Raw genomic sequence first — 53,903 nt, forward strand, 5'->3', positions numbered from 1 at the left:
ATGGCCCCGAGCGCCGCGACCCGGTCCGGGCTGCACTTGACGACGAGGCCGACGGCCCCGCGATCGGCGGCGGACGAGGCGAGCGCGGCGATGCGGGCCGTGCTCAGCGAGGCCGTCGACGGTGCGAGCAGCAGGGTGCCCGCGGCATCCGTCACCTCGTCTGCGATGTCGAGGAACTCGGTCCCGGTGACCGCCGCGTGCCCCGGGATCGGGCCGAGCGCGGTCATCGTCGCCGCGCCGAGCTGATCGACGAGTTCGGAGACCGTGACGCGGGGGAGCACCGATACTGGAGTAACTGCTGCATCCATGCCGCAAAGCTATCCGAAATCTCCAACCACAGGGCGTCGGGATCTTCCTAGGCTGGCCACCGCGACGGTGAAGGCGCCGCGCGGAGGAGGAAGTCGATGACCCCGTACCGACCGTCACCCGAGGGCACCCGACTCGGCGAACTCTGGCGGATCCTGCCGGAGGAGGCCGCGGCGAGTGCCGACGGCGTGCTCGAGATCGGCGGCGTCTCGGTCACCGAACTCGCCGAACGGTTCGGCACGCCGCTGCACGTCTACGACGAGGGGGGACTCCGCCGGCAGGCCCGGCGGTTCGTGGACGGGCTGCGCACGCGTTGGCCGAACTCCGAGGTGCTCTTCGCGTCGAAGTCGCTCCCCGCCGTCGGGATGTACCGCCTCGCACAGGATGAGGGGCTGTCGGTGGACATCGCCGGCGGCGGGGAACTCCGGCTCGCGCTCGCCGCAGGCGTCGACCCCGGCCGCATCCACTTCCACGGCAACGCCAAGACCGACGCCGAACTGCGCATGGCGCTCGACGCCGGGATCGACACGATCATCGTCGACAACGACGACGAGATCGACCGGCTCGAACGGCTCCTCGAGCGCCCGCAGAAGCTCCTGCTGCGCGTCATCCCCGGCGTCGACGCGAAGACCCACGCCTCGCAGGCCACCGGCGGCGCGAACTCCAAGTTCGGGCTGCCCATCGACCAGGCCGAGCGCGCGATCGCGCGCATGCGATCGCACCGCCTCATGCGGTTCGACGGCGTCCACCTGCACATCGGATCGCAGATCCTCGGCACCGGGCAGTTCGCCGAAGCCGTCGAGAAGATCTCCGCCGTGGGCACCTTCCCGACCTACGACGTCGGCGGCGGCCTCGGCGTGGCCTACACCTACGACGAGCAGGCGCCCGGGGTCGACGACTACCTCGACGCGATCGTCGACGCGGCGCGCGCCAACCTGCCCGCCGATGCGCGCCTGCTCATCGAACCCGGGCGCTCGATGGTCGCGCGAGCCGGCATCACGCTCTACCGGGCGACCACCGTCAAGCGCACCGGGCGGACCTTCGTCGCCGTCGACGGCGGACTCGCCGACCAGATGGACATCGCCCTCACCCAGCAGCGGTACGAGGCGATCCTCGCCGACCGGCTGCTCGAGCCGTGGACCGAGACCGTGCAGCTCGTCGGTCGCCAGTGCGAGTCCGGCGACCTGCTCGTCGACGGCGCCGCGATGCCGCCGGCCAGGATCGGCGACCTGGTCGCGATGGCCGCCACCGGCGCCTACGCGTACACGATGTCCAACAACTACAACGGCGCGCTCAAGCCCGCCATCGTGTTCGTCGCCGACGGCGAGGCCCGCCTCGTCACGCGCCGCGAGACCTACGACGACCTGCTCGCGACCCACGCGCCCGCCATGGCCGCCGCGCTCGTCTGAGCCCGCCGCCGATCCGCCCGACCGCACGCCCGCACGCCCCCACGACCACTCGACCGCACGATCACTCGACAAGGGAGTCCCACATGATCACCCGTACCACCGCCGCCCTTGCGCCCGCCGCGCTGCTCGCCGTCCTCGCCCTCACCGGCTGCGCGGGCTTCGGCACCGCAGCGGGCGCCGCCGACACCGGGCCCGAGGTCCCCGTCGGCGACGAGGTCTCGACGGAGGTCGACGCCGCACTGGCCGACCTGCTGCCCGCGGAGATCCGCGAGAAGGGACGCCTGGAGGTCGCGCTCGACATCCCGTTCCCGCCGATGGCGATGTACGACGACGCCAACCGCGAGGTCGGCTTCGACCCCGAGCTGGCCCGCCTGATCGGGCAGAAGCTCGGCATCGACGTCGTCCTGAACAAGCAGGCGTTCGACTCCGTGATCCCCTCGCTCCAGGCCGGGAAGAACGACCTGATCATGAGCGGCATGAACGACACCCCCGAGCGACAGGAGACGCTCGACTTCGTCGACTACACGCGCGGCGGGTTCGCGATCCTCGTCGAGGCGGGCAACCCCGAGGGCATCCTGACGCAGGCCGACCTGTGCGGGCGCACCGTGTCGATCCAGAAGGCGACCGTGCAGGGCGAGCTGCTGCGCGCGATGGACTGCGACGGCGAGCCGGTGACCGTCACCGAGCTGCCCTCCGACCTCGACGCGCAGACCGCGCTGCGCGCGGGCAAGTCGGACGCGTACGTCTCGGACGCCGTCGTCGCCGAGTACGTCGCGGCCACCACCGACGACGGCGACACGTTCGACGTCGTGCGCGACCCGGAGAACCCCGCCGGCTTCTCGCCGGTCTACAGCGGTATCGGCATCCTCAAGTCGGACGCCGAGCTCACCGAAGCCATCCGCGCCACGCTGCAGGCGCTCATCGACGAGGGCAGCTACCAGCGGGTGCTCGAGCGCAACAACATCGGCGCCTACGCGGTCGACGCCGCCGAACTGAACCAGGGGGCCGCGCGATGACGGCGCTCGCCACCGCGCCCGCGGCGACCGCGGGTGACGACGACATCGTCGCGATCCCGTTGCGCCGGCCCTGGCGGTGGGTGGGAGCGGTCGCCGTGCTCGCGTTCGCCGCGGCGTTCGCGATGTCGATCCTGACCAACCCGAACCTCGACTTCGCCGCGATCGGCGCGTTCCTGCTCGACCCGAGGATCCTCGAGGGCGTCGGGCTGACGCTGCTCATCACCGCCATCGCGATGGTCGTCTCGACGCTGCTCGCGATCGTGATCGCGGCCATGCGGCTGTCGACGAACCCCGTGCTCTCCTCGGTCGCGTGGGTGTACGTGTGGGCCTTCCGCGGCACCCCGCTGCTCGTCCAGATCGTGCTGTGGGGATACCTCGGTCTGCTGTACGAGCAGATCTCAATCGGCATCCCGTTCACCGGCATCGTGTTCTGGCAGGCCGACACGAACGCGCTCATCAGCGCGTTGACCGCGGGCCTGCTCGCGCTGACGCTGAACCAGGCCGCCTACTCGTCCGAGATCGTCCGGGCCGGCATGCTCTCGGTCGACGAGGGCCAGCGGGAGGCCGCGTACTCGCTCGGGATGTCTCCGCTCTACACCTTCCGGCGGATCCTGCTGCCGCAGGCCATGCGCGTGATCATCCCGCCCATGGGCAACGAGACGATCTCGATGCTGAAGAACACGTCGCTGCTGTCGGTCATCGCGGTGCTCGAGCTCTACACGCAGGCGAGCGTGATCTCGTCGCAGAACCTCAAGCAGGTCGAACTGCTCATCGTCGCGAGCCTGTGGTACCTGCTCATGACGAGCGTGCTGTCGATTCCCCAGTACTACCTCGAGCGACGGTTCGGGCGCGGGTCGAGCCGCAACCTGCCGCCGACCCCCCTCCAGCGGCTCCGCGCCGCATTCGCCGCCCGCAGGCCCGGGCCGGAACCGGCTCCCGTGACCAAGGAGGTCCGAGCACTATGACCATCACCGCACCCGCGACCCGCCCGACCGGCGCCGCCCCGCGACCGCTCGTCGAGATCAGGGGCGTGCGCAAGAGCTTCGGCGCCCACCAGGTGCTCCGCGACATCTCGCTCGAGGTGCCCGAGGGCACCGTGACCGTCCTGCTCGGGCCCTCCGGTTCGGGCAAGTCGACGCTGCTGCGCTGCGTCAACCACCTCGAGACGATCGACGGCGGACGCATCATCGTCGACGGCGACCTCATCGGCTACCGGCAGGCCGGCCGCGCCACCCACGAGATGACGCCCCGCCAGATCGCCCGCCAGCGGCGCGGCATCGGCATGGTCTTCCAGCGGTTCAACCTCTTCCCCCACATGACCGCGCTCGAGAACATCACCGAGGCCCCGATCGGGATCGCCGGGGCGCCGCGCGCGAAGGCGAAGGCCACGGCGCTCGAACTGCTCGATCGCGTCGGCCTCGCCGACTTCGCGGGGCACTACCCGTCCCAGCTGTCGGGGGGCCAGCAGCAGCGCGTCGCGATCGCGCGGGCCCTCGCCATGGGTCCGAAGCTGATGCTGTTCGACGAGCCGACCTCGGCGCTCGACCCCGAGCTCGTGGGCGACGTGCTCGACGTCATGCGCGAGCTCGCCGCCGACGGCATGACGATGATCGTCGTCACCCACGAGATCGGGTTCGCGCGGGGCGTCGCCGACCAGGTTGTGTTCATGGACGGCGGGGTCGTGGTCGAGGCCGGCCCGCCGGAGGAGGTGCTCGACCGGCCGCAGCGGCAGCGGACGCGGAACTTCCTGGAGAGCGTCCGGTAGCGCGGCCGGCCCCTCGATCAGGGCGCGCACGGATGCAGTCGAGGAATCCTCGACGCTACACTCGGGTCGGATCCACCACCGGCGTCCGAGCCCGGCGCCGGCATCTCGTCGACCGCAGGCGGTGGCAGCTGATGACGCACTTCCTCGATGAACTCCCGCTCGACTTCAGCTCGACGGGGATGCAGGACCTCGTGCGCATGCTCGGGGACAACTACCCCACGCCCCGGGCCGCGACCCCGCTGATCAGGCAGGCGGGCATCCCGCTCGCGGCCCTCGACCTCGAGCAGCCCATGGCGTACGCCTGGCCCGAGGTCCTGGCCGAGGCGCGACGGCGCGACCTGCTGCGGGCGCTGCTCGCCGTGATCGCCGGACAGGACGCCGCGGTCGCGACGAGGCTCGACGAACTGCTCGACGAACGGCCCGTGCTTCCGGCGCCGAGCCCGGACGGCGCGGGCGCCCTCGTGCCCGACGCAACGGAGCGCGACCGGCTCGAGCGCCAGGTCGGCGCCGAGCCCACGCTCCTGGACATCTCGTTCCTCGAGCGAGGCCTCGAACTCGCGGCCGCGGTGGCGAGGCTGCTCGTGACGCTGAGCGACGGCGAGTACCACGGCACCGCGTTCCGCATCGGCGAGGACCTGCTCCTGACCAACCACCACGTCCTGTTCGATGACGCCGGACCCGCGACCCGGGTCACCGCGTGGTTCGGGTACGAACGCTCGTTCGCGGGTGCGCAGCGCGAGGTGCAGGTCGTCGACGGTGACCCGGCGAGCATCGTCGGGTCGGCCGATCACGACTGGGCGGTCGTGCGCACCGCGACGCCGATGCCGCAGCGCGCACCCGTCATCCCGCTCGCCGGGGCACCCGTGCCGGCCGAACTCGATCGGGTCTACATCATCCAGCACCCGAACGGGGGCGTGAAGAAGATCGGCATGGTGCACAACCTCGTCGTCGAGGTCACCGACGACGTGCTCAGGTACCGGACCGACACCGAGCAGGGCTCGTCGGGGTCGCCCGTCTTCGACGAGCAGTGGCGGCTCGTCGGCCTGCACAACCGGTGGGATGCGCGCACGGTCGACGGTCGGACCGAGTACTACAACGAGGGGCGCCGCATCGATCGGGTCGCGACCGCCCTGTCAGGAGCGGGGGTGATCTGACGATGGGCGTCCTCGACGACCTGCCGTTCGACGAGACCGACCCGGATGCGCAGGCACTCGTCGAACTCCTCCGCGACCAGGTCGGCAAGGACCAGGCGAAGATGTACGCGGGCGCCAGCGGGGTCCCGCACGACGAGGTCGACTGGGACGGCCCGATGGCGCTCGTCTGGCCCAGGATCATCAGGGTCGCGGTCGCGCACCGACGACTGCGGACGCTCGTCCTGGCCGTGTACCAGGAGGCGCAGGGGCTCGACCTGCTCGCCCGCCTCATCGAGCAGCCCGCGACCGCCGCGCCGGCCGCGCCCGCCGACGACGGGCCCGCCGGCGACGGCTCGGGCGGGCCCGGTTCGGGCGTGCCCGACCCGTGGGACACGCCCCGGCTCTGGCGACGCGAAGCCATGATCGGGCGCGCCCGACTCCGGGACAGGGTCCGCGAGATGATCGCACGCGACGGCGACCGGGCGCTGCTCATCACGGGCGATCACGGCTCGGGGAAGTCGAACTCGCGGCGCTTCATGAGCTGGCTCGCCGAGAGCGAGGTCCTGCCGAAGGTCCACGTCCTCGACAACTCGAGGCGCGCGGGCTCGCCGATGGACGCGCAGGAGCTCGCCGTGTGGGTCGCATCCACGCTCGCCGGCGCCCAGGCCCCGTCGTTCGACCTCGTCGCGCAGCCCGAATCGATCGTGACCCAGTTCCGAGGGTGGCTCTCGAGCGTCACCTCGGAGTTCGACGCCCCCGTCTGGCTCGTGTTCGACGGATTCACGAGCGAGAACACCACGGCGCCCGGACTCCAGCTCATCCACGACCTCGCGGCATCCGTCGCGGACCGCCAGCTCGACCGCCTCCGGGTCGCCGTCTGCGGGTTCGAGGGCGTCGAGCCCGGGTACCCCGGAGCGATGGTCGAGCCGCTGGAGCATCCGACCGATGCCGAGGTGAAGGCGTTCTTCAAGCGGATGTCGGTCCTCCTGGAGCACTCCGCGAGCGATGACGACGCGATCGAGGTGCTCTTCGCCGAGTTCGAGGGTCGTGGCGGCCCCGTCGCGGCCCGCGCGCTCGCCGAACTCGGTCCGAGCGCGCTCGAGTTGGCCAACGAGGTCTACGGGGGAGCGTCGTGAGTCGCCGCGAGGCCGAGCGGGCGAGGATCACGGCCGACCAGATGCGCGCGCGGCTGGCCGCGATCCCCGCGAAGCCCGCGCCGACGGACGCCGATCCCGCGGACGACCCCGCCCGCGAGCGACTGCGGGAACGCGTGGTCCTCCTGGACTACTTCCCGGCCAGGGCCGTCCTCGGCGACGGACGGGCCCCGGACGCAGCGGATGATCGGGTCGCGGAGTTCCTCGGCGAGGACTGCGATGTCGTCCGGACGCGCTCGGGCGGCGGCAGGCGACTGCGGCCGACGGTGCGTCGCGCGACGATCCTCCGCCTCGGTGCGGACGGAACGCGTGCCGCCCTCGTCGCCCGCGACGCCGTCGCGGCCGGCCCGCACGACCTCGCCCACCGGATGGCGCGCCGCCTGCTCGAAGGCGGGCTCGACCTGGAGTCGCTGGCACCGGACGAACTGAGCGGCGTGCTGCGCGCCCGGGAGTGGCTGTCGCCGTTGCGCGGCTCGATCGAGCTTCCGACCGAGGCGGCCGTGCGCCGCGCCCTCGACCTCGCGAACGTGCTCGCGCCGCTGCGCCGCGTCGCCCAGCAGGACTTCGTCGGGCGTCGCGCGGAGCTCGACCTGATCGACGGGTTCGTGCGCAGCCCCGGGACGGCTGCCCGGCCGATGGCGTTCCACGGGCCCGGAGGGGTCGGCAAGTCCGCGTTGGTCGGGAGGTACGTCCTCGAACGCGACCGTCACGGCGACCGCCCCATGCTCGCCTACCTCACCTTCGATCGAGCCGAACTCGACCCGCGCCATCCGCTGACCCTGCTGCGGGAGGCGGTGCGGCAGATCGCCCTGCAGGTTCCGGCCGTCGCCGAGTCCGCGCTCGACCTGTCGCGCCGCTTCACCGACCAGCTGAACGCCGATCTCGCGAATCGCGCCGAAGCAGCGCCGCAGCGGGCGATGCGCGGGTCCGACGCGATGCGGTTCTCCAGCGACCTGTTCCTCTTCATCGACGCCTTCGGCGCGTTCGTCGACGAGGCCTCCGCAGGGTTCGACGCGGACGGCGGGCGGAGGGGGCCGCTGCTGTTCTGGCTGGACACGTTCGAGGTCGCCCAACGCCGACGGCGCTCCAGCCTCGGGGGGCTCGGGGAGGCGTTGCGGGTGCTCGCCCGTGCGGTGCCGACGGTGCGCATCGTCGTGACGGGTCGGGCGGAGGCGCGCGAACTCGATCCCGACCAGCATCCGCTCGGCGGGCTCGAAGGCGACGAGGCACGGACCTTCCTCGAGCGCGCGCTCCAGGGGATGCAGGTCTCGCCGACGCTCGTCGACGAGGTGGCCGGTCGGGTCTCGGGCAACCCGCTGAGCCTCCGGCTGGCCGCGGAGCTCATGCGGCGAGAGGGCGAGGCCGTGCTCGCCAGCCCACGGGGCCGGCGCAGGCTGCTGTTCGGGCTGACCGAGGAGCGGGTCCAGGGGATCCTCTATCGGCGGATCCTCGACCACGTCGACCCGGCGATCCGGCCGCTCGCGAACCCGGGGCTCGTCGTGCGTCGCATCACGCCGGGCGTCATCAGGCAGGTGCTCGCCGGACCCTGCGGGCTGGGCGAGGTCGACGCGGCGCGCGCGTCCGACCTGTTCGCGCGGCTCAGCCGGGAGGTGACGCTCGTCCGGGAGGTCGGCGCCGACGTGATCATCCATCGTGCCGATGTCCGGACGGAGATGCTGCCGCTCCTGGAGGCCGACGCGCCGGAACAGGTCGCCGCGATCCATCGGAGCGCCGTCGAGTACTACGCCGGGCGGGCGGGGCCGGATGACCGGACCGAGCGCCTCTACCACCGACTCATGCTCGGCGATGCGGCGACGAGCGACGACGAGGACTGGGATCCGCTCGCGGCGGCGGCGCTCGAGCCGGCGCTGCCGGAGTTCCCGCCGGCTTCGCGGGTCGAGCTCGCGAGCCGGTTGGACGAGGTCGAGGTGGATCCCGACGACCTCGCAGCGGCCGAGTCGGAGGCGTGGGTCCGCCAGTTCGTCGGGCAGGCCCGCAGCATGCTGGATGCCGGCGACGCGGCGCACGTCGTCGACCTGATCGAGCGGCGACCCGACGGTGTGCGGACGCTCACCGCCGAGGTCGGCCAGCTGCACGTCGAGGCGCTCGCCGCGATGGGCCTGCGGGCGGAGGCCACCGAGGTGGCCCGGGAGGCTATCGCCGCCGCGGATGCCGCAGGCGACCTGCGGGGCTACGTCGAGTTGTCGATCGTGGCAGCTCGGGTCGCCGAGGACGGCGGGGACTTCGTGCAGGCGCTCGACTCGTACCTCGACGCGCGGGAGAGCGCCGTCGACCTGGGCGTGCTCACGGTGGGCCTGACGGCGGGTGCGGGTGCGCTCCGAGTGGTTCGTCGCGGCGGGATGCGACCGGATGCCCGCATCGACGCGCTGCGCACGGCGATGGTGAGCGAGACGGGGCGCCTGACGGAGTCCGACAAGGCGAGGAACCCGTCGCTGCTGCGCGAACTCGCCGCGGACCTGTCCGCGGAGGCCCCGGGCCTGCTCGCGGACGCGGCCGAGTACGCGGGGGTCGAGGCGGACACCGGGCACGGCGAGGCGTTGAGCCCCGAGGCCCGGTCGACGATCCGGCGGGTCTCGGCGCCGCCGCCCGAACCGGACGCGGCGGCGGCGGTGCCCGAGCCGGACGCGGCGGCGCCGGTCGGCCCCGTGACGGCGGTGCCGATGCCGCCGCCGGCGGACCCGATGCCGCCGCCGGCGGACCCGATGCCGCCGCCGGCGGCGGAGCCGATGCCGCCGCCGCCGGTCTCGGCCGCCCCGCGTGGATCCGGGTCTCCGGCGGGGGAGCGCCGGCGTCCGTGGCGGCGCCGACGGTCCTCCGCGGCGAAGGGCAAGGCCGTCTCCGATGCCCTTCGGGAGAGCCCTGAGGACGAGCAACTGCAGGCGCACCTGAGGGAGTACTGGCGGTCCGAGGCCGATCAGGCGTCGTACCCGGCCGCCGAGCCGCCGCCGGGTCGCGGCGGTGGGGCCGACGGCGCGGAGGGCGGGCCTTCGTCGCGCGGGGAGGGAGAGCAGCCGTGAGTGGAACGATCGGGGACGTCGGGGATGTCGGGGATGTCGGGGATGTCGGAGGCGCCGGGGGCGCCCGGGAGGACGGGCGTGCGCGGCGCGGCCGACGCTGGCCCGCCCCGGGCGGAGGGTCGAACGGCGTCCCCTGGTGGGTCCTGTTCATCGCCGCGGCGGTCGTCGTGGGCGGCTTCATCGTGCTCGCGGTCGTGAGCTACCTGCGCGCGGACGACGAGGGGATGACCGACGCGGTCTGGACCCGGATCGTGCTCGTGCTGCAGGGCATCCAGGCGATCGCGTTCACCGCGGTGGGGTGGATGTTCGGACGCGAGGTGCACCGCGGTGAGGCACGACAGGCTGAGGAGCGAGCGCAGACCGCGGAGTCCCGAGCACACGAGGGGCGCCTGGACCTGCGCACCGCGCACTCGGAGTCCGCGGCGGCGCGAGACCTCGAGCGAGCCGCGTTGGAGCGGGCGACCCGCGCGGAGACGAACGGATGGCGCTTGGCCGAGGCCGTGCGTGCGCAGTCGGTCGCGACCGACGCCTCCACCGCCGGCGGGTTCGAGCGGTCGCGGTCGCGGGCAGCGGCCGATGCGGGCGGAGCGTCGGGCGGAGCGCCGGGCGGAGCGGCCGGCGGCGCGGCGCGGCTGCGGGAGCTCGCGGATGCGCTGTTCCCCGAAGCTCGCTAGATCTGCAACCAATGGGTTGCGCTATTCCCTCTTGTGTGCAACTCTGGGGTTGCAAGTGTTACGGCATCGAGCAACGCACCATCCGCCGAAAGGACCGATGATCATGACCATGACCGACAACCCCGCCTCCGTCGTCGACGAGGTCACCTACACCGTCCGTCGCACCATCCGGATCCACGCGCCGGTCGAGAAGGTGTGGCGCGCCGTGACCGAGCCCGAGCACCTCTCGCGCTGGTTCGGAGCGACCGTGCTCGACGGCTCCGGCGTCGGCGCCGAGGGCACGATGACGTTCGAGACGTACGGCGCCGTGCCGATCCGCGTCGAGGCGATGGATCCGCCCAAGTCCGTGAGCTACCGCTGGAGCAACGACGACGCGCTCGGTGCACTGCCCGACCGGGTCGAGGACGCGACCTCGACCGTGTTCACCTTCACGCTCGAGGCGATGGCCGACGGTACCGAGCTCACGGTCGTCGAGACCGGGTTCGAGCGCACCTCCGACCCCGCGACGAACCTGGCCGAGCACGCCAAGGGCTGGGTGGAGGAACTCGACAAGCTCGTCGCCCTGCTCGAGGGCGCCGCGTGACCACGGGAACGCTGGTCCCGGTGTTCGCCGCACTCGGAGACGAGACCCGGTGGAGCATCCTGGCCGCACTCGGCGAGGGCGACGCGTCCGCGTCCGCCCTCGCCGGGCGGCTCCCGGTCACCCGGCAGGCCATCGCCAAGCACCTCGTCGTCCTGCAGGAGGTCGGGCTCGTCGAGCCGGTCCGCGTCGGGCGCGAGGTCCGCTTCCGCGTGATCGGTGCGCAGGTGTCCGAGACGGCGCGCCGGCTGGACGCGATCGGCACGGCGTGGGAGCGCCGTCTGGCCGCCATCAGGGAGATCGCCGAAGGGCTGTGAGGCGGGCTGGGCCGACTCGCGCCCGCAACTCGGTCCCGCGCGGTCACTCCGGGGCGATCACTCCGGGGCGATCAGTCCTCGGGCATCGACCTGCGATCGCCCACCGTGCCGCGTGCTCCGGGGAAGGCGAGCGAACCCGCCGCGACCCACCATTCCATGACGTCGAACGCCAGCCGGCCGGCGATGACCGACGGGTCGCCCGCCGAGAGCCGAGCCGCCTCGGCGGGGCCGCACGCGAAGACCGACATGCCGCGGTACGCGGGGTCGCTCTGCTCCCCGAACGGGCCGTTGGCGACGAGTACCCCGTCGCGGCGGAGCTCGGCCCGGTACGCGAGGTGGCGCGCCTGCAGCGCGTCGAGCTCGTCCTCCGGCAGGTCGGGCGCGCCGTCGGGGCGCCGTAGCATCACCAGCGTGTAGACGTCGAACGCGTCCGGGACATCGGGGCTTCGAGGCATCCGTCAGACCTCCCGGGCCGCGCGAGGCGCACGTCCCGGCCTCAGGCTACGCCTGCGAGCCGACGTCGGCGAGAATAGAGGTCGACGCGAGCGGGACCGAGGATGAGCGAGATGCACGACAAGCAGACCGAGACGACGACGGATGCCGCGGGCGGCCCGCACACGCCCGGCCATCAGGCGATCGGCTGCCCCGAGTGCTTCGAGGAGCTCCAGCGGAACCGCGACTGGTGGAAGGCCCGGCCCGAGGGCTCGCGGCTCGTCGGTCTCGTCGTCGCGCGCGAGGACATGCCGTCGGTGGTGGATCAGCGCTCCGACCTCGCGCGCTTTGGCGTCGACATCCTCGACTTCAAGCACCCGATGCCTGACATGCCGGAGTCCTGGGAGCAGCGGCTCGGGCGACTGTTCGAGACCCTGAGGTCGGGCGACGTCCTCGTCGTGGCCAACGAGCGGGCGCTCGGACGGACGCCCGATGAGATCGCCCGCACCATCCGAGCGCTGCGCAGGCACGATCTGGTGGTGAAGGTCCTCACCCGCGGCGCGCCGCACCTGGAGAGCGCGCGCGGGTAGGCCCGGTCAGCGCTTCGGGCTCGGTGGGCGGCGTCGCTCCCAGGCGTCGGCGATGTGCGAGCGCATCGCGGCTTCCGCCTCGTCGGGGTCGCCGGTCTCGATGGCCGCGAAGACGCGCTCGTGCTCCTCGAGCGTCGTCTCGAGGCGGCTGTGCAAATGGAAGCGGTCGCTTTCGCGTGCCTGGTCGAAGAGGATCCCGACGATGTTGACCGCGAGGCGATTCGCACTCATCTCGCCGACGGCCTGGTGGAACACGACGTCGGCAGCGTTGAACGCCGGCTCGTCTTCGATGGTGTCGCGCATGAGCTGCATTGCGGTACGGAGGCGCTCGAGGTCCGCCTCGGAACGGTGCGCCGCGGCATCACGAGCGATCACGCCCTCGAGCGACGCGCGGACCGTGCTCAGGTCGTCGAGAATCCCGAGCGTCGCGTCGTTCGCGACGAGCGCCGACAGCACGGTCGCGTCGACCAGGTTCCAGGATGCCGCGGGCAGCACCTGCGTCCCGCGTCCCTGGGCGACCGTGACGAGGCCCTTCTCCTCGAGGCGCTTGACCGACTCGCGGATCACGGTGCGGCTGACGCCGAACTGCTCGCACAGCACGGCCTCGGGCGGAAGCGAGCTTCCGGGTGCGAGGTCGCCGCGCACGATCGCACTCACGAGATCGGTCACGACCGTCACCCCGAGTCGGGGCGTCCGGGCGCGCGCGGCGATCGTGGGATACGGGGCGGCGGCATCGGTCGGCATGTGCCACAGCATAGCCTCCGGCGGTAATCACACCTATGATCTTTCCATTTCATGACATAAGACGTATGATGAGATCTCGGTCGTGTGTGGCGGACGAAGGAGTGAGGCTGCAATGAAGATCACCGGGTATCGCACCCTGGCTGCGCAGCAGCACTGGCGCCGCGCCATCGGCGACGTCAACGGGCACATCGTCGAGGCCGTGACCGAGGTGCCGATCGTCATCCTCGAGACGGATGCCGGCATCGAGGGCGTCGGCGTCGGCTCGCACGCCGACCTCGCCCGGCTCTTCCCCGCGATCGAGGGCGAGGACCCGCGCAGCGTCGCGGCGCTCTTCGACCGGATGCTCGCCCAGGTGTTCAAGTCGGGGCACGCGGGCGCCACCTACGGCGGCATCGCGACGCTCGACGCCGCGATCTGGGACCTCAAGGCGAAGGCCGCCGGCGAGCCGCTCTGGCGGATGCTCGGAGGCCGCGACCGGTTCGTCCCGGGCTACGCATCAGGACTCGACATCGCGCTCGGCGACGACGAGCTCACCGCGTTCTACGCGGAGTTCGCCGACCGAGGCTTCGTCGCGGGAAAGCTCAAGGGCGGCCTCGACTTCGACGCCGACCGGCGTCGGCTCGGGATCCTCGCCGACGCCCTGTCGGCGAACACCTCGCGCCCGGGCCTCATGCTCGATGCGAACGAGTCCTGGCAGGTCAAGCAGGCCGTGCGCTACGTCAGCGCCCTCGAGGAGCACGTCGACCTGCTCTGGGTCGAGGAGCCCCTGCGCAGGTGGGACGCCGTCGGCCACGCTCGGCTGAGTTCGGCCATCCGTGCGGCGGTCGCGACCGGCGAGAACCTCACGGGCGTCGACCAGTTCCGGCCGCTGTTCGAGGCCGGTGCGCCCGACGTCGTGCAGGCGGGTGCGATCTGGGGCGTGTCGCACATGCACCGCCTCTCGTTCGCCGCGGCCGCACGCGACCTGCCCGTCAGCATCGTCGGCTACAACGCCAACCCCGCGGTCGCACACGTCATGCCCGCGGTGCCCAACCACCTGACCACCGAGATCCAGGCGCTGGAGTTCGCCGACGGGATGCTCGTCGACCACGAGTACGCCGACGGGGGCATCGTGCTGAGCGACGAGCCAGGCAGCGGCATCCGCATCGACGAGGCCGCGATCGCGGTCGCGCGACGCGGCAACGGCTGGGCCGACCCGGCCGGGCCGCACATGCGGCCCATCCGGGCGGGCCTGCGCGTCGTGCTCGACGGGGTCGAGCGATGAGCGCCGTCGACGCGGCCGGCACGGGCGCCGCGATCCACGGCGAGATCCGTCCCGGCCTGCACCGCGTCCAGGCGCCGCTCGGCGACCGGTTCGTCGCGCTCTACGTGCTCGTCGGCGACGATTCGGCGCTCCTCGTCGACACGGGCATCCGCGAGTCGATCACCGAGACGCTGCTGCCCTACCTCGACGCCGCGGGCATCCCGCGCGAGCGGCTGCGCTGGGCCGTGAACACGCACTGCGACTTCGACCACACGGGCGGCAACGGCGCCCTGAAGGCCGCGATCCCGACCGTCTCGATCGTCGCGCACGAACTCGACGCCGAGCTCACCGAGGACGTGCAGCGCCTCATCGACGTGCGCTACGGCGAGTTCCGCGACACCGACGGCTTCGACGACCCGCCCGAGACGACCGCGTACCTGCGGAGCGTCTCCGACCTGGTGCCCGTCGACGTGCGCGTCACGGGCGGCGAGGAGTTCGACCTCGGCGGGCGCACGGTGCGCGTGCTGCACGTGCCGGGGCACAGCCCGGGCCACGTCGCCGTGTACGACGAGGCGAACCGCGCCCTGCTCATCGGCGACGCGACCCTCGGAGCTACCGTGCCGTTCGCGGACGGATCGCCCGCGTTCCCGCCCACGTACCGCGACACCGACCCGTACGTCGCGAGCCTCACCGCGTTCCGCGACCTCGACGCCGACCTGCTGCTCACCGCGCACTACCCGGTGTACGAGGGTGCGGGCGTCGGCGCCTTCCTCGACGAGAGCGAGGCGTACACCGAGCGGGTCGACGCGGTGCTCCTCGCCGTGCTCGGCGCGGCCGACGGCCCCCGCACGACGCTCGAGCTCGTGCGCGACGCGGGCTCCGAGCTCGGCCCCTGGGGTGCCGACGCGCTCGACTACGCGGTCTTCCCGGTCACCGGCAACCTCGAGCGGCTCGCCGCGCGCGGCGTCGTCGCCGAGCAGACGGATGCCGCGGGCCGCCGCCGCTGGAGCCTCGCATGAGCGCCCGGGTGCGTCTCGGCGCCGTCGGCGCCGGCTGGTGGGCGACGAGCAACCACTTCCCGATCTTCGCCGCGCGCGAGGACGTCGAGCTCGTCGGCGTCTGCGGCATCGGCCCCGAGCTCGGCGCCGTGCGCGACCAGTTCGGCTTCGGCATGGCCACGACCGACTACGACGAGCTGCTCGACCAGGGGCTCGACGCGGTCGTCGTCGCGACGCCGCACGACCTGCACCACCCGCAGGCGGTCGCCGCGATCGAGCGCGGCCTGCACGTGCTCGTCGAGAAGCCCGTCACGCTCGACGCGGCGCAGGGCTGGGACCTCGCGGCCAGGGTGCGCGAGCACGGCGTGCACTTCCTCGCGCCCTACGGCTGGAACTACAAGCCGTTCGTCGTTGAGGCCAAGCGCCTCGTCGACGCCGGGCACCTCGGCGAGATCCAGCACGTGCTCTGCCACATGGCCTCGCCGACGCGCGGCCTCTTCGCGGGCGACACGAACCACATCCGTTCGCTCTGGGACTCCGAGACCAGCGGCCCCGACCCCCGCACGTGGCAGTCGCCCGCGCGCGGCGGCGGCTACGCGCACGGGCAGATCACCCACTCGAGCGCCCTGCTGTTCTGGCTGAGCGGCCTGCGCGCGGCATCCGTCATGGGGAAGGTCTCGAACGGCGGTGCGGCGGTCGACCTCTTCGACGCGGCCGTGATCACCTTCGACGGCGGTGCGCTCGGGTCGCTCTCGGGCGCGGCGACGCTGCCCGACGGCGACCCGTACCAGGTCGACATCCGCATCTTCGGCTCCGAGGGCGTGCTCATGCTCGACACCGAGCGCGAGCGTGCGTGGGTGCACCGCTACGACGGCGCCCGCTACGAGATCGAGGTCGAGCCGGGTGCCGGCGCCTACGAGTGCATCGTGCCGCCCAACCGGTTCATCGACCTCATCACCGGGGCGAGCACCGAGAACAACTCCGACGTCGAGGTGGCGGCCCGCTCGGTGGAACTGATCGACGCCATGCTGCGCAGCGCCGCTGCGGGAGGGACCGAAGTGAACGTGCACGACCTGGAGCAGGCAGCATGACCGGGCACGATGCGGGCGCGCGGGGCGTGCTCGACGGCTACCGCGTGCTCGACTGCTCGATCGCCATGGCCGGGCCGTTCGCGGCGCAGCGCCTCGGCGACCTCGGCGCCGACGTCATCAAGGTCGAGCCGACCACGGGCGAGTGGCAGCGCCACGCGGCCGCGGGCGGCGCGGCGGGCAACGAGATCAACGTGTCCTTCCTCTCGCTCAACCGCAACAAGCGCTCGGTCGCGCTCGACCTCAAGTCCGACGAGGGCAAGGCGGCGCTCCGCGAGCTCGTCGCCGGGGCAGACGTGTTCCTGCAGAACTACCGCCCGGGCGTCGCCGCACGTCTCGGCGTCGACTACGCGTCGCTCCGCGAGATCAACCCGTCGATCGTCTACGTGTCGATCTCGGGCTACGGCGAGGACGGCCCCTACCGCGACCGTCCCGGGCAGGACCTGCTGCTGCAGGCCATGTCGGGCGCCATGTACTCGGCCGGGCGCGACGGCGACGAGCCCTCGCCCGCCGGCCAGTACCTCGCCGACGCGATCACCGCGTCGACCGCCTTCGAGGGCGTGCTCGCCGCGCTGCTGCACCGCGAGCGCACGGGCGAGGGCCAGCTCGTGACGGTCAACATGCTCGACGCGCTCACGACGCTCCAGATGCAGGAGCTCTCGGTGTTCACGGTCGGCCGCAAGGCCCAGCAGCGGTCGGCCGAGCCGCACGCGCACGTGTACATCCGCGCGCCGTACGGCGTGTTCGAGACGAGCGACGGCTACGTCGCCCTCGCGTTCGCCGACCTGCACGAGCTCGGCCGCCTCATCGAGGAGCCCGCGTTCGAGGGCTGGTCGAGCGAGGTCGAGGGATGGACCCGCCGCGACGAGATCCACGCGAAGACCGCCGCCAGGCTGCGCGGGAACACGGCCGCGCACTGGATCGAGGTGCTCGGCGGCGCCGGCATGTGGATCGGCCCCGTGAACGACTACGCCGGCCTCGTGGACGACCCGCAGGTCGTGCACAACGGCACGTTCGTCGAGTACGAGCATCCGACCGAGGGCCTCGTGAAGACCCCGGGCTTCCCGTACCGCTTCTCGGCGACCCCGCCGCGCATCGACCGAGGTGCGCCGCGCGTCGGCGAGCACACGCGCGAGGTGCTGCGCGAGGCCGGGTTCGACGAGGCTGCGATCGACGCGCTGCTCGCCTCGGGCGCGGCGCGGGCGACGGAGGCGGCGCCTGCCGCGCTCGAGCCCGCACCGGTCGCCGCGAGCGCCTGATGGCCCGGTACGTCGGCCTCACGTGGGATCACCCGCGTGGGCGGCTCGCGCTCGAGCGCGCGGCCGAGCAGGCGACGGATGCCGCGGGCGAACGCCTCATCGAGTGGCACGTGCACTCGCTCGAGGGCTTCGAGTCGAGCCCGATCGAGGAGCTCGCCGAGCGCTACGACGTGATCGTGCTCGACCATCCGCACCTCGGCGACGCCCTCGCGGGCGACGCGATCCGGCCGCTCGACGAGGTGTTCGAGGCATCCTTCCTCGACGAGGTGCGCGCCGGCGCGGTCGGCCCGAGCACGGCGTCGTACACGCTCGACGGCCGCTTCTGGGCGCTCCCGCTCGACGCGGCGACGCAGGTCGCCGTGCGCGTGCCCGAGCTCGTGCCCGACGCGCCGACCACGTGGGGCGAGGTCCGCGAGCTCGCCGCGACCGCGCCCGTCGCGCTGAGCCTCGCCGGGCCGCACGCGTTCCTCTCGTTCGCGTCGACCTGCGTCGCGCTCGGCGCGGAGGCCGGCATCGTCCCCGCGACCGAGCCCGGCGCCGGGCTCGTCGACCGCGCCGTCGGCGCCGAGGCGTTCGCGCTCATGGCCGAGCTCGCGGCCCGCATGCCCGAGGGCGCCGCCGACCTCAACCCGATCGGCCTGCTCGAGCGCATGCGTCGCGACCGCGACATCGCGTACATCCCGCTCGTCTACGGGTACGTGAACTACGCCTCCGGCCCGGGTGCGCTGCGCTTCGACGATGCGCCCGCGGCGACAGCGGGCGGCCGCCGCGGCTCGACCATCGGCGGCACGGGCATCGCGATCACCACACGCTGCCGCCCCGATGCCGACCTCGTCGCCCACCTCGCGGGCCTGCTCGACCCCGAGGTGCAGCGCACGTTCATCCCCGGGCACGCCGGCCAGCCCGGCCTGCGCAGCGCCTGGATCGACGACGCGGTCAACGCGGCATCCGGCGCCTTCTACCGCGCCACGCTCGAGACGATCGACGACGCCTGGGTGCGTCCGCGCGTGCCGCGATACATCCGCTTCCAGTCCGAGGCATCCGCGATCCTCCGTGACGCGCTGCTCGCGCCGGGCGCCGCGCGCGCCGACGCGGCGCTCGACGACCTCGACCGGGCGTTCGACGCCCTCGCCCGCGAAAGGAGCGTGCTCTGATGCAGCCCGCCAGCCCGAACATCCGCCTCGAGGTCGACGGCCACGTCGCGATCATCACGATCGACCGGCCCGAGAAGCTCAACTCGGTCACGCCCGAGATGTCGTACGCGCTCGTCGACGCGATCGAGTGGGCGGATGCCGCAGCCGAGGTCCGCGCGATCGTGCTCACGGGCGCGGGGGAGCGCGCGTTCTGCGCGGGCTCCGACATCCGCACGCTCGACACGTACGAGACGCCGTGGGAGTTCCGCAACCGCACCGACTACTGCGACGCGATCCGCGCCGCCCGCAAACCCGTGATCGCCGCGATCAACGGGTACGCGTTCGGCGGCGGCCTCGAGACCTCGCTCATCTGCGACATCCGCCTCGCCTCGACGACCGCGAGCTTCGCGGCGCCCGAGATCAAGCTCGGCTGGATCGGCGGCGGCGGCATGTCGACGTTCCTCGCGCACTCGATCGGCCCGTCGAACGCGGCCGTCATGCTCATGACGGGCGACCCGATCGACGCCGAGACGGCCCTGCGCTGGGGCCTCGTGAGCGAGCTCGTCGAGCCCGGGCGCCTGCTCGAGCGCGCGGTCGAGCTCGCCCGCGTCATCGCCTCGCGCCCGCCCATCGCGGCCGAGACGGCCAAGGCGAACCTGCGCGCCGCGTTCAACATGACGCAGGACGAGGCCATGCGCTACGAGCGCGACCTGCAGACCGTGACCTTCGCCACCGAGGACGCGCACGAGGGCCGGGCGGCCTTCGCCGAGAAGCGCGCGGGCGTCTTCCACCGGCGCTGACACGCACCAGACCGAACCGGACCGACGAGACAGGATCCACCGGAACCATGACGAGCACCACCACGACCTGGCCCGACGCCCGCGGCATCCTGCCCGACGACGCCGGCCGCGCGACCCTCGTCGGCCGCGCCTGGACGCCGGCCGGCCCGAGCGTGGTCGTACTGCGGCCCGAGGGCGTCGTCGACGTCTCGCGGGCGTTCCCCACGATGCGCGCGCTCACCGAGCACGCCGACCCGATCGCGGCCCTCGCCGCCGCCGACGGTCCCGTGCTCGGCTCGCTCGACGACCTCGTCGCCAACACCCCGCCCGAGACGCGCGACCCGGCGCGCCCGTGGCTGCTCTCGCCGATCGACCTCCACGTCGTGAAGGCGGCCGGAGTGACGTTCCCGGTGTCGATGCTGGAGCGCGTCATCGAGGAGCGCGCGCGCGGCGACCAGGACGCGGCCGCTTCGATCCGCGCCGAGATCCTCGCCACCATCGGCGGATCGCTCGACGCGCTGAAGCCCGGCTCCGACGAGGCCGCCGCGCTCAAGGCACTGCTCATCGAACGCGGCTGGTGGAGCCAGTACCTCGAGGTCGGCATCGGCCCCGACGCCGAGGTCTTCACCAAGGCGCCCGTGCTCGCGACCGTCGGCGCGCTCGTCGACGTCGGAGTGCACCCCGCTTCGCAGTGGAACAACCCCGAGCCCGAGGTCGTGCTCGTCGTGAGCTCGGCCGGTCGCATCGTGGGCGCGAGCCTCGGCAACGACGTGAACCTGCGCGACGTCGAGGGCCGGAGCGCCCTGCTGCTCGGCAAGGCGAAGGACAACAACGCATCGGCCTCGCTCGGCCCGTTCATCCGCCTGTTCGACGACGGCTACGGCATCGCCGACCTGCGCGCATCGGTCGTGCGCCTCTCGATCGACGGCGAGGAGGGCTACCGCCTCGACGGCACGAGCGAGCTCGCGCGCATCAGCCGCGACCCGGTCGACCTCGTCGGCCAGGTCGTCGGTGCGCACCACCAGTACCCCGATGGCTTCGTGCTCTACCTCGGCACGATGTTCGCCCCGGTCGAGGACCGCGACGTGCCCGGCCGCGGGTTCACGCACCGCGACGGCGACCTCGTCCGAATCGCCGAACCGCGCCTCGGTACGCTCGTGAACCGGGTGCGCTCGACCTCCGACGCCGAACCGTGGACCTTCGGCATCGACGCCCTCTGCCGATCCCTGTCCGCGCGCGGCCTGCTCTGAACCGGCGCCCGCCGCCCCGCACGATCCCGACCCGGAGAAGACCATGCTCAGCAGCACGAACCCCCGCACCGGCGAGAGCCGCCCGACCGGCATCGCCGCCTGCACGCCCGATGAGGCCGATCGCGTGATCCGGGCGGCGGATGCGGCGTTCGAGGACGCCTCAGCCGAGGACCGGCTCTGGCGTGCCGGCCTGCTCGACGCGCTCGCCGACGCGCTCGACGCGAACCGCGACGAACTCGCCGCGATCGCCGACCGCGAGACCGGGCTCGGCCTGCCGCGGCTCACGGGCGAGGTGGGCCGCTCGAGCTTCCAGTTCCGGCTGTTCGCGGACGCCGTCCGCGAAGGCTCCCACCTCGAGGCGACCATCGACCGGGCCGCGACGACGCCGCTCGGCCCGCAGCCCGAGATCCGACGGATGCTCGTGCCCATCGGCACCGTCGCGGTGTTCGGTTCGAGCAACTTCCCGTTCGCGTTCTCGGTCGCCGGCGGCGACACCGCGTCGGCGCTCGCCGCGGGCAACGCGGTCGTGCTGAAGGCGCACTCATCGCACCTCGAGACCTCGCGCGCGTCGCACGCGGTGCTGCGCGACGCGGCCGCCGCGTACGGCGCCCCCGACGGGCTCATCGGCATCGTGTACGGCACCGAGGCCGGACGGGTGCTCGTGTCGCACCCGCTCGTGCAGGCGGTCGGGTTCACGGGATCGCTCGGTGGCGGCCGTGCGCTCATGGACCTCATCGACGAGCGCCCCCGGCCGATCCCCTTCTACGGCGAGCTGTCGAGCCTGAACCCGCTGATCATCACGCCGGCTGCGGCCGTGGCCAGGGGCGAGGCGATCGCCGACGGGCTGTACGGCTCGTTCACGCTCGGCAGCGGCCAGTTCTGCACGAAGCCGGGCGTGGCGTTCGTGCCCGTCGGCGAGGCGGGCGACGCGCTCGTCGCGCGGATCGCGGCGAAGGCGGCGGATGCCGCGTCGGCCGTGCTCCTCAACGAACGCATCGCCGCCTCGTTCGACGAGATCCGCGACCGGGTGACCGCCGGCGGCACGGTCGACGTGCTCGCGCAGGGCGTCGTCGAGCCGGGTGCGGGCTTCACCGCAGCGCCGACGGTGCTCGCCACGACCGCGGCGGAGCTGACCGCCGAGGCGACCGAGGAGGTCTTCGGGCCGCTCATCGTCATCGTGCGCTACCGCGAGGACGCCGAGATCGTGCGCGCGCTCGACGCCGTGCCCGACTCGTTGACGGCGACCGTGCACAGCGAGGCATCCGACGCGGGCGCGGTCGCAGCGCTCGTGCGCGAGCTCGCTCCGCGCGTCGGGCGGCTCGTCTTCGACGGGTACCCGACGGGCGTTCGCGTCTCGTGGGGCCAGCACCACGGCGGTCCGTGGCCGTCGACGAACTCGCAGCACACGTCGGTCGGCGTGAGCGCCATCCGACGGTTCCTCCGGCCGCTCGCCTGGCAGGATGCGCCGGAGGCGCTGCTGCCCGCGGAACTGCGCGACGGGTACGAGGGGATCCCGCGACGGGTCGACGGGGTGCTCCAGCTGGGCTGACGCGGCGGCCGCGCGGCCGCGTCGCCCCGGCTCGGCCGCGACTCAGCGCCGGACCGGGTCCTGGCCGTCGTGCTCGCGCTCGAGGTCGCGCCGGGTGGGGAAGCCCTCCCAGTCGCCCGGGTGCGCGCACGCGGCAGCGCCCGTGCGGACGGCGAGGTCGAGTCGCGCCCCGACCGGCTCGCCCGCGAGCCTGGCCGCGAGGTAGCCGGCGACGAACGCGTCGCCGGCGCCCACGGTGTCGACCACGTCGACCGGGACCGCCGGTCGACGCTCGAGGCGTCCTTCGAGGACGGCGAGTGCGCCGTCGGCGCCGAGCTTGACGACGACCTCGGCCGGGCCGAGGTCCGCGAGCGCGCGAGCGAGGGCTTCGGGGTCGGACTCGGGCAGGCCCGTGACGAGTGCGGCCTCGTCGACGCCGGCGAAGACGAGGTCGGCCCGGGCCGCGATCGAGCGGTAGCAGGCGGATGCCGCCGCGGCGTCCGGCCACAGGGAGCTCCGGTGGTTCACGTCGAAGGAGACCGGAACCCCCGCGACGCGCGCGAGGTCCACGACGGCGTCGATCGCCCGGTGCGCCGAGTCGGAGAGCGCGGGGGTGATGCCGGTCACGTGCACGAGGTCGTGCGCGGCGACGTCGACGAGGCGGAGGTCGTCGGGCGAGAGCCGGCTCCCGGCGCTCCCGGAGCGGTGGTAGGTGACGACCGTGCGCCCCTGCGCGGGGGACTCCTTGATGAGCAGTCCCGTCGCGGCGGTGTCGACCGGAGCCAGGACGCGCACGCCCTCGGCGAGGAGTTCGCGCACGACGCGGGTGCCCAGGCCGTCGTCGCCGACCCGGCCGAGCCAGGTCACGGGGGTTCCGAGCCTCGCGAGGCCGACCGCGACGTTGCCCTCGGCGCCGCCCGTGCCGACCGCGAGGTCGGGTTCGTGGGCGAGCGAACCGATGCCGCGCGTGCGCAGCACGCCGAGCCCCTCGCCGAGCGTGAGCACGCCCGCGGGCCGCGCCTCGGCCCCCGTCATGGCGTCACCGCGTTCGCACCGGAGGGACCGACCGCATCGACCGCGGCGCGGCTCAGCCTCGCGATCGCGGCGAAGTCGCGGGCCGCGATGAGCTCGCGCGTGACCATCCAGCTGCCGCTCACCGCGAACACGTGCTTCGAGGCGAGGTAGTCGGCCGCGTTGGTCTCGGTGACGCCGCCGCTCGGCAGGAACCGCACCCCGGGGAACGGGCCGGCGAGGGCCGTGATCATGCCCAGGCCGCCGAGCTGCCCCGCGGGGAACAGCTTCAGGCGGTCGAGGCCGAGCCGGACGGCGCGCTGCACCTCGGTCGCGGTCGCGACCCCGGGGACCACGTCGACGCCGTGGGTGCGGGCCCGATCGACCACGTCCTCGGCGAGGCCCGGGCTCACGACGAACCGGGCGCCGGCGTCGACGACGCGGTCGACGTCGTCCGGGGTGAGGACGGTGCCCGCGCCGACCGCGAACCCGTCGAGGTCGCGCAGCGCCGCGATCGCGTCGATGCCCGCGGGCGTGCGCAGCGTGATCTCGGCGCAGCCGATGCCTCCGGCGAGGAGCGCCTCCGCGACCGGCTCGGCCAGTCCCGCGTCGTCGATCACGACCACGGGCACGAATCGCCGACCGTCGAGGCTCATCGGCCGAGCCATCCGCCGTCGACCGGAAGCACGACGCCCGAGACGTACGCGGCGGCGGGCGAGGCGAGGAACACCGTGGCACCCGCGAGGTCTTCGGCCCGTCCCCACCGCCCTGCGGGGATGCGCTCGAGGATCGACCGCGAGCGGTCGGCGTCCTCGCGGAGCGCCCGCGTGTTGTCGGTCGCGATGTAGCCCGGCGCGATCGCGTTGACGGTCACGCCCTTCTCGGTCCACTCGTTCGCGAGCGCCTTGACCAGGCCCGCGACCCCCGACTTGGCGGCGGCGTAGCCGGGCACGTTGATCCCGCCCTGGAAGCTGAGCAGGCTCGCGGTGAAGATGACGCGGCCGTCGCCGCGTTCGAGCATGCCGCGGGCGATCTCCTGCGTGAGCACGAACTGGCTCGAGAGGTTGACCGCGATCACGCGGTCCCAGAGCTCGAGCGGATGCTCGGCCGCGGGCGAGCGCTCGATCGTGCCGGCGTTGTTCACGAGGATGTCGATGCGCCGCTCGCGCAGCGCTCCGCCGAGCGCGAGCACGGCGTCGCGGTCGGCGAAGTCGACGGCGTGCGCCTCGAAGCTGCGGCCGTGCGCCTCGACGGCGCGGGCGATCCGGCTCCCGGTCGGTTCGAGGCTCGAACTCACGCCGATGATGTCGGCGCCTGCGGCGGCGAGCGCCTCGGCCATGGCGAAGCCGATGCCCCGCTTGGCTCCCGTGACGAGGGCCGTGGTCCCCGTGAGGTCGAAGCTCGTGGTCATGCGTCGGTCTCCTGTCCGGCCCGGACGTCGACGAGCACCTTCATGGCCCGTCCGCCCTCGAGATCGTCGAAGGCCGCGCGCGTCTCGGCGAGCGGCACGATCTTCGAGATCAGGCTAGCGCTCGGGATCGTGCCGTCGGCGATGAGCTCGACCGCCGTCTCGAAGTCGGCGCGCTGGTAGACGCGTGCGCCGAGGATCCGAAGTTCGCGCCAGAACACGCGCTGCAGGTCGATCTCGCGCGGCTTCGGGTGGATGGCGACGACCACGACCGTGCCGCGCACCTTGGCCAGCGAGGTCGCGCCGAGCACCGCCGCAGCGGCGCCCGAGACCTCGAAGACGGCGTCGGCGCCCGCACCGCCGGTCCACGCCTCGACCCATGCGACCTGGTCGGTCTCGCGCGGGTCGATCGTCGTGAAGCCGAGCCCTGCGATGAGCCCCCGGCGGTTCGCGTCGAGCTCGATGACGGCGACCTCGGCGCCGAAGGACCGGGCGACGGTCGCGATGAGCACGCCGATGGGTCCGCCGCCGATGACCACGGCGCGCTCGCCGGGCGCGAGCTCTGCGCGTCGCACGTCGTGCACGGCCACGGCGACGGGCTCGACGAGTGCGGCCGCGTCGAGCGCGATGCCGTCCGGGAGCGCGACGAGGACGTCAGCGGGGACGTTCCAGTACGCCTGGAGCGCGCCGGGGGAGTCGATGCCGATGAAGTCGAGGTTCTGGCAGATGTGCTCGTTGCCGGCCCTGCACGCCGGGCAGGTGCCGTCCCAGGCGAGCGGCATGACGGTCACCGCGTCGCCGGCGGACCACGCGTCGACGCCGTCGCCGACGGCGGCGATCGTGCCGCTCATCTCGTGGCCGAAGACGAGGGGGGTCTCGACGCGCGCGTCCATGCTGCCGTGGAGGATGTGCAGGTCGGTTCCGCAGAGGCCGACGTAGGCGACGCGGATCTGCACCTGCCCGGGTGCGGGCGGTGTCGGATGGGCCTCGATGAGGGTGATGGTCGATTCACCCGTGTAGGCGGCGGTCAGCATGGGTCCTCCAGCGATGTCGTGGGAACGACGCCGGATTGGGGAGACCTATTGCGCCGCAATGTCCTCGATTCTCGCACGAGAATGGCGCGCGAGGCGAAAGTCATCTAACCTTTACTCCGTACTGCTCGCCCATGGAGGTCCCCGATGAAGCGTCACCCCCTGCGACCCGGGGTCGACCCGACCGAACTCGGCTTCGGTGCCGCCCAGCTCGGCAACCTCGCCCGCGAGACGACCGACGCCGAGGCTCGCGCGGCCGTCGACGCGGCATGGGACGCCGGCATCCGCTACTTCGACACGGCCCCCCACTACGGGCTCGGGCTCAGCGAACGCCGCCTCGGCGAGGCGCTGCGCGAGCGTCCCCGCGACGAGTACGTGCTCTCGACGAAGGTCGGGCGACTCCTCGTGCCCAGCGGATACCCCGAGGGCGCCATGGACGACCAGGGCTTCGCGGTGCCGGCGACGCTGCGTCGCGAGTGGGACCTCAGCCGCGACGGCATCCGCCGCTCGATCGACGCGAGCCTCGAGCGCCTCGGGCTCGACCGGATCGACATCGCCTACCTGCACGACCCCGACGACCACGGCGAGCAGGCGCACGCCGAGGCCGTCCCGGCGCTCATCGAACTGCGCGAGGAGGGCGTCGTCGGTGCGGTCGGGGCCGGGATGAACCAGTCCGCGATGCCCGCCGAGTTCGTCCGCCGCCACGACGTCGACGTCATCATGCTCGCCGGCCGGTACACGCTCCTCGAACAGGGCGCGCTCGACGACCTGCTCCCCGCCGCGCTCGAGCGCGGCGTCGGCATCGTCGCGGCCGCGGTCTACAACTCCGGCCTGCTCTCCAGGCCGCGGCCGGCAGCGGATGCCACCTACGACTACGCACCCGCGCCTGCGGCGATCCTCGAGCGCGTCGACGCGCTCGCCGATGTGTGCGACGAGTTCGGCATCGCCCTGCCCGAGGCCGCGCTCGCCCACCCCCTGCGGCACCCCGCCGTCGTGTCGGTCGTCGTCGGGATGCGAACGCCCGAGCAGGTGCACGGAACCGCCGCGCGGTTCGAGGCGCAGATCCCCGACGCCTTCTGGGAGGCGCTCACGCGACGGGGGCTCCTGCGCGATGCGTGAGGACTCAGCCCTCGTCGGGGGCCTCGGCGGGCAGCTCGTCGACGCGACTCGCGGTGAACTCCTCGACGCCGAGCACGTGGACGCTCATGCGGATGCGGGCCCGGTCGGGATCGCCAGCTTCGAGCGCCTCGAGGATCGCACGGTGCTCGCGCTGCGTGTCGTGCACGGCTCCGCCCTGATGGATGGCGCGCCACAGCCGCGCACGCGCCGTTCGGCTCACGAGCGCCTCGATGATCGCCGCGAAGGCCGGGTTGCCGCTCGCCGTCGCGATCAGCCGATGGAACTCGGTGTCGACGTCGATGGTCGCCTCGAGGTCGATCTGGCCGTCGACCTCCAGGATCGCCTCGCCGCGGTCGAGGATGCCGCGCGCCCGCGCGAGCTCGTCCTCGGTGATCCGCAGCGCCGCGTGCGCCGCGGCCTCGGGTTCGAGCACGCGCCGCACGCCGAGCAGGTGCACGCTGTTCTCGGGACTCTGCAGTTCGGCGAGCATCCCGAGGGGCTCGAGCAACTGGCCGGGTTCGAGCGAGGTCACGTACGTGCCGTCGCCCTGCCTGGTCTCCAGCACGCCGAGGACCACGAGCGCCCGGACGCCCTCGCGGAGCGGGCCCCGCGAGACGCCGAGCCGCGCGCCGAGTTCGCGTTCGACCGGCAGGCGCGAGCCCGCCATGAGTTCACCGCTCGTGATCATCTCGCGGATGCCGTCGATCACGACGTTCGAGCGGGAGCGGATCGGAGCGCCGTCGGGCGCGGGCGTGCTGGCCATGGGCACAGCATAGACGAGCAGGCCGTAATCATCAGATCTTTCGACTTGGATACCGAGGAGGCCGCATGAGCGGGATCATCGACGCGCACCAGCACGTCTGGAGCCTCGAGCGCGCGGAGTACCGCTGGCTGACGCCCGAGGCCGGCGTGCTCTACCGCGACTTCGAGATGGCGGAGGTCCTGCCGTCGTTCGCGCGGGCGGGCGTGACCGGCACCGTGCTCGTCCAGTCCGCCGACAACGACGACGACACCGAGCACATGTTCGCCGTCGCCGAGACCGAGCCGCGCGTGCTCGGGGTGGTCGGCTACGTCCCGCTGCACGAACCCGAGCGGGCGGCATCCCGCCTCGAGGAACTCCGCGGCAGGGTGCGCTTCTGCGGCATCCGCAACCTCATCCACGACCGACCCGACCCGGGCTGGCTCCGGCGCGACGACGTCGACGAGGGGCTCGGCATCCTCGAGGCCGCCGGCGTGCCGTTCGACGTCGTCGGCGTGCTGCCCGAGCACCTCGAAGCCGTGCTCGAGGTCTCGGACCGGCATCCCGACCTCGACCTCGTGCTCGACCACCTCAACAAGCCGCCGATCGGCGCCGGCGACCACGAGCCGTGGGCCTCGCTCATCGCGAAGGTCGCCGAGAACCCGCGCGTGCACGCCAAGGTCTCGGGCCTGTACTCCGCCGTCGGCGACCCCGCCGACTGGAGCGTCGAGACCGTCCGGCCCATGTTCGACCACGCGCTCGCCGTCTTCGGGCCCGACCGCCTCATGTACGGCGGCGACTGGCCGGTCTCGCTCATCGCCGGCGGCTACGACCGGGTGTTCGACGGCATCGACGAACTCCTGTCCGGCCTCGACCCCCGCGAGCGCGGCGCGATCCTCGCGGGGACCGCTCGCCGCTTCTACTCGCTCCCCGACGCACCCCCCGAGACGGAAGGCACCACCCCATGACCGACACGTTCACCCTCGCCCGACTCGGCGCCCCGGGCCGCGAGGTCCCCGTCGTGCGCGTCGGCGACCGCGTCCTCGACGCGCGCGCCCTCACCGCCGACTACGACGCCGCGTTCTTCGCCGGCGACGGGGTCGCCCGGGTGCGCGACGCGCTCGACGCACTGCCCGCGTTCGACGGCGACGTCTCGCGCGTCGGGGCACCGATCGCACGCCCCGGCAAGATCGTCTGCATCGGCCTGAACTACCGCGACCACGCCGAGGAGACCGGTGCCGCGCTTCCCGAGGAGCCCGTCATCTTCATGAAGGACCCGTCGACGATGGTCGGGCCGAACGACGACGTGCTGATCCCGCGGAACTCGACGAAGACCGACTGGGAGGTCGAGCTCGGGGTCGTCATCGGCTCGACGGCGCGCTACCTCGACTCGCCAGACGACGCGCTCGCGTGCGTGGCCGGGTACGCCGTCTCGCACGACGTCTCCGAGCGCGAGTTCCAGCTCGAACGGGGCGGCCAGTGGGACAAGGGCAAGAGCTGCGAGACCTTCAACCCGTTCGGTCCCGATCTCGTTCCGGCCGACCAGGTCGCCGACCCGCAGCAGCTGGGCCTGCGGCTGTGGGTCAACGGCACGCTGCACCAGGACGGCAACACCTCGAACATGCTCTTCAGCGTGGCGCACGTGATCTGGTACCTCAGCCAGTTCATGGTGCTGAACCCCGGTGACGTCATCAACACCGGCACCCCGGCGGGCGTCGCGCTCGGCCTGCCCGGCACGCCCTACCTGCGCGCGGGCGACACGGTCGAACTCGAGATCGACGGACTCGGGCGTGCGGGCCAGCGGATGGTGCAGGCATGAGCGCGGGCGAGTTCGACGGGCTCGTCGCCGTCGTCACGGGCGGAGCCTCGGGCATCGGCCTCGCCGCGGCCGAGGCCCTGGCCGCACGCGGCGCACGCGTCGCGGTGCTCGACCGATCCGTCGACGGCCTGACCGAGTCGCTGGCCGGGTTCGCCGCCGACGTCGCGGACCGCGCGTCCGTCTCCGCCGCGGTCGACGCGATCGCGGAACGCTTCGGCGGGATCGACATCCTCGTCAACAACGCGGGCATCAGCGCCGTCGGCACGGTCGAGGAGAACGACGACGAGGAATGGGCCCGCGTGCTCGACGTCAACGTGATCGGCATGGCCCGCGTCACCGCCGCGGCGCTGCCGTGGCTGCGACGCTCGGAGGCGGCATCCGTCGTCAACCTCTGCTCGATCGCGGCCCTGAACGGCCTCCCGCAGCGCGCGCTCTACTCGGCGTCCAAGGGTGCCGTGCTCGCGCTCACCTACGCGATGGCGACCGACCACGTCGGCGAGGGCGTCCGCGTGAACTGCGTGAGCCCGGCGACCGTCGCGACCCCGTTCGTCGAACGCATGCTGCAGGGCTTCGCCGACCCCGTCGCCGAGCGGGCCGCGCTCGACGCGCGCCAGGCGACCGGCCGCATGGTCACTCCGGAAGAGGTCGCCGGGGCGATCGTGTACCTCGCGAGCCCGTCGTCCGGGTCGACCACGGGCACCGCGCTCGAGATCGACGGCGGCATCACCCACCTCCGCCCGCGACCGGCCGGGGCGCGCGCATGAGCGGGCGACCGCGCGTGCGGCGCCTCGCCTCGGTCATCGGCCTGCCGGCCGAGCACCGCGAGGAATACGAGCGGCTGCACGCCGACGTCTGGCCGAAGGTGCTCGAGCGGCTGACCGCGAGCAACATCCGCAACTACTCGATCTACCGTCACGGCGAGGTGCTCTTCGCCTACATGGAGTACGTCGGCGACGACCTCGAGGCCGACATGGCCGCGATCGCCGCCGACCCCGAGACGCAGCGCTGGTGGTCGGTGTGCGAGCCGCTGCAGCGGCCGTTCGCCGAACGCGCGGAGGGCGAGTGGTGGATGGAGGTCCCGGAGGTCTTTCACCTGGACTGAGCGTCACGCGACGCGCGCAGGTCGACGCGCGACGCGCGACGCCGGTGCCGGGCCGCGGTGGTCAGTCGCGGCGGACGACCCGCCGGTGCACGTCGGCCATCGCGTCGGCCGGGATCTCCTCGGTGATCCACGGGCCGGTGCCCTCGCTCGGGTCGAGGATCCCGGTCTCGAGCCACGCGTAGGCGCCGTCGAGCACGCGCGATGCGAGGCGTTCGTCCTCGGCGTCGGTGTTGTGCCAGAGGTCGTGGAGCAGCGCCTCGGTGCGGTGGCGGGACTGCTCGGCGAACACGTCCGCGAGCTGGGTGGCGGCCCGGCCGTCCTCGGGTGCGTCGGCCGCGATCATCGCGGCGCGCGCGCACGCCGCCGAAACCGCGAACAGCTCGGCGCCGACGTCGACGACGCGTGCGAGGAACCCCTGCCGGTGCTCGAGGTCGCCCTGCCAGCGGGCCATCCCGGTGAACGTCGAACGTGCGAGCTTGCGGCTCGTCCGCTCGACGTAGCGGAGGTGGCGCGCGAGCGCGCCGAACTCGTCGTACGAGGTGGGCAGGTACCCCTTGCCCGCGACGAGCTTGGGCAGCCAGCGCGCGTAGAACCCGCTCGCCGACGCTGCGGCCTTGAGCTTCGCGGTCACGTCGAGGTGCGGGTCGATGAGGTCGCCCGCCGCGGTGAGGTGCGCGTCGACGGCCTCGCGCGCGATGAGGAGCTGCATGATCTCGGTCGACCCCTCGAAGATGCGGTTGATCCGGAGGTCGCGCAGCAGCTGCTCGGCGGCGACGGCACGCTCGCCGCGGGCAGCGAGCGACGCGGCGGTCTCGAACCCGCGGCCGCCCCGGATCTGCACGAGCTCGTCGGCGATCTTCCACGCCATCTCGGACGCCCACAGCTTCGCGAGCGCGGCCTCGATGCGGATGTCCTTGCGACCCTCGTCGGCGAGTGTGCCCGACAGGTCGACGACCGCGTCGAGCGCGAACGTCGTCGCGGCGATGAACGCGACCTTGTGCGCGATCGCCGCGTGCTCGCCCACCGGGCGCCCCCACTGCACGCGCGCCGCGGACCACTCGCGCGCGATCTTCAGGCTCCACTTGGCGGCGCCCGCGCAGATCGCGGGAATGGCGAGCCTGCCCGCGTTCAGCGTGGTGAGCGCGATCTTCAGGCCCTCGCCCTCGCGCCCGATGAGGTTCTCGGCCGGGACGCGGACGCCGCGCAGCGAGGTCAGCCCGTTCTCGAGCCCACGAAGCCCCATGAACGCGTTGCGGCGGTGCACGGTGATGCCGGGGGAGTCGGCCTCGACGACGAACGCGCTGATGCCGCCGCGGTGCCCGTCGGAGGCGGGCACGCGGGCCATGACGACGAGCAGTTCGGCGACGACGCCGTTGGTCGTCCAGAGCTTGGTGCCGTCGAGCACGTACTCGGTGCCGTCCTCCGTCGGCACGGCGGTGGCTCGCAGCCGGGCCGGGTCTGAGCCGACCTCGGGTTCGGTGAGCAGGAACGCGCTGATCGCGCCCGCCGCGCACCGCGGCAGGAAGCGGCGCCGCTGCTCCTCGGTGCCGGCGAGCACGAGCGGTTCCGGCACGCCCACCGACTGGTGCGCCGAGAGCAGTGCCCCGATGCTCGCGTTGACGGTGCCGATCATCGCGAGCGCATGGTTGTACCAGTACTGCCCGAGCCCGAGCCCGCCGTACTCGACGGGGATCTTCATGCCGAACGCGCCCACCTCGGCGAGGCCCTGGAACACCTCGTCCGGAATCCGCGCGTCGCGTTCGATCGCCGTGCCGTCGACCGTGCGCAGGAACGCCTCGAGGTCGGCGATGAATCGCTCGCCGCGTTCGCGGCGCTCTGGGTCGGGGCGGGGGTGCGGGTGGATGAGCGACAGGTCGAACTGGCCGAGGTAGAGGCCCTTCGCGAAGCTGGGCCTGCGCCAGTCCTGCTCGCGGGCGGCTTCGGCGACCGCGCGGGACTGCTGTTCGTCGGGCTCGCGGCCCGGCGTTGCGGTGGACTCGCTGGACTCGCTGGACTCGGTGGTGCTCACGCGAACCTCCTCGTTGTCGCCACCCTACGCCGGGGCCGAGAACCCGCGCCAGCGGTCCGCAGATGCGGTCAGGTGCGGTCGCGCACCTCGTCTGGCCACGCGACCACGAAGCGCTCGAACACGACCGGCTGGTCTACGCCCCAGTCGATGCCGAGAGCGGATGCCACGCGCTGCCAGTATCTGCGGTGGTTCTCGCGCCACGACGCGAGCGACCGGTCGCCCTCGCCCTCGTCGTAGGCGAACGCCGCGTCCACGCTGTCGAACGGTCCGATCCGGAGCTCGGTGCTGCGCAGGACAACCCGCGGTCGGCCAGTCGAGTCGCACGCGATCCAGTGACTGCCGATCCGGGGCAGTGGCTGCCCCTCCGCGGCGAACTCGGCCACGAGGCCCGCCGTCGCACGCTTCGTGCCGTCGAGCACGAGCCCGAGGAGTTCGTCGGTGAGTGCGGCGTGGTCGCCGAACACCTCGACCGACGGTGGTTCGGCATCCGTCGCCTCAGCGGGGTGCGCCGTGCGGTACGCCTCCCACATCGCCGCGGCCGCTGCCCGGTCGATCGGTGCGTTCGGTGTGCGTTCGTCATGGTGCTGCTCGGAGTCGGACACGGCGCCAGTCTGCCAGCGCGCGCCGCGCCCGGCATCCGCTCTCATGCGCCTGCCCGAAACCCGCCCCGGCAGGCGAGCCCACCCGAACCTTCGCGAGTGGGTGCCGAATGCACCGCCCGCGGGGTGCGGGCGGTGCAGATGGCACCCACTCGGGCGGGCGAAGGCGGGTGAAGGCGGGCGAAGGCGGGTGAAGGCGGCGGGCGGGCGGCTCGCCCGCACGACTCAGCCGAGCCGGCGGCGGTACTTCGCGAGCGCGACGACGTAGGCGACCAGCAGGATGCCGACCAGCCACGCGAGCGCCACCCAGATGTCGGTGCCGACGGGCTCGCCCGCGAACAGGGCGCGGATGGTGTCGACGATCGAGGTGACCGGCTGGTTCTCGGCGAACCAGGCGACCGGCGCGGGCATCGAGTCCGTCGGCACGAACGCCGAGCTGATGAACGGCAGGAAGATGAGCGGGTAGCTGAACGCGCTCGCGCCGTCGACCGTCTTCGCCGAGAGGCCGGCGACGACCGCGAGCCACGTGAGCGCGAGCGTGAACAGCACCAGGATGCCCGCCACCGCCAGCCATGAACCCGCCGACGCTCCCGTGCGGAACCCCATGATCAGGGCGACGCCGACCACGATCGCGAGCGCGACGAGGTTCGCGACGAGCGAGGTCAGCACGTGCGCCCAGAGCACGCTCGACCTCGCGATCGGCATGGACTGGAAACGCTCGAAGATGCCGCCCTGCAGGTCGAGGAACAGCCGGTACGCGGTGTACGCGACGCCCGAGGCGACCGTGATGAGCAGGATGCCCGGGAGCATGTAGTCGATGTACGACCCGGCTCCGCCGGTGTCGATCGCGCCGCCGAAGACGTAGACGAACAGCAGCATGAGCGCGATCGGCGTGACCGCCGTCGTGACGATCGTGTCTGGGCTGCGGAGGACGTGCGTCAACGACCTGCCGGTGAGGACGCCGGTGTCGGCGAGGGCGTGAGTGGTCATGATGCCTGCTCCTCTTCGGTCGGTTCGCCGACGAGCGCGAGGAAGACCTCCTCGAGCGACGGCTGCTTCTCGACGTACTCGACCTTCGCGGCCGGCAGCTCTCGCCTGAGCTCGTCGAGCGTGCCGTTCCGGATGATCCGCCCGCCGTGCAGGATCGCGATGCGATCGGCCAACTGCTCGGCCTCGTCGAGGTACTGCGTCGTCAGCAGCACCGTGGTGCCCGAGTCGGCCAGGGCCCGCACGGACTTCCAGACGTCGATGCGGGCCTGCGGGTCGAGCCCGGTGGTGGGCTCGTCGAGGAAGATCACGGCCGGGTCGCCGATGAGGCTCATGGCGATGTCGAGTCGCCGCCGCATGCCGCCCGAGTAGGTCGCGGCCCTCCGGCCGCCGGCCTCGGTGAGCGAGAACCGGGCGAGCAGGTCGTCGGCGATCCGCCTGGGGTGCTCCAGGTGGCGAAGCCGTGCGACCAGGACGAGGTTCTCCCTCCCGGTGAGCACGTCGTCGACCGCGGCGAACTGGCCGGTCAGGCTGATCGACTCGCGCACCTCGGCGGGCGCCGCGACCACGTCGTGGCCGTTCACCGTCGCGATGCCGGCATCCGCTGCCAGCAGTGTGCTCATGATCCTGACCAGCGTGGTCTTGCCCGCCCCGTTCGACCCGAGGAGGGCGAAGACGGTGCCGCGCTCGACCTCGAAGTCGGCGCCCCGCAGGACCTCGACCTCTCCGAAGGCCTTCTCGATGCCCTGCACCCGGATCGCGGGCGCGCGGGATGTCGCGGTGTTCATGGTGGTGGTTCCCTTCCGTTCGCGCCGGGCGGGCACGTGGCCCGGGGGCGTCAGCTCTCGTCGGCTTCGGCGCGTTCGATCGCGTCGGTCAGCCGCTGCTTCTCCTTGGTGATCCACTGCCCGTCGACGTAGTTCGCGAGGAACTCCTCGGCGAACGCGACGGGGTCCTCGCCGACGATCGCGCGGACGGGCGTGCCGTCGGCCGCCGCCTGCTCGAAGAGCGTGGCGAGATCGTCGAGCATCGTGAGCATCACGTCGCTCTTCGTGATGCCGCCCGCGTAGAGCACGTAGCGGTCGAGGGCCTGGGCTGCGGTGCGGTGGGCGCCGGGCAGCGCCTCGAGCCGTGCCTTGTACTGCTTGTACTGCTTCTTGTCGTCGAGCGATCCGGTGATCGTCTCGATCCACTTGGCGGCCATGTCAGTCTTCCTTCCGGTGGAGTTGTTCGATGCGGTCCGCGAGGAAGCCCCACGTCCGCCAGAACTCGTCGAGGTCGCTGCGACCCCGGTCGTTGAGCGTGTAGACCTTGCGCGGCGGCCCCTTCTCGGAGGGGACCTTGACGACATCGACGAGCCCGCGCTGCTCGATCCGCACGAGCAGGGCGTAGACGGTACCCTCGGCGATGTCGGCGAACCCCTGCTCGCGCAGACGCGCGGTGATCTCGTAGCCGTACGCCGGCGCGCTCGCCAGCAGCGCCAGCACGATGCCCTCGAGCGTGCCCTTGAGCATCTCGGTCATCTGCTTGCCCACGAGGCCCCCTTCGCTATTCGGTGTTGCTGAGTACTGGTACATAGTGACACGAAGTACCGGTACCTAGCAAGACCGAATAGTGCGGGCGCGACGGCGCGTCAGATCGGCAGCGGCCGGTCGTCGACGATCGTCTTCATCACGAGCGTCGACTCGACCCGGCGCACGCCGGGCAACGCCGAGAGCCGCTCATCCCACAGCCGCTGGTACGCGGCGAGGTCGGGCACGGCGACGCGCAGCAGGTAGTCGGGGTCGCCGAAGAGCCGCAGCGCCTGGATGACCTCCGGGATCTCGGCGACCGCCGCGTCGAACGTCGGGACGGTCGCGCGGTTCGCCTGCTCCATGGTGACGAACACGAGCGCCCCGAAGCCGAGCCCGACGCGCTCCGGATCGATGACCGCCCGGTACCCCGTGATGGCGCCGGATGCCTCGAGCGCGCGCAGGCGCCGGTGCGTCGGCGACATGCTGAGCCGCACGCGATCGGCGAGGTCGGTGAGGCTCAACCGCCCGTCCTGCTGCAGCTCGGCAAGGATTCTCCGGTCCGTGGCATCCATGAGGTGGATTCTTCCACTCGCACGGCGTTGCGTGGCGGAATCGGGAAGCGGCCTCCATCGGCCCCGGCATATCGTTCCGAGGTCGGTTCCGAAGGGAGGACGTCGTGGACGCCCAACTGCTGCTCGCGTGCTCGGTCATGATGGTCCTGATGGTGCTGCTGCCAGGACCGGACTGGGCGTACATCCTCGCGGCGGGCATGCGCGAGCGCAGCATCCTGCCGTCGCTCGCGGGCATCCTCGTCGGGTACCTCGCAACGGTGTCGGCCGTCGCGATCGGCGTCGGCGCGGCCGTCGCCGCGCTGCCCGGCTTCATCGTCGCCCTCACGTTCGCGGCGGCCGTCTACCTCGCCTACCTCGGGGTCCGGGTCCTGCGTGACCCGCCGGTGGTGGTCGCGCAGGGCGCGGGAACCGAAGCGGATGCCGGTGGCGCTCGAGCCGTGGCATCCGCTCGCCCCTGGCTGCGCCTCGCGCAGGGCGCCGGGGTCTCGGGGCTCAACCCGAAGGGCCTGCTCGTGCTCGTGGTGCTGCTGCCGCAGTTCACGGATGCCGCGGGGTCGTGGCCGATCCCCGTGCAACTGGCCGTGCTCGGCCTCATCTTCGTCGCGGCGTGCGCGCTCGTGTACTCGGTCGTCGGCTACGGCGCGCGGACGGTGCTCCGGATGCGACCGTCGGCGATGCGCGTGGTGTCGCGCGTGTCGGGTGCGTCGATGATCGTGCTCGCGGTCGTGCTCGTCGTCGAGCAGGTGGCGCACGTCGTGCAGGCGTAGCCTGTGCGCGTGGACGGGGAACCCGCGGGGCACGCGAAGTACGACGTCAAGAAGGCCCACCGCGGGCTGTACGCGCCCGGCGCAGGCGACTTCGTGCTCGTCGACGTGCCGCCCATGCAGTACCTCGCGGTCGACGGGCACGGCGATCCGAACACCGCTCCGCAGTACGGAATCGCCGTCGAGGCGTTGTTCGGCACCGCGTACGCGGTGAAGTTCGCGAGCAAGCGGATGTCGGGGCGCGACTTCGTCGTCGCGCCGCTCGAAGGGCTGTGGTGGGCGGATGATCCGGCGTCGTTCAGCGCACGCCGGAAGGACGAGTGGAGTTGGCGGCTGCTCATCCACCAGCCGGACTGGATCGACCAGGCCGCGGTCGCAGCCGCCGTCGAGGCGACCCGCGCCAAGCGCGAGAACCCGGCGCTCGACCGGCTGCGGCTGGAACGGCTGCACGAGGGGCAGTCCGCGCAGATCCTGCACGTCGGCCCGTACGACGCGGAGGCGCCGACGCTCGCGCGGCTGCACGACGAGTGGATGCCCGGGCGCGGACTGACCTTCGCCGGCCCGCACCACGAGATCTACCTGAGCGACGCGCGCCGCACGGCTCCGGAGCGGCTCCGGACGGTGTTGCGCCAACCGGTCCGTCGCGCGGCCGGCGCCGACGCGGCGCTGTAGTCTCGCCGCACCGGGTTCGACGCGAGGGGGCACCCATGGCAGGTTTCGAGATGGACGAGGTCATCGCGGCGTCGCCGCGACGGGTCTTCGAGGTGCTCTCCGACCCGAGCAGGGCGACGGAGTTCCTCGAGAACGTCACCGAGAGCACGAAGCTCACCGACGGGCCGATCACGACGGGCACGCGATTCCACGAGACGCGGGTCGTGAACGGCAAGGAGGCGAGTGCCGAACTCGTCGTCGGCGCCTACGAGCCCGACACGAGGGTCGAGATCGGCACCGAGGCCGAGGGCATCTCGGTGCTGTACCGCTACGAGCTCGCGCCCGAGGGCGACGGCACGCGGGTCACGTGGACGTGCGAGCTGCAGGCGGAGGGATTCCGCAAGATGATGCTGCCGATGGTCGCCGGCGTCATGAAGAAGGAGGACGGCGACCACCTGCAGCAGCTGAAGGCGTACCTCGAGGAGCAGTGACGCCCGCCGGGCGCTACCAGATCACGGCGATCGAGGCGTTCGCGAGCGTCAGGATGCCGATCGACCAGAACACCGCGGGCGGCACCGAACCGGTCTTGCGCTGGCGGCCGGCGCCGATCCCGAGGAGCGCGCCGATCACGATGAGGATGACGAGCTTCGTGCCGATCTTGGCGTAGTTCAGGTCGCCTTCGATGCCCCAGGGGGCGGCGAGGGCGAGCCCCGCGACGGCGGCGATGGCGAGCCCCCAGTGCATGACGCGCGTGATGCCGCGCTTGCCGTTGAACACTTCGACGACCCAGGCGCCGAAGAGCACGGCGAAGCCGACGAGGTGCACGATCAGGACGATGTCGCGGAGGGTTTCCATGCCGTTCACGCTATCGCGTGGCCGCCGATCACGGCAGGGTCGGGGTCAACCGATCTGCTCGGCCAACGCGAGGATGATCCCGTCCGGTCCGCGCAGGTAGCAGAGCCGGTACGCGTCCTGGTAGTTCCCGACCTCGCGCAACGGCTCGACGCCGTGCGGGCGCAGGCGCGCGAGCGTGTCGTCGAGGTCGTCGACCGCGAACATGATGCGGTGCAGGCCGAGGGTGTTCGGCGGCGGTGCCGCCGGCGACGGTGCGGATGCCTCGGGGTGGAGGTACTTCGACAGTTCGAGCCTGCCGTGCCCGTCGGGCGTGCGCATCATGGCGATCTCGCTGCGGATCCCGTCGAGTCCGACAGCCTGGTCGGCGAAGAGGCCTTCGTTGTGGGCGCGACCTTCGAGTTCCATGCCGAGTTCGGCGAACAGCGCGATCGCGGCATCCAGGTCGTCGACGACGATGGCGACGTTGTCCATGCGTTGGATGGTCATGCGTCGAGCGTACGGCGGCCGGGTGCAGCCCGGCCGGTTGCGTCTTGACGCGCGGCCGCGACCGGACGAGGGTGATCACGTCAACCGCGATCGCGCGGGGTGCCGCGCACAGGGGAGCGAACGCATGCAGACCACGACCGACCTGACCACCGAGCAGATCGCCCGAGCGTTCTCGGGCCACCGGTTCGACCTCGCGCTGCAGCATCTCGCCGACGACGTCATCTGGACGTCCGTCGGCGGCGGCCCCCTGGTCGGCCGAGAGGCGGTGGCGACGGCCATCGAGCGCACGGCCGCCGAACTGGCCGACGTCACGACCGAGTTCCAGCGGTTCCGCTCGGTCGTGGGGGAGGAGAGCGTGGTCGTCGACAGTCTCGCCCGCTACACGGATGTCGACGGAGGCGTGTCGATCGTGGCATCCTGCGATGTCTTCGACTTCGCTTCCGACGGCCGGATCACCGAGATCGTGTCGTACATGATCGAGCTGCCGAACTGACGGGAGGGTGAGCATGAGCGACGGTCGGCTGACGTTCCGCGCGACCATCGGCGTCGACGTGAAGGGCGAGACCTGGAGCTGCGTCGAGATCCCCGACTCGGCCGAGTTCTTCGGAACCGGCAAGGCGGTCCGGGTCGACGCGAGCGTCGACGGGGTGCGCCTCGAGAACGTGGGCGCGATGGTGACCGGGCAGGGCGGGCACATGGTGTCCCTGAACGCCGCTGTGCGGAAGGCCCTCGGCAAGGGCATCGGCGACCCGGTCGACGTGGTGATCACGCGACGGTAGTCGGGAGCGCCGGCCCCGGCACCAGCAGGGTGAAGGCACCGCCGCGTCAGTGCGGCCCGCGCCGCCCGAGCGCCCCCGCGAACACCGCGTGCAGCAGCGGGACGACCGAGACCCCGAGCAGGATGCCGCCCCAGACCGGCTCGTCGACCCGCAGCAGGATCCCGCCCAGGAACAGGCCCACGAAGATCACCGCCGACACGATCCGGCCGGCGGTGCGCTCGAGGCGCGACATCCGCTGTTCGATCCGCGGCGACTGCGCGACGAGGCGGCCCTCCTCGATGCGGTCGACGATCCGGTCCAGGCGGCCGGGCAGCCGCCAGGCCGTGCCGGCCGCCGCCAGCGCCTCGCGGCCGAGCGACTGCACCACGTTGCCGCGCTCGTCGCGAAGCAGCTTCGCGGCGTAGGGCTCGACGGCGTCCCAGATGTTGAACTCGGGGTCGAGCGAGCTGCACATGCCCGAGGTCAGCGACATGGCGCGGATGATGAGCAGGAAGTTCTCGGGCAGCTGGAAGGGCTGCGTGCGCATGGTCTCGCCGAACTCGATCGCGAACCTCCGCAGCTCGCGCTCGTCGACCTGCGCGAGTTCGGCGAAGCCCATCCCGCCGAACCGCGCGAACAGTTCGGTCATCGCGCGCTCGAGCTCCGCGGTCTCGGCGGTCGGAAGCAGGAACCCGACGCTGCGGAACGCCTCGACCACGCGGGCGCCGTCGCGTGAGGCGACCGCGATCATGAGCTGCTGCAGGGCGTGCCGCAACCCGTCGGGCACCTGGCCCATCATCCCGAAGTCGATGAACGTGAGCTGCCAGTCCGGGGCGTCGGGCGGGGCAGCGGATGCCGCGGCATCCGTCTCGCCGGTGCGCATACCGACCCCGGTGCGCATGCCGACCGGGGTGACGAAGATGTTCCCCGGGTGCGGGTCGGCGTGGAAGTACCCGTCGCGGAAGAGCTGGTCGAACATGACGGCCGCGAACCGGTGCGCGACCTGCTTCGGGTCGATGCCCGCCGCGACGAGCGAACCCCGGTCGCTGATCTTGATCGCCGTCACGTCGGCGAGCGTGAGCACGCGGCGGGTGGTGCGCTCCCAGACCACCTCGGGCGCGGCGACGCGCGCGTCGCCGGCGAAGCTCGCCGCGAATCGCTCGGCGTTGCCGGCCTCGTGCAGGTAGTCGATCTCCTCGAGGCTGGTCGTGGCGAACTCCTCGACGAGCGAGGGCAGGTCGACGCGGCGAGCGACGAACCCCACGCGGCTGAGCCAGCCGGCCACGCGGCGCAGCGCCGCGATGTCGACGTCGACGATCACCTCGATGCCGGGTCGCTGCACCTTCACGACGGCGTCGTCGTAGCCCATGTCGGCGGCGTCGATAGGGGAGAGGCGGGCGCGGTGCGCCTGGCCGAGGGATGCCGCGGCCAGCGGGGTCGGGTCGAACGACGCGTAGGCGCGCTCGAGCGGCACGCCGAGCTCGGCTTCGGCGAGGCGGCGGATGTCGTCGAAGGGCACGGGCGGCACTTCGTCCTGGAGCCCGGCGAGTTCGCGCGTGATCTCGGGCGGCAGCACGTCGAGTCGGGAGGAGAGGTACTGGCCGACCTTGATCATGAGCCCGCCGAGGTCGACCGCGAGCACGTGGAAGCGCTGGGCGATGCGGGTCAGGCGCGCTTCGCGCCCGCGCGCGACGATCCCGGACAGCCCGAATCGGGGCAGCACGATCTCGTACCACCAGGTCTGCACGATGTATCGCGCGGCGAATCGGAGGATCCGCCGGTAGCGGGCGCGCGTGTTCCCCACATCGGGCATCCTGCCGGTCGGATGCCGACGTGTCGAGGGCACTCGGTCAGCCCTGGGCGAGGATCGAGTACAGCCGGCGGCGTGCGTCTTCCAGCACCTCGACGGCTTCCTGCACCTGCTCGGGGGTGCCGCTTCGGCCGACCTGCGCGGCCGCCTGTGCGAGTTCGATGCCCGCCTTGGGCAGTGGGCCCGACATGCCGAAGTCTCGACCGCGCCCGCCGGCGCCGGGGCCGCCGACGCCGCTGCCGGGCGGGGTGGGCCAGGGCGGGGTGCGACCGGCGGATGCCTCGGCCTCGGCCGTGCCCGCCTCGGTGAGCGTGTACGTCTTGCGCCCGCCCTCCTCTCGGGCGGTGATGAGGCCCTCGTCGGCGAGCAGCTGCAGGGTCGGGTAGACCGAGCCCGCGCTCGGCTTCCATGCGCCGCCGCTGCGCTCGGCGATCTCGGTGATGACCTGGTAGCCGTGCATGGGCTTCTCGGCCAGGAGCGCGAGGACCGCTGCGCGGACGTCGCCCTTGCCCATGCGCGGTGCGACCTTCTGCTCGAACATGCCGCGCAGTTGCTCCATGGCCTCCCAGAGGCCCTGGCCGCCACGGCCGCCCGGCCCCCAGTTGCCCGGGCCGCTGCCGAAGCCGCCGCCGGTGTACGAACCTGAATCGCTCATGATGACCTCCTCGAGCCGGGCCCTGATCGGGTCTCGACGATATGTCAACGATATATCGTTCTCGGGCCCTCGCGGCGGTGAATGGCGGCGAATCCAGCCGTCAGGCGCGGTCGGGCGTGCGCGAGTACCACTCGACGAGGTTTCCGCCGTCGAAGGAACGCACGCCGTCGAGCGAGAAGGCGGTCGGCGCGAAGACGGGACCGAATGCCGGGATCCCGGCGCCCGCCACGACGGGGTAGCGCTTGATCACGAGTTCGTCGATCTCGTCGAGGAGCTGCCCGGCGAGCCGCCCGCCGCCCGCGAGGTAGATGTCGAGGCCGGAGTCCTCGGCCTTGAGTGAGCGCACGGTCGCGGACGCCTCGCCGGCCGCGATCGTCACGGCAGGGTCGGGGGCGTCGAGAGTGCGTGAGAAGACGACCTGGCGAAGATGCGAGTAGGGGGAGGTCACGCCGGCGCGCAACGCGATGTCGTAGGTGCGGCGCCCCATGACGACCGTGTCGAATCGGCTCGGCGCGACATCCGCTCTGCCGAGCTCGTCCCGGTACGCGGCGGGCAGCGCGTCGCCGTAGTCGTCGACCATCCAGGTCAGGTACTCCTCCGACCCGGAGAAGAACTCGACCTCGTCGTCGGGGCCGGCGATGTACCCGTCGATCGAGAGTGCGATGTAGTAGATCAGTTTTCGCATGGCTCCTCCGTCGTCGCGTTCGCGGACCTCGGATCAACCACTCTACTCATAGTGGTTAGAATGGCAAGCACTCATCGCTGTGCAGCGGAGGTCGGGCGCTGGCCGCCGGGCCTCGGTCGCTGGGCCTCGGTCGTTGGGCTCGAGGGCGGAATCGAGGGGGTAGGCGGATGGTTCGGAATCCCGGGCGGCGTCGGCAGCTGCTGGACGCCGCGGTCGAGGTGATCGCCGACCACGGCAGTCGCGGGTTGACGTTCGGTGCCGTCGACCGGGAGGCCTCGGTGCCGGCCGGCACGGCCTCCAACTACTTCGCGTCGCGCGATCAGCTCGTCGACGAACTCGCTGCGCATGTCTTCGAACGGCTCGCACCTGATCCGGTCGAGGCGGCGAGACGGATGGCGCGGGCGCACACCCGAGACGCGGAGCGCGACCTCATGCGCTGGCTCGTCGAGCGGGCGGTGGCCGATCGTTCGGCGCACCTGGCGTTGTTCGAGCTGCGGCTCGAGGCGACCCGCAACCCCAGGCTCGCTCCGGCCGTGACCGGGCACTTCGCGGGGAATCTCGCGGCCGCGACCGCCGACCACGTGGACGGCGGATTCCCGGGCGACGAGTCGACGGCGCTCGTGCTCTACCTGGCGGTGAGCGGGCTGCTCCTCGAACATCTGACCATGCCCGACCTGCTCGGCGAGGAGCGGGTGCAGCACATCGTCGACCAGGTCGTGGCGACGATCGTGCCGCAGAGATGAGCCGGATCGCGCGACGCGCGCCCCTCGGATGGGCGCGATCAGCCCGACCGCGGCCCGGCGGGCTCGAGGACCGGCTTCGCCGCCGCCGCCGGCACCGCCCCCTTCCGCCGCCCCGGAGCGTTCGCGACGAACACTCCCGCCACGAGCACCGCCCCGCCCACCGTCTCCCACACGTTCGGCACCTGCCCGAGCAGCACCGCCGCCGACGCCATCGCGACGACCGGCGCGAGCAGCACCCACGGCACGACCGACGCCGAGCGGTTCCGCGCGAGCAGCCCGTTGAAGATCGCGTAGCCGACGAGCGTGCAGAGCCCCGCGGTGTAGAGCGTCGACAGCAGCGGCCGCCACCCGAACGCGGCGATGCCGGCGGCGATCGCGTCAGGCCCCTCGATGAGCGCCGACAGGCCGAGCGCGGGCAGCGGCACGACGAGCGACGACCACACGGTGAGCGAGAGCGCGCCGAATCGCCGTGCCGGTGCGACCGGGCCGGCCTTCCGCGAGATCACGTTGCCGACGGCCCACGACAGCGCGGCGAGCAGGCACAGCACGACCGCGAGTGCGGGAGCGTCGCCGCCCCGGCCGAGGGCCACGACGCAGAGCCCGACCGTGCCGAGCAGCACGCCCGCGACCTGGAGGCGCGTGGGCCGCTCGCGCAGCGCGAGCGCGGCGACGAGGATCGTGAGCACGACCTGCGCCTGCAGCAGCAGGGCGGCGATGCCGGGTTGCAGTCCGAGCGCGATCGACGTGTAGAGCAGCGCGAACTGGCCGAGGCTCATGAAGAGGCCGACGCCGACGACGGTCTTCCAGCTCGCGAGCGGGCGCGGCACCAGGACCACGGCGAGGGCGACGATCGCGAAGCGGATGGCGACGAAGAACAGCGGTGGGATGCCATCCATGCCCCAGTCGATCACGACGAAGTTGAAGCCCCACATCGTCGCCACCAGCGCGGCCAGCAGCATGTCGCGTCTCGTCATGGGTCAAGGTTCGCCCGCGGCATCCGGAAACACCAGCGACCATTTCTGCTCATGAATCGGTAGCATCGCTGCATGATCGATCTCGAAGCCGTGGTCGCGCTGCGCGCGGTGGCCACGAACGGCAGCGTTGCGGCGGCGGCAGATGCGCTCGGGTTCACGCCCTCGGCGGTGTCGCAGCAGATCAAGCGCCTCGAGCGCGGCACGCGGGTCGCGCTGCTCGAGCGGGCGGGTCGCGGGGTGGTGCTGACGGATGCCGCTCGCCAGCTCGTCACGTCGTCGGCGACGGTGCTCGCCGACCTGGAGCGCATCGAGGCCGACCTGCATCTCGCGAGCAGCGCGACGGGGGCGGATGGCGCGGCGGCGCGCCGCATCACCGGCGAGGTGCGCGTCGGCGCGTTCTCGACCGCGGTGCGGGGGCTCCTCGTCGACGTGCTGCCGCGCCTGCGCGAGGAGCACCCGGAGCTGCGGGTGCCGCTGCGCGAGAGCGAGCCGTGGGAGACGATCGCGCTCGTCGCGTCGGGTCAGCGCGACCTCGGCATCGTGCACCGGTGGGGCGAGGTCGCGCTGGCGATGCCCGATCACCTCGTCGAGACGGCCCTGTTCACGGATGTCGCGGACGTGATCCTGCGCCGCGAGCACCCGCTCGCGCTCGCCGGAGCCACGGAGCTCACGCCGCAGGACCTCGCCGAGGAGGAGTGGGTCGCCACGTTCGACTCGACGATCTGCCGGCAGTGGCTGCGGCGCCTGTTCGACGGCGTCTCGAACGCGCCGCGCATCGTGCACGAATCGATGGAGTTCGAGAACCACCTCGAGCTCGTCCGCGCCGGGCTCGGGGTGGCGTTGGTGCCGCGTCTCGGGCGGTCCCCGCTGCCAGACGATCTCGTCGCGATCCCGACCGTGCAGCCGGCGTCGGTGCGCGGCGTCGTGGCAGTGCACCGCCGAAGCCAGGCGGACTCGCCCGCGCTGCAGGCGGTGCTCGATGCGGTGCGGGTGGGCGCGGCGGGGCTTCACGCCGGCTGAGGTGCGCCTGTGCACCGGTCGCGCGTATGGGGCTCGTCGGCAAATACGAAGGGCATCATGCCGCCGTTGCGTCGCGGAGTTCGGAATCGCGCACGCCCGCCGAGTCGTGGCACTCGGGCCGGGTCGATGTGGGGTGGTGGGATGAACCACACGTCGGTGGGGCCGGGCCGGATCTGCCAGCCGTCGCGGTGGATCATGTGGTGGCAGAAGGTGCAGAGCATGACACCGTTGGAGAGGTCGGTCGGGCCGGCGTCTCGTTCCCACCAGCGGATGTGGTGGGCTTCGACGTAGCCGATGTTCTGACCGCACGACGCACAGCCGCCGTCGCGCTCGCCGAGGGCGAGGCGCTGCGCCTTGGTGAAGAGTCGCGCTGCCCGTCCGAGGTCGAGCGGGAGGCTGTCGCCGCCCAGCACGGCGGGGATGAGTTCGGCGTCGGCCGCCATCCGCCGGGCGGTCGATGCGGAGATCGGCTGCTCGAGGCCGTCGATGCGGGCGTGCCCGAGTTCGTTGACGAGGGCGTCGAGGTCGACGCGCACGACGACGGTGGTCTTCGCGAGCGGGGCGGCCGTCTGGGTGCAGCCGAGTGTGTGGCGGGCGAGTGCGGCGAGCGCGTCGGCCTGGATCTGCGGGATGGACCGCCGGTCGTCGACGACCGGCGCGAGGTCACCCGCGCCGGGCTGCCGCCGGCGCAGTGCGTCGCCGGCCAGCGCCTCGATCGCAGCCTTCACCGGCGCAGCGCTCTCGGGATCGAGGCGGGCGTGCAGGTGCACCATCCCGTGGTGGTCTTCGCGCATCGTCACGGAGCGCTCCATGCGCAGCTCGTCTTCGCGGGGTTCGACGCCGTCGGGATCGAGCCGCGCCTCGGCCTCGCGCACCCCTCGCATGAGCGTCTCGAGCGGTACGCGCGCGGCCAGGTCGACGAGCGCCGACTCGACCGCGAGGACCCGGCCCGCCTCAGCCCGAGCCGACGCCCGGTCGAGCATCGACGTGATCGCCGACGCCGCCTCGATCCCGATGGTCGCGGCGGCGAGGGCGGTGGCGACGAGCGGATGCCGCGCCGGCATCCGCTCACCGCTGAACGCCTGCCGCTCGGCCGTCGCCGTACCGACGGCGATCAGCCGGTGCGCGTCGGCCCGCGAGCCGCCCGTGGCGGCCGCGATCAGGCGGACCGGATTGTGGAACCCGTGCGCCTTCGCGAGCCCGTCGACGCCGAACTCGGGCCCGGACCGTTTCGCCACCTCGGCAGCGACCCTGGCGAGCACGACGTCGACCTCACGCCGGGCTTGGGCGAGCGCATCGGCGACCTGCACCAGCCCGGCATCGCCCATCCGTTCCACCTCGACCTGAGCCGACCCGCTCGCCGCGCCCCACGCCGGCATCGCACTCGCCCACGCCTCCCGCAGCGCGGCCACGCCGCGCTCGAGCGCAGCGAGCGCGTGCTGCGCCGGCTGCGCCTGCTGCGCGGGTGGCGGGGGCCGTTCCATGCTTCGATCCTGCACCCACCCACCGACATTCGCTCGCACTGGAAATCATCGATGACCAGCGATTCTCCCTGTGGATGAATCGGGGCGAACGCACCCTGTGGAGGAAGAGTCAGCAGAACGCGCCGAGCCCCTCGGGAAGCGTGGAGGAACGCGGTCGACGACGCGTCGATCGGGTCGTCGCGCACGGATGCTGCCTGCCGCCCCGCACCGACCGCCCCGGCCCTCGCCGGCGCTTCCAGCTCTCTCGCCCCGGCGAAGCGTCACGCCACCCGAAGGCGGCGAGCCGCGGCATCCGCTGCCTCAGCTCAGCGCGACCAGCAGGCTGAGCACCGCCAGCACGGCGACGACCGGCGTCATCGTGTACCGCTCGGGCTTGCTGCGCGAGATGGCGTTCATCACGATGCCGAGCACGAAGTAGCCGAACACGATCCACATGCCCACCGCCGAGACGGCGTCGGGCACCACGTCGATCACGTCGACGCGGTCGAGGGCGAGCACCGCGATGACCGTGTAGACGACGATCGACACCAGGCTGCCGATGCGAAGCCCGGTCGGCAGCACTCGGTGCGCGCCGCCCCACGCGAACCGGCCGAGCGGCGACCCGAGCGCCAGCGCGAGCTGGAACACCGCGAGCAGGGCGAGGATGACGGTCAGGGCGATCGCGGCGGCCATGGGCCGAGCGTATCGACTGGCGGCGACCGGCTGACACTCTGCGCCTGGCGGCGGCGCCGGCGGGGATGCGGCGGCGGGATCGTGCACCTTCACGTCGAGCGGCATGAGCGTGCGCGCGCCGTGCTCGAGCGGCCGGTCGTGAGCGGATGCCGCGTCGGCGGGCTCCGCGGATGAGGGATCGTGGAACGCGGACGCGATCGCCCAATGCCTGCTCCCGGCGCGGCGGAGGTCGCGCTAGACTTGCTGGGCGGTGGGCCACTGCCGGAGGTCCGGTAGCGGTTGTCGCGCCCCCGCTCGTGTGGTCGGATACCGTGATCGCGTGCCCGAAGACCCCGCTGCTCCTTCGAGCGACATCTGCGCGCATGCGCGGCATCGATCCGGTCGTACCACTTGGGCGGTTCGAGCCGCCGCAGCCGGCATCGGCATCGCCGTCATGGTGTGGTCGCTCGCCGTGATGTTCAACGACCTCGATTCCGAGTCGTTGGGTCCGCCGGTCGTATTCGTCGGCGGATTCCTCCTCGTTGTCGGGGCAGCGATCGCGGCGTGGTTCGATTGGCAGTACGACGCCCGGATCCGATTCGCAGAGGATCGTTCGTCGGGGTGCTTCATCATGCCGGTCATCCTCACGAAGCAGTTGCCGGCGCAGGTGGATGAGGCGATGACCGGCCTCGGCCAACGCAGGGCGTACGTGCCGCGGCAAGGCCAAGCGTTGCTCGCCGCCGACGCCGACGGGATCGAGTTACGCGCCCGGTGGGGCTCGCGCCCCGTCTTCTCCCTTCCGAGCGGGTCGATCCGCTCGGTCGAGATCGGGACGATCGCCTTTCCGCTCGGCGAAGCGACCGCCATCGACCTCATAGTGGGCACCGCGGGCAGGCAGCGGATCTCGCTGATGCCCATGCGCTCGACCCGCCGGTACTGGGGCACCGAGCGCCGCGAGATCATCGATTAGTACGCTGCCGGGCTTCGAGAGGCGCTGCGGGTCTCCGCGCTGCGAGCCGATTCGCGGATGCTCGACAGTTCGACCAGGGCAGTGGGAGACGGCGGCGAGCAGCGCGGCGCTGACCCCGGCGACCCGCCGCACTCGCCATAGAGTGGTCCCGTGCGCGTCAGGTTGCGGGGCTCCGGTGGCGCCGCGCGCTGGCTCATCGGGTACCCGTGGCTCACATTGCTGATCGCGTCGGTGTTCGTCGGCGAATTCGCGCCCAATCCTGCCTACGTTCAGGCCGCCGCGGATGACGCCGCCAAGCCGTTCGTGTTCGCGCTCACCGCGGTCGGGTGCGTGTTGTGGTTGCGGCTCCCGCTGCTCGGCGTGTGGTTCGGTCCGCATGACGTGCGGATCCGCAGCTGGTTCAGGACGACGACCGTCTCGGTGCACCGAGATCTGCGGTGCTCTCGTCAGGCGTGGAGCAGCTGGATCAACGACTGGAACGCCGACGGCAGCGGAAGCATGTTCAACGTGCTCGCGCTCACGTGGACGGATGACGCCAGCCGCCGTCGCGCGGGCGTCTACTACGGAACGCTCGCCCATTGGAAGGCCGTACGGAATCAGGCAGCGATCATCGAGGCGTTCGCGCAGGCCGCCTGGATCGACCCTTCACCCGAACTTGCGCGTGGATACGCCCGGGGCGCCGAACGTCAGGCCGTGATCGATGCGATCCCGGCCGCCGGCCGCCGTGTCCGTTCGCCTGGCCAGATAGCCTGAACCCCGTGCTTGCCCTAGTCCTGGCCGTCACGTTCGGCCTCAGCGTCGGAACGCTCCAGGCCTACGCCTACCTCCCGCGCCCGCAACGTCTGCCGTCGGTCGCGATCGCCGTCGTGCTCGGGGTCGGCGTCGGGTATGCCGGATGGGGGCCGGGCGGGGCAACGATTCCCGCCATGGCGATCGTGTTCGCTGCCGTCGTTGCTCAGGCGCTGGTCGGCGGCCTGCGCCTCACGGGTCACCCTCTCGCGACGGGCCTCGGCTACTGGGCCCGCGTTTGGCTTGGCGTCACGCGCGCGAGCTCGCTCCGCCGCACGCCGGCTGCAGCCGAGAGATGACTGCCATCAGGCGCACGTCGTCCGCGCCACGCATTCCGCTGACGAACGCTTTCGCGCGCCGGCCTGCGCACGTCAGAAGGGGCTGGTGCCGCGCCCGATCGACCCGGCCTGGCGAAGGGCTTCAAGGGCTCGCCGTTGTTCGTGGGGCTCTCGTTCGACCTGCAGCGCGGCGACCGGGTCGCGGTGCTCGGCTCGAACGGGTCGGGCAAGTCGACGCTACTCGACGTGCTGATCGGTGAGACCGAAGCGGATGCCGGGACCGTCCGTTGGGCGAGGGGCGTCAGGTTCGTCTCGTACAACCGGGTCTACGCCGAACTGGATCTCGACGACACCGTCGGGCACGCGGTGAACGCGTACCCGGATTCGCTGGCGTTCACGGCGACGAAGAAGAGCGTGAACCGGTTCCTGTCGATGCTGCAATTCTCGGAGGCCGACCTGCAGCAGAAGATCGGCACCCTCTCCGGCGGCCAGCGCGCCCGCGTCGCGATCGCCCAGTGCCTGCTCTCCGGCGCGGCGGTGATCGTGCTCGACGAGCCCACCAACCACCTCGACATCACCTCGACCCAGGTGATGGAGCGGGCGCTCACCCACTTCCCTGGCGCGGTGATCGTGGTCTCGCACGACCGCTTCTTCGTCGACAAGCTCGCCGACCGGCTGCTCGTGTTCGACGGCGGGCCGCGGGTGCGGGAAGTGGCGGCGACCGGGGCGCTCTGACGCCGCGATCAGGCCCGATTCCGGATGCCGCGGGAGTTCTGGATCACGTCTGGATTACGTACGCACGGCGAACCGCACGGGCCGCCAGCACCGAGAGCGAGTTCCAACACAGAGCCTGCTTTCCGTACCCCGACGGGGTAAGACGAGTCCTGGAGGCACTGCCCGGCGCTCGAACTGGCGGTGGACGCCCTACGGCGACCTGGGTTCGGTGAGGTGTTCGGCGCCCTGGCGCCTGGCGGTGCGCAGTCATCCAACCCGTGGCGTAGACGTGTGAAGCGCCGAGAACGATGCATGACGGCGGCCCGCGTACATGAACTAGAGCCTGATTCAATGCTATAACACGGGGATTTGAGTCCGACCGCGGCTTAGTCACGGAATAGGTCCCGCCGTGTGACGTGGGCTACTCCACGGAAACGAGTGCGTGGGCCCACACCGGGAGATGGACGAGGCTGGCGTCGAGCCGTCGTTGAAGTCCCGGGGTTAGACGAACGCGATTCAAGTCGCGAAGATAAGAAGCGTGTTCATCGGCCAAGCGCGCTCGGAGTTCGCGGACGCTAGCGCCCTCAACTCGACGGATCTCGTCAGCGCGGGCAAAAACTGAATGCTTCATCAAGTCGTGATACGTGTACTCGCCTGGGTCCTTCGAGATGTAGTTGTCGTAGGCCGCATCGACAAGATTCGGGTCCTGACGCCAGAGTTCAGATGCCAGATCGACCGGCAGATACCGATGAATCCGCTCGACATAGTATCGAGCGGGGGCGCCGCCAGAAGTTCGCAGCTCTATGTGGTTGCGATGCTCAGAGAATCCGATACCGTGGGACACCCCTTGGAGGCCCACGGCGCGCAACAACACGGAAAAGTAGCCACCGTAGAGAGCGAAAGCCCGCTTTCCGCGCCGAGAAATGGTGGCGACGGACGACGCATATTCCGCAAGGCGCGTTGCGTTAGCAGGATCGACCTCTTCGAGGTTGTCGATCCAGATCACCACCTCTTCCTCATCGGAGGATCCGATCGATGTAGCGAGATGTCTTGGGTCCTGAGCCGCGAAGACGCGCCTGAGCTTCGGGCGGTTCTCGCCGGCGGCAGCGACAGTGCATCTCCACAGCAGGTCATTGGCGTCGTCGATCCACGTCTCGCCCGGTGTTGCCATGAGATACGGTGCCAAAACCCACCGCGGAAGCTTCGCGTCCGCCTGGGGTAATGACCGACCAAGTCGTCGGGCGTACTTCTCGAATTGCTTCGGGGCCAGACTCGTGTACGCGGTGTTGAAGCGCAACCAAGCCTCAGCAACTGTGCGGGCGAAATCCTCGGTCCACGCTTCGGGACGAACGACTCCGTGCTGCCTGAGCTCATCGGATATGTGCAGAATCTCGGCCAGCGCCACGTGCGAACGCTTGGGGGCGCCGTTGTGATACTGAAATAGGGGAGTGCGAGGGTCAATGGCGTATGGCCTATCGACGGCCGCCGAGAGCGAGAGTACAAATCCCTTTGTTCCCTCCGCCTGGTAGGCCGCGATCGTCCCAGGTACGATTAGGCCGTCGTACTCACTAGTCAGCTCGCGAAGTGTTTCTTGGTCTGTGGACCCGTACGCAAGAAAATGCGAGAAGTCGTCAAACACTCTTCGACCTCTCTGCCTGCAACTTGGCGACGAGCCTCGCGCGGACCGTGCGACTGCGTTGCTGGGGTCTGGCGAGCACGAGGATTCGCATGCTTGCTCCGTCCAAAGTCATGACTCCGATGCCGTTCTCGGCTGCCTGAAGTAGCCCCGTCTGCTTGGGTAGGCCTCTCGTGACGATCCAGCTGCGATCGAAGGAGAGCCGGTTATACATAGCCTGCTCAAGCGCACGTTGGAACGATGCTAGCTTCAATTCATAGGCCGATGTCGTACGAGTGACCGACAGCGTCGCAAGGTCAACCCGTCGTCCATTCCACGGAAACTCGGAGACAACGAGCGTGCTCTCTCGCACGCGGCCGGTGGCGCGAAGAAGGTCCAGAAGAGGTGGAAGGAGAAGAGCTTCTTCGTGATTCTGAATGCGGGGCTCCGAGAGCCATGGCATGACGACCATCAATCGCCATCCAATTCGAGGGCTTCAGCGGCTATAGACAGCGATGGGGTTCGTTCTTCCGCTTGAGTCGCTTGGAGTTCGGCCTTCTGAACGGCCCTGTACGGTGCCAGGACGAGGAGGAAGAGGATCGCGCCAGCTAGGAAAACTCCGGCCGATATGTACAAGAAGATGTGTGCGGGAGTAAGCCCGAAGAAGTCCTTAAGCATCGCGAGGATGCATGCAGCGACCATCGCGATGGCAAAAGCGAGTGCGAACCAGAAGGCCAGGCGTACCCGCCGCCCCACGCGCGATGCCGCCCTGTGTGCAGCGTCGTCGAGCGAAAGCAACTGCTGATAGACCCGAGTCGCCTCCATCGCCTCCCCCGGATCGACGCGAGTCAGGTAGCGGTCGGTGCCGTTGTCGTAGTCGCGAAGAATTTCGTTCAGCACGCCTCGAAGCTTCTTCAGCTGGTCGGTGGCTGCGAGCTGCAGTCGAGCTGAGACCTCTGCGGCGCGCTCCCCAAGCTTGTTGGCCAGGCCAGGTGCATGGACGACGACGAACCAGATGATTGCAAAGCTTGCAAGCGCGCAAGGTATTCCGACCGCAAGAATCGCCCCCTGCCCCAAGTTACGGCCTTCCAAGAATGTCGTCGCGGATCACGGACTTTGTCGTGTATTCGTCGTGCTGCTGGTAAACGTAGCGAATCAACCGCCGGAGTGGCCAGCCGGCGAATCGTTTGCGCAACGACTCCGCCGCGCGGACGGTGCCGGCGGGCAGGTCGCGCACGAGGGCGTCGTAGTACTCCCGACCGAGTGGCGTGAGGGCGAAGTCCCGTGTGGAGTACGGGACGGGGGCCGCGTCGTTCCCGACGGCCATGGAGACTTCATACTGATCCTCGTTTGAGGCGCTCGACTCGGCGGTGTCTTTGATCAATCCTCCCGAGCGCAGGACGTCGACAGCTTGGTAGACCTTTTGGGAGAATGGTCCGAAGTTGTATGCCTCGAAGTCCGCGGACTCAGTCATGGATCGCTGGGCTTCGGTTTCATGCTCAAGCAAGAAGACCAACTTTTCGAGCCGCGTGATCCCACGGATCTCGCCCCGCCGTTCGGCCGGACCAGGGTCACTGCCCAACAGGAGGACGATCGCGTCGTCGACCTCGAACTCGGTCGGTTCAGACATGTGCT

Annotated in this window: 61 protein-coding genes (1 of these 61 only partly in view); 35 read left to right on the forward strand and 26 right to left on the reverse strand. The window is 71.6% G+C overall.

Going from position 1 to position 53,903, the window contains the following annotated elements; translation table 11 throughout:
- Positions 1-308, reverse strand: the 5' end (the start) of a protein-coding gene (locus DSM26151_RS02940; protein WP_234660935.1) for a PucR family transcriptional regulator. It extends 1,282 nt beyond the left edge of the window; 308 of the gene's 1,590 nt are visible here — the first part of the coding sequence; the start codon lies at positions 306-308; the stop codon falls past the left edge of the window.
- Between the two features lie 96 nt (positions 309-404).
- Between DSM26151_RS02940 and lysA the strand changes: the two genes are divergently transcribed.
- From lysA to DSM26151_RS02990, 10 genes are all read left to right on the forward strand, one after another.
- Positions 405-1,715, forward strand: a complete 1,311-nt coding sequence (lysA, locus tag DSM26151_RS02945; protein WP_234660936.1) for a diaminopimelate decarboxylase — start codon at positions 405-407, stop codon at positions 1,713-1,715.
- An 83-nt stretch (positions 1,716-1,798) separates the two neighbouring features.
- Positions 1,799-2,731: a transporter substrate-binding domain-containing protein gene (locus DSM26151_RS02950; protein WP_234660937.1), complete on the forward strand. Its 933-nt coding sequence runs from the start codon at positions 1,799-1,801 to the stop codon at positions 2,729-2,731.
- Positions 2,728-3,696 carry an amino acid ABC transporter permease gene (locus tag DSM26151_RS02955; RefSeq protein ID WP_234660938.1) on the forward strand — a complete coding sequence of 323 codons (969 nt, stop codon included), beginning with the start codon at positions 2,728-2,730 and terminating at the stop codon, positions 3,694-3,696. Before DSM26151_RS02950 ends, DSM26151_RS02955 begins: the two co-directional genes overlap by 4 nt.
- On the forward strand, positions 3,693-4,496 hold the full coding sequence (locus DSM26151_RS02960) for an amino acid ABC transporter ATP-binding protein (RefSeq protein ID WP_234660939.1): 804 nt from the start codon (positions 3,693-3,695) through the stop codon (positions 4,494-4,496). The genes DSM26151_RS02955 and DSM26151_RS02960 overlap by 4 nt, the downstream gene beginning before the upstream one ends.
- A gap of 131 nt (positions 4,497-4,627) precedes the next feature.
- Positions 4,628-5,650 (forward strand): trypsin-like serine peptidase, encoded by a 1,023-nt coding sequence (locus DSM26151_RS02965; protein ID WP_234660940.1) that lies wholly within the window; start codon positions 4,628-4,630, stop codon positions 5,648-5,650.
- A 2-nt stretch (positions 5,651-5,652) separates the two neighbouring features.
- Positions 5,653-6,765: a hypothetical protein gene (locus tag DSM26151_RS02970; protein WP_234660941.1), complete on the forward strand. Its 1,113-nt coding sequence runs from the start codon at positions 5,653-5,655 to the stop codon at positions 6,763-6,765.
- A complete protein-coding gene (locus DSM26151_RS02975; protein ID WP_234660942.1) occupies positions 6,762-9,821 on the forward strand; it encodes a P-loop domain-containing protein in 3,060 nt (1,019 codons plus the stop codon). Before DSM26151_RS02970 ends, DSM26151_RS02975 begins: the two co-directional genes overlap by 4 nt.
- Positions 9,818-10,495 (forward strand): hypothetical protein, encoded by a 678-nt coding sequence (locus DSM26151_RS02980; protein WP_234660943.1) that lies wholly within the window; start codon positions 9,818-9,820, stop codon positions 10,493-10,495. The genes DSM26151_RS02975 and DSM26151_RS02980 overlap by 4 nt, the downstream gene beginning before the upstream one ends.
- A 103-nt stretch (positions 10,496-10,598) precedes the next feature.
- On the forward strand, positions 10,599-11,078 hold the full coding sequence (locus DSM26151_RS02985) for an SRPBCC domain-containing protein (protein ID WP_234660944.1): 480 nt from the start codon (positions 10,599-10,601) through the stop codon (positions 11,076-11,078).
- A complete protein-coding gene (locus DSM26151_RS02990; RefSeq protein ID WP_234660945.1) occupies positions 11,075-11,392 on the forward strand; it encodes an ArsR/SmtB family transcription factor in 318 nt (105 codons plus the stop codon). Before DSM26151_RS02985 ends, DSM26151_RS02990 begins: the two co-directional genes overlap by 4 nt.
- 71 nt (positions 11,393-11,463) lie before the next feature.
- On the opposite strand, the gene DSM26151_RS02995 is transcribed toward DSM26151_RS02990, so the two are convergent.
- A complete protein-coding gene (locus DSM26151_RS02995; protein WP_234660946.1) occupies positions 11,464-11,847 on the reverse strand; it encodes a YciI family protein in 384 nt (127 codons plus the stop codon).
- A 111-nt stretch (positions 11,848-11,958) separates the two neighbouring features.
- Here DSM26151_RS02995 and DSM26151_RS03000 point away from each other — a divergent pair, with 111 nt between their 5' ends.
- Positions 11,959-12,414, forward strand: a complete 456-nt coding sequence (locus DSM26151_RS03000) for a recombinase family protein (protein WP_234660947.1) — start codon at positions 11,959-11,961, stop codon at positions 12,412-12,414.
- 6 nt (positions 12,415-12,420) lie between these two features.
- Here DSM26151_RS03000 and DSM26151_RS03005 read toward each other — a convergent pair whose 3' ends face one another.
- Positions 12,421-13,158, reverse strand: a complete 738-nt coding sequence (locus DSM26151_RS03005; protein WP_234660948.1) for a FadR/GntR family transcriptional regulator — start codon at positions 13,156-13,158, stop codon at positions 12,421-12,423.
- A gap of 112 nt (positions 13,159-13,270) precedes the next feature.
- Here DSM26151_RS03005 and DSM26151_RS03010 point away from each other — a divergent pair, with 112 nt between their 5' ends.
- Genes DSM26151_RS03010 through DSM26151_RS03045 form a run of 8 tightly spaced genes read left to right on the forward strand, consistent with a single transcriptional unit; the run spans position 13,271 to position 22,457 of the window.
- Entirely contained in the window at positions 13,271-14,422 is a 1,152-nt protein-coding gene (locus DSM26151_RS03010; protein WP_234660949.1) for a mandelate racemase/muconate lactonizing enzyme family protein, read from the forward strand.
- Positions 14,419-15,420, forward strand: coding sequence for an MBL fold metallo-hydrolase (locus DSM26151_RS03015; protein WP_234660950.1), 1,002 nt, complete (start codon positions 14,419-14,421; stop codon positions 15,418-15,420). Before DSM26151_RS03010 ends, DSM26151_RS03015 begins: the two co-directional genes overlap by 4 nt.
- Positions 15,417-16,490 carry a Gfo/Idh/MocA family protein gene (locus DSM26151_RS03020; RefSeq protein WP_234660951.1) on the forward strand — a complete coding sequence of 358 codons (1,074 nt, stop codon included), beginning with the start codon at positions 15,417-15,419 and terminating at the stop codon, positions 16,488-16,490. The genes DSM26151_RS03015 and DSM26151_RS03020 overlap by 4 nt, the downstream gene beginning before the upstream one ends.
- Entirely contained in the window at positions 16,487-17,746 is a 1,260-nt protein-coding gene (locus DSM26151_RS03025) for a CaiB/BaiF CoA transferase family protein (protein ID WP_234660952.1), read from the forward strand. Before DSM26151_RS03020 ends, DSM26151_RS03025 begins: the two co-directional genes overlap by 4 nt.
- Complete coding sequence (locus DSM26151_RS03030) at positions 17,746-18,900, forward strand: type 2 periplasmic-binding domain-containing protein (RefSeq protein ID WP_234660953.1); 1,155 nt, start codon at positions 17,746-17,748, stop codon at positions 18,898-18,900. Before DSM26151_RS03025 ends, DSM26151_RS03030 begins: the two co-directional genes overlap by 1 nt.
- Positions 18,900-19,679, forward strand: a complete 780-nt coding sequence (locus DSM26151_RS03035; RefSeq protein WP_234660954.1) for an enoyl-CoA hydratase/isomerase family protein — start codon at positions 18,900-18,902, stop codon at positions 19,677-19,679. Before DSM26151_RS03030 ends, DSM26151_RS03035 begins: the two co-directional genes overlap by 1 nt.
- Before the next feature lie 47 nt (positions 19,680-19,726).
- Positions 19,727-20,908 carry a fumarylacetoacetate hydrolase family protein gene (locus tag DSM26151_RS03040; RefSeq protein WP_234660955.1) on the forward strand — a complete coding sequence of 394 codons (1,182 nt, stop codon included), beginning with the start codon at positions 19,727-19,729 and terminating at the stop codon, positions 20,906-20,908.
- Positions 20,909-20,951: 43 nt separating this feature from the next.
- A complete protein-coding gene (locus tag DSM26151_RS03045) occupies positions 20,952-22,457 on the forward strand; it encodes an aldehyde dehydrogenase (NADP(+)) (protein ID WP_234660956.1) in 1,506 nt (501 codons plus the stop codon).
- A 42-nt stretch (positions 22,458-22,499) separates the two neighbouring features.
- On the opposite strand, the gene DSM26151_RS03050 is transcribed toward DSM26151_RS03045, so the two are convergent.
- From DSM26151_RS03050 to DSM26151_RS03065, 4 genes are read right to left on the reverse strand one after another with little or no spacing between them, the layout of a single operon-like run.
- Positions 22,500-23,471: a sugar kinase gene (locus DSM26151_RS03050; protein ID WP_234660957.1), complete on the reverse strand. Its 972-nt coding sequence runs from the start codon at positions 23,469-23,471 to the stop codon at positions 22,500-22,502.
- Positions 23,468-24,103 carry a bifunctional 4-hydroxy-2-oxoglutarate aldolase/2-dehydro-3-deoxy-phosphogluconate aldolase gene (locus DSM26151_RS03055; RefSeq protein ID WP_234660958.1) on the reverse strand — a complete coding sequence of 212 codons (636 nt, stop codon included), beginning with the start codon at positions 24,101-24,103 and terminating at the stop codon, positions 23,468-23,470. Before DSM26151_RS03055 ends, DSM26151_RS03050 begins: the two co-directional genes overlap by 4 nt.
- Positions 24,100-24,858, reverse strand: coding sequence for an SDR family oxidoreductase (locus DSM26151_RS03060; protein ID WP_234660959.1), 759 nt, complete (start codon positions 24,856-24,858; stop codon positions 24,100-24,102). Before DSM26151_RS03060 ends, DSM26151_RS03055 begins: the two co-directional genes overlap by 4 nt.
- The gene (locus DSM26151_RS03065) at positions 24,855-25,889 is read right to left on the reverse strand and encodes a zinc-dependent alcohol dehydrogenase (protein ID WP_234660960.1); all 1,035 of its coding nucleotides are present in this window, start codon (positions 25,887-25,889) and stop codon (positions 24,855-24,857) included. Before DSM26151_RS03065 ends, DSM26151_RS03060 begins: the two co-directional genes overlap by 4 nt.
- Before the next feature lie 144 nt (positions 25,890-26,033).
- Here DSM26151_RS03065 and DSM26151_RS03070 point away from each other — a divergent pair, with 144 nt between their 5' ends.
- Positions 26,034-27,005, forward strand: a complete 972-nt coding sequence (locus tag DSM26151_RS03070) for an aldo/keto reductase (protein WP_234660961.1) — start codon at positions 26,034-26,036, stop codon at positions 27,003-27,005.
- Positions 27,006-27,009: 4 nt separating this feature from the next.
- Here the strand turns inward: DSM26151_RS03070 and DSM26151_RS03075 are convergent, their stop codons facing one another.
- Complete coding sequence (locus DSM26151_RS03075) at positions 27,010-27,768, reverse strand: FadR/GntR family transcriptional regulator (protein ID WP_234660962.1); 759 nt, start codon at positions 27,766-27,768, stop codon at positions 27,010-27,012.
- A gap of 65 nt (positions 27,769-27,833) precedes the next feature.
- Between DSM26151_RS03075 and DSM26151_RS03080 the strand changes: the two genes are divergently transcribed.
- Genes DSM26151_RS03080 through DSM26151_RS03095 form a run of 4 tightly spaced genes read left to right on the forward strand, consistent with a single transcriptional unit; the run spans position 27,834 to position 30,665 of the window.
- The gene (locus DSM26151_RS03080) at positions 27,834-28,712 is read left to right on the forward strand and encodes an amidohydrolase family protein (protein ID WP_234660963.1); all 879 of its coding nucleotides are present in this window, start codon (positions 27,834-27,836) and stop codon (positions 28,710-28,712) included.
- Positions 28,709-29,563 carry a fumarylacetoacetate hydrolase family protein gene (locus DSM26151_RS03085; protein WP_234660964.1) on the forward strand — a complete coding sequence of 285 codons (855 nt, stop codon included), beginning with the start codon at positions 28,709-28,711 and terminating at the stop codon, positions 29,561-29,563. Before DSM26151_RS03080 ends, DSM26151_RS03085 begins: the two co-directional genes overlap by 4 nt.
- Positions 29,560-30,327 (forward strand): SDR family NAD(P)-dependent oxidoreductase, encoded by a 768-nt coding sequence (locus tag DSM26151_RS03090; protein WP_234660965.1) that lies wholly within the window; start codon positions 29,560-29,562, stop codon positions 30,325-30,327. The genes DSM26151_RS03085 and DSM26151_RS03090 overlap by 4 nt, the downstream gene beginning before the upstream one ends.
- Complete coding sequence (locus tag DSM26151_RS03095) at positions 30,324-30,665, forward strand: L-rhamnose mutarotase (protein ID WP_234660966.1); 342 nt, start codon at positions 30,324-30,326, stop codon at positions 30,663-30,665. Before DSM26151_RS03090 ends, DSM26151_RS03095 begins: the two co-directional genes overlap by 4 nt.
- A 61-nt stretch (positions 30,666-30,726) precedes the next feature.
- Here DSM26151_RS03095 and DSM26151_RS03100 read toward each other — a convergent pair whose 3' ends face one another.
- The 7 genes from DSM26151_RS03100 to DSM26151_RS03130 all read right to left on the reverse strand — a co-directional run bounded on the left by DSM26151_RS03100 (position 30,727) and on the right by DSM26151_RS03130 (position 36,366).
- The gene (locus DSM26151_RS03100) at positions 30,727-32,694 is read right to left on the reverse strand and encodes an acyl-CoA dehydrogenase family protein (protein ID WP_234660967.1); all 1,968 of its coding nucleotides are present in this window, start codon (positions 32,692-32,694) and stop codon (positions 30,727-30,729) included.
- A gap of 68 nt (positions 32,695-32,762) precedes the next feature.
- The gene (locus tag DSM26151_RS03105; RefSeq protein WP_234661780.1) at positions 32,763-33,224 is read right to left on the reverse strand and encodes an ASCH domain-containing protein; all 462 of its coding nucleotides are present in this window, start codon (positions 33,222-33,224) and stop codon (positions 32,763-32,765) included.
- Between the two features lie 294 nt (positions 33,225-33,518).
- On the reverse strand, positions 33,519-34,283 hold the full coding sequence (locus tag DSM26151_RS03110) for an ABC transporter permease (protein ID WP_234660968.1): 765 nt from the start codon (positions 34,281-34,283) through the stop codon (positions 33,519-33,521).
- On the reverse strand, positions 34,280-35,068 hold the full coding sequence (locus DSM26151_RS03115) for an ABC transporter ATP-binding protein (RefSeq protein WP_234660969.1): 789 nt from the start codon (positions 35,066-35,068) through the stop codon (positions 34,280-34,282). The genes DSM26151_RS03110 and DSM26151_RS03115 overlap by 4 nt, the downstream gene beginning before the upstream one ends.
- 50 nt (positions 35,069-35,118) lie before the next feature.
- Complete coding sequence (locus tag DSM26151_RS03120) at positions 35,119-35,484, reverse strand: DUF1048 domain-containing protein (RefSeq protein ID WP_234660970.1); 366 nt, start codon at positions 35,482-35,484, stop codon at positions 35,119-35,121.
- Between the two features lies 1 nt (position 35,485).
- Positions 35,486-35,815, reverse strand: a complete 330-nt coding sequence (locus tag DSM26151_RS03125) for a PadR family transcriptional regulator (protein ID WP_234660971.1) — start codon at positions 35,813-35,815, stop codon at positions 35,486-35,488.
- Positions 35,816-35,913: 98 nt separating this feature from the next.
- Positions 35,914-36,366: an Lrp/AsnC family transcriptional regulator gene (locus tag DSM26151_RS03130; protein ID WP_234660972.1), complete on the reverse strand. Its 453-nt coding sequence runs from the start codon at positions 36,364-36,366 to the stop codon at positions 35,914-35,916.
- 104 nt (positions 36,367-36,470) lie between these two features.
- Between DSM26151_RS03130 and DSM26151_RS03135 the strand changes: the two genes are divergently transcribed.
- Genes DSM26151_RS03135 through DSM26151_RS03145 form a run of 3 tightly spaced genes read left to right on the forward strand, consistent with a single transcriptional unit; the run spans position 36,471 to position 38,272 of the window.
- Positions 36,471-37,133, forward strand: a complete 663-nt coding sequence (locus tag DSM26151_RS03135) for a LysE family translocator (protein ID WP_234660973.1) — start codon at positions 36,471-36,473, stop codon at positions 37,131-37,133.
- A gap of 9 nt (positions 37,134-37,142) precedes the next feature.
- Complete coding sequence (locus DSM26151_RS03140; protein WP_234660974.1) at positions 37,143-37,802, forward strand: GyrI-like domain-containing protein; 660 nt, start codon at positions 37,143-37,145, stop codon at positions 37,800-37,802.
- Positions 37,803-37,837: 35 nt separating this feature from the next.
- Entirely contained in the window at positions 37,838-38,272 is a 435-nt protein-coding gene (locus DSM26151_RS03145; RefSeq protein ID WP_234660975.1) for an SRPBCC family protein, read from the forward strand.
- 13 nt (positions 38,273-38,285) lie between these two features.
- Here DSM26151_RS03145 and DSM26151_RS03150 read toward each other — a convergent pair whose 3' ends face one another.
- Together DSM26151_RS03150 and DSM26151_RS03155 are read right to left on the reverse strand one after the other, a co-directional pair.
- The gene (locus DSM26151_RS03150; RefSeq protein WP_234660976.1) at positions 38,286-38,636 is read right to left on the reverse strand and encodes a Fe-S protein; all 351 of its coding nucleotides are present in this window, start codon (positions 38,634-38,636) and stop codon (positions 38,286-38,288) included.
- A 45-nt stretch (positions 38,637-38,681) separates the two neighbouring features.
- The gene (locus DSM26151_RS03155; protein WP_234660977.1) at positions 38,682-39,122 is read right to left on the reverse strand and encodes a VOC family protein; all 441 of its coding nucleotides are present in this window, start codon (positions 39,120-39,122) and stop codon (positions 38,682-38,684) included.
- 124 nt (positions 39,123-39,246) lie between these two features.
- Between DSM26151_RS03155 and DSM26151_RS03160 the strand changes: the two genes are divergently transcribed.
- Positions 39,247-39,615 (forward strand): nuclear transport factor 2 family protein, encoded by a 369-nt coding sequence (locus DSM26151_RS03160; RefSeq protein ID WP_234660978.1) that lies wholly within the window; start codon positions 39,247-39,249, stop codon positions 39,613-39,615.
- A gap of 13 nt (positions 39,616-39,628) precedes the next feature.
- Positions 39,629-39,901 carry a DUF1905 domain-containing protein gene (locus DSM26151_RS03165; RefSeq protein WP_234660979.1) on the forward strand — a complete coding sequence of 91 codons (273 nt, stop codon included), beginning with the start codon at positions 39,629-39,631 and terminating at the stop codon, positions 39,899-39,901.
- Between the two features lie 46 nt (positions 39,902-39,947).
- Here the strand turns inward: DSM26151_RS03165 and DSM26151_RS03170 are convergent, their stop codons facing one another.
- The 3 genes from DSM26151_RS03170 to DSM26151_RS03180 form a co-directional block, all read right to left on the reverse strand.
- Positions 39,948-41,693, reverse strand: coding sequence for an ABC1 kinase family protein (locus DSM26151_RS03170; protein WP_234660980.1), 1,746 nt, complete (start codon positions 41,691-41,693; stop codon positions 39,948-39,950).
- Positions 41,694-41,730: 37 nt separating this feature from the next.
- A complete protein-coding gene (locus DSM26151_RS03175; protein ID WP_234660981.1) occupies positions 41,731-42,345 on the reverse strand; it encodes a PadR family transcriptional regulator in 615 nt (204 codons plus the stop codon).
- A gap of 100 nt (positions 42,346-42,445) precedes the next feature.
- A complete protein-coding gene (locus DSM26151_RS03180) occupies positions 42,446-43,030 on the reverse strand; it encodes a dihydrofolate reductase family protein (RefSeq protein WP_234660982.1) in 585 nt (194 codons plus the stop codon).
- 167 nt (positions 43,031-43,197) lie between these two features.
- Here DSM26151_RS03180 and DSM26151_RS03185 point away from each other — a divergent pair, with 167 nt between their 5' ends.
- Positions 43,198-43,773: a TetR/AcrR family transcriptional regulator gene (locus DSM26151_RS03185; protein WP_234660983.1), complete on the forward strand. Its 576-nt coding sequence runs from the start codon at positions 43,198-43,200 to the stop codon at positions 43,771-43,773.
- Between the two features lie 38 nt (positions 43,774-43,811).
- Here the strand turns inward: DSM26151_RS03185 and DSM26151_RS03190 are convergent, their stop codons facing one another.
- Positions 43,812-44,747 carry an EamA family transporter gene (locus DSM26151_RS03190; protein ID WP_234660984.1) on the reverse strand — a complete coding sequence of 312 codons (936 nt, stop codon included), beginning with the start codon at positions 44,745-44,747 and terminating at the stop codon, positions 43,812-43,814.
- 72 nt (positions 44,748-44,819) lie between these two features.
- On the opposite strand from DSM26151_RS03190, the gene DSM26151_RS03195 reads away from it, so the two are divergent.
- Positions 44,820-45,767, forward strand: a complete 948-nt coding sequence (locus tag DSM26151_RS03195) for a LysR family transcriptional regulator (RefSeq protein WP_234660985.1) — start codon at positions 44,820-44,822, stop codon at positions 45,765-45,767.
- Here DSM26151_RS03195 and DSM26151_RS03200 read toward each other — a convergent pair.
- A complete protein-coding gene (locus DSM26151_RS03200; RefSeq protein WP_234660986.1) occupies positions 45,755-47,251 on the reverse strand; it encodes an HNH endonuclease signature motif containing protein in 1,497 nt (498 codons plus the stop codon). The genes DSM26151_RS03195 and DSM26151_RS03200 overlap by 13 nt on opposite strands.
- A gap of 300 nt (positions 47,252-47,551) precedes the next feature.
- On the reverse strand, positions 47,552-47,923 hold the full coding sequence (locus DSM26151_RS03205; RefSeq protein WP_234660987.1) for a hypothetical protein: 372 nt from the start codon (positions 47,921-47,923) through the stop codon (positions 47,552-47,554).
- Positions 47,924-48,533: 610 nt separating this feature from the next.
- On the opposite strand from DSM26151_RS03205, the gene DSM26151_RS03210 reads away from it, so the two are divergent.
- The 4 genes from DSM26151_RS03210 to DSM26151_RS03225 all read left to right on the forward strand — a co-directional run bounded on the left by DSM26151_RS03210 (position 48,534) and on the right by DSM26151_RS03225 (position 50,674).
- Entirely contained in the window at positions 48,534-48,872 is a 339-nt protein-coding gene (locus tag DSM26151_RS03210; RefSeq protein WP_234660988.1) for a DNA polymerase, read from the forward strand.
- Positions 48,873-49,103: 231 nt separating this feature from the next.
- The gene (locus DSM26151_RS03215) at positions 49,104-49,625 is read left to right on the forward strand and encodes a hypothetical protein (protein WP_234660989.1); all 522 of its coding nucleotides are present in this window, start codon (positions 49,104-49,106) and stop codon (positions 49,623-49,625) included.
- A gap of 5 nt (positions 49,626-49,630) precedes the next feature.
- On the forward strand, positions 49,631-49,960 hold the full coding sequence (locus DSM26151_RS03220; RefSeq protein WP_234660990.1) for a hypothetical protein: 330 nt from the start codon (positions 49,631-49,633) through the stop codon (positions 49,958-49,960).
- A 141-nt stretch (positions 49,961-50,101) separates the two neighbouring features.
- On the forward strand, positions 50,102-50,674 hold the full coding sequence (locus tag DSM26151_RS03225) for an ATP-binding cassette domain-containing protein (protein ID WP_234660991.1): 573 nt from the start codon (positions 50,102-50,104) through the stop codon (positions 50,672-50,674).
- A 400-nt stretch (positions 50,675-51,074) separates the two neighbouring features.
- Here the strand turns inward: DSM26151_RS03225 and DSM26151_RS03230 are convergent, their stop codons facing one another.
- From DSM26151_RS03230 to DSM26151_RS03240, 3 genes are all read right to left on the reverse strand, one after another.
- Positions 51,075-52,058, reverse strand: coding sequence for a hypothetical protein (locus tag DSM26151_RS03230; protein WP_234660992.1), 984 nt, complete (start codon positions 52,056-52,058; stop codon positions 51,075-51,077).
- A gap of 681 nt (positions 52,059-52,739) precedes the next feature.
- The gene (locus DSM26151_RS03235) at positions 52,740-53,345 is read right to left on the reverse strand and encodes a hypothetical protein (RefSeq protein WP_234660993.1); all 606 of its coding nucleotides are present in this window, start codon (positions 53,343-53,345) and stop codon (positions 52,740-52,742) included.
- A 1-nt stretch (position 53,346) separates the two neighbouring features.
- A complete protein-coding gene (locus DSM26151_RS03240) occupies positions 53,347-53,898 on the reverse strand; it encodes a hypothetical protein (RefSeq protein WP_234660994.1) in 552 nt (183 codons plus the stop codon).
- Between the last annotated feature and the right edge of the window lie 5 nt (positions 53,899-53,903).

Source organism: Agromyces marinus, assembly GCF_021442325.1.
GTDB classification, from domain to species: domain Bacteria; phylum Actinomycetota; class Actinomycetes; order Actinomycetales; family Microbacteriaceae; genus Agromyces; species Agromyces marinus.

Coding starts and splice junctions, on each gene's coding strand:
- DSM26151_RS03040 (WP_234660955.1), top strand. CDS start 19,727: ATGACGAGCACCACCACGACCTGGCCCGACGCCCGCGGCATCCTGCCC.
- DSM26151_RS03075 (WP_234660962.1), bottom strand. CDS start 27,768: ATGGCCAGCACGCCCGCGCCCGACGGCGCTCCGATCCGCTCCCGCTCG.
- DSM26151_RS03165 (WP_234660979.1), top strand. CDS start 39,629: ATGAGCGACGGTCGGCTGACGTTCCGCGCGACCATCGGCGTCGACGTG.
- DSM26151_RS03175 (WP_234660981.1), bottom strand. CDS start 42,345: ATGAGCGATTCAGGTTCGTACACCGGCGGCGGCTTCGGCAGCGGCCCG.
- DSM26151_RS02965 (WP_234660940.1), top strand. CDS start 4,628: ATGACGCACTTCCTCGATGAACTCCCGCTCGACTTCAGCTCGACGGGG.
- DSM26151_RS03035 (WP_234660954.1), top strand. CDS start 18,900: ATGCAGCCCGCCAGCCCGAACATCCGCCTCGAGGTCGACGGCCACGTC.
- DSM26151_RS03185 (WP_234660983.1), top strand. CDS start 43,198: ATGGTTCGGAATCCCGGGCGGCGTCGGCAGCTGCTGGACGCCGCGGTC.
- DSM26151_RS03195 (WP_234660985.1), top strand. CDS start 44,820: ATGATCGATCTCGAAGCCGTGGTCGCGCTGCGCGCGGTGGCCACGAAC.
- DSM26151_RS03145 (WP_234660975.1), top strand. CDS start 37,838: ATGGCAGGTTTCGAGATGGACGAGGTCATCGCGGCGTCGCCGCGACGG.
- DSM26151_RS02960 (WP_234660939.1), top strand. CDS start 3,693: ATGACCATCACCGCACCCGCGACCCGCCCGACCGGCGCCGCCCCGCGA.
- DSM26151_RS03205 (WP_234660987.1), bottom strand. CDS start 47,923: ATGGCCGCCGCGATCGCCCTGACCGTCATCCTCGCCCTGCTCGCGGTG.
- DSM26151_RS03065 (WP_234660960.1), bottom strand. CDS start 25,889: ATGCTGACCGCCGCCTACACGGGTGAATCGACCATCACCCTCATCGAG.
- DSM26151_RS03025 (WP_234660952.1), top strand. CDS start 16,487: ATGACCGGGCACGATGCGGGCGCGCGGGGCGTGCTCGACGGCTACCGC.
- DSM26151_RS03045 (WP_234660956.1), top strand. CDS start 20,952: ATGCTCAGCAGCACGAACCCCCGCACCGGCGAGAGCCGCCCGACCGGC.
- DSM26151_RS02950 (WP_234660937.1), top strand. CDS start 1,799: ATGATCACCCGTACCACCGCCGCCCTTGCGCCCGCCGCGCTGCTCGCC.
- DSM26151_RS03060 (WP_234660959.1), bottom strand. CDS start 24,858: ATGACCACGAGCTTCGACCTCACGGGGACCACGGCCCTCGTCACGGGA.
- DSM26151_RS03110 (WP_234660968.1), bottom strand. CDS start 34,283: ATGACCACTCACGCCCTCGCCGACACCGGCGTCCTCACCGGCAGGTCG.
- DSM26151_RS03130 (WP_234660972.1), bottom strand. CDS start 36,366: ATGGATGCCACGGACCGGAGAATCCTTGCCGAGCTGCAGCAGGACGGG.
- DSM26151_RS03240 (WP_234660994.1), bottom strand. CDS start 53,898: ATGTCTGAACCGACCGAGTTCGAGGTCGACGACGCGATCGTCCTCCTG.
- lysA (WP_234660936.1), top strand. CDS start 405: ATGACCCCGTACCGACCGTCACCCGAGGGCACCCGACTCGGCGAACTC.
- DSM26151_RS03105 (WP_234661780.1), bottom strand. CDS start 33,224: ATGTGGGAGGCGTACCGCACGGCGCACCCCGCTGAGGCGACGGATGCC.
- DSM26151_RS02970 (WP_234660941.1), top strand. CDS start 5,653: ATGGGCGTCCTCGACGACCTGCCGTTCGACGAGACCGACCCGGATGCG.
- DSM26151_RS03020 (WP_234660951.1), top strand. CDS start 15,417: ATGAGCGCCCGGGTGCGTCTCGGCGCCGTCGGCGCCGGCTGGTGGGCG.
- DSM26151_RS03090 (WP_234660965.1), top strand. CDS start 29,560: ATGAGCGCGGGCGAGTTCGACGGGCTCGTCGCCGTCGTCACGGGCGGA.
- DSM26151_RS03120 (WP_234660970.1), bottom strand. CDS start 35,484: ATGGCCGCCAAGTGGATCGAGACGATCACCGGATCGCTCGACGACAAG.
- DSM26151_RS03115 (WP_234660969.1), bottom strand. CDS start 35,068: ATGAACACCGCGACATCCCGCGCGCCCGCGATCCGGGTGCAGGGCATC.
- DSM26151_RS03160 (WP_234660978.1), top strand. CDS start 39,247: ATGCAGACCACGACCGACCTGACCACCGAGCAGATCGCCCGAGCGTTC.
- DSM26151_RS03180 (WP_234660982.1), bottom strand. CDS start 43,030: ATGCGAAAACTGATCTACTACATCGCACTCTCGATCGACGGGTACATC.
- DSM26151_RS03010 (WP_234660949.1), top strand. CDS start 13,271: ATGAAGATCACCGGGTATCGCACCCTGGCTGCGCAGCAGCACTGGCGC.
- DSM26151_RS03190 (WP_234660984.1), bottom strand. CDS start 44,747: ATGACGAGACGCGACATGCTGCTGGCCGCGCTGGTGGCGACGATGTGG.
- DSM26151_RS03070 (WP_234660961.1), top strand. CDS start 26,034: ATGAAGCGTCACCCCCTGCGACCCGGGGTCGACCCGACCGAACTCGGC.
- DSM26151_RS03015 (WP_234660950.1), top strand. CDS start 14,419: ATGAGCGCCGTCGACGCGGCCGGCACGGGCGCCGCGATCCACGGCGAG.
- DSM26151_RS03150 (WP_234660976.1), bottom strand. CDS start 38,636: ATGGAAACCCTCCGCGACATCGTCCTGATCGTGCACCTCGTCGGCTTC.
- DSM26151_RS03080 (WP_234660963.1), top strand. CDS start 27,834: ATGAGCGGGATCATCGACGCGCACCAGCACGTCTGGAGCCTCGAGCGC.
- DSM26151_RS03005 (WP_234660948.1), bottom strand. CDS start 13,158: ATGCCGACCGATGCCGCCGCCCCGTATCCCACGATCGCCGCGCGCGCC.
- DSM26151_RS02995 (WP_234660946.1), bottom strand. CDS start 11,847: ATGCCTCGAAGCCCCGATGTCCCGGACGCGTTCGACGTCTACACGCTG.
- DSM26151_RS03050 (WP_234660957.1), bottom strand. CDS start 23,471: ATGACGGGGGCCGAGGCGCGGCCCGCGGGCGTGCTCACGCTCGGCGAG.
- DSM26151_RS02985 (WP_234660944.1), top strand. CDS start 10,599: ATGACCATGACCGACAACCCCGCCTCCGTCGTCGACGAGGTCACCTAC.
- DSM26151_RS03095 (WP_234660966.1), top strand. CDS start 30,324: ATGAGCGGGCGACCGCGCGTGCGGCGCCTCGCCTCGGTCATCGGCCTG.
- DSM26151_RS02955 (WP_234660938.1), top strand. CDS start 2,728: ATGACGGCGCTCGCCACCGCGCCCGCGGCGACCGCGGGTGACGACGAC.
- DSM26151_RS03000 (WP_234660947.1), top strand. CDS start 11,959: ATGCACGACAAGCAGACCGAGACGACGACGGATGCCGCGGGCGGCCCG.
- DSM26151_RS03030 (WP_234660953.1), top strand. CDS start 17,746: ATGGCCCGGTACGTCGGCCTCACGTGGGATCACCCGCGTGGGCGGCTC.
- DSM26151_RS03085 (WP_234660964.1), top strand. CDS start 28,709: ATGACCGACACGTTCACCCTCGCCCGACTCGGCGCCCCGGGCCGCGAG.
- DSM26151_RS03210 (WP_234660988.1), top strand. CDS start 48,534: ATGCCGGTCATCCTCACGAAGCAGTTGCCGGCGCAGGTGGATGAGGCG.
- DSM26151_RS03200 (WP_234660986.1), bottom strand. CDS start 47,251: ATGGAACGGCCCCCGCCACCCGCGCAGCAGGCGCAGCCGGCGCAGCAC.
- DSM26151_RS03155 (WP_234660977.1), bottom strand. CDS start 39,122: ATGACCATCCAACGCATGGACAACGTCGCCATCGTCGTCGACGACCTG.
- DSM26151_RS03055 (WP_234660958.1), bottom strand. CDS start 24,103: ATGAGCCTCGACGGTCGGCGATTCGTGCCCGTGGTCGTGATCGACGAC.
- DSM26151_RS03170 (WP_234660980.1), bottom strand. CDS start 41,693: ATGCCCGATGTGGGGAACACGCGCGCCCGCTACCGGCGGATCCTCCGA.